The sequence below is a fragment of the Mesorhizobium sp. GW821-FHT04C10 genome (assembly GCF_059420305.1).
Window position 1 is genome coordinate 4,285,328 of sequence record NZ_JBWKTL010000001.1, and the last position, 57,451, is coordinate 4,342,778.

Below are 57,451 nucleotides of genomic sequence, written 5' to 3' on the forward strand. Positions count from 1 at the left end.
ACCGCAAAACCAAGATTAAGATGAAGGTTCCCGCCGACAGGATGTTATCCGGCGAGGGATCGGCAAATGACCATGGAAGACTCCACCCAGGAGCATCTCGAGAACGCCGAGCATGCCGAACATGCCGCGCATGAGGGCAATCCCTTTCTGACCACGGTCTCCGTGACCATTGCGGTGCTGGCGGTTCTTGCCGCGACGGTCGGCAGCTTCGAGTCGCTCGAAACCGCCGAGGCGATCAACGACAAGAGCGAGGCGGCCTACCTCCAGAACAAGGCCAGCGATCAGTGGAGCTTCTTCCAGGCAAAGAGCATCAAGAAGAACAGCTATGAGATCGCGGCGGCAATGGGCGGCCCCGCTGCCGGCCAATTCCAGGCCAACGCCAAGCGCAATGAAGCCGACGGCGCGGAGATAGAGGCCAAGGCGACCGAATTTGAAAAGCAGGTCGATGAAAAGCTGCGTGACAGCGACCTGCGGGAACATCGGCACCATGTTCTGACATTTGCCGTGACGCTGCTGCACATCTCGATCGCCGTCGCGACACTTTCCATCATCACCCGTGGCAAGCGCTGGCCGTGGATAGGCTCGCTGGCTCTTGGCGCCCTGGGCGCGATCGCCGCCGGCTTCGCCTATGTTTGATTGCGCTGGCGCTTCGGTCCGACATGGCCCAAGGGCATTCGTCGCGGGCGCAGGGCCGGGCGCGATCAGTCCTTCTTGTAGAGCAGCCAGCTCTTGCCGGCGCGGCCGGCCATGGTGGAATGCTTGGTGACGCGGTTGCGGCCGCTGACCTTGGAGCGGTAGAGCGCACGGTCGGCTTTCGTGTAGAGGTCCTCGGGGCCTTCGGCCTCCGACGCCATGCAGATGCCCATCGACACCGTCACGGTGCCGTAATTCATACCGGTCTGGCTGCTGGTGAACGGCGTCTGTTCGATCAGGGCGCGAATGCGCTCGGCGATCTCGCAGGTGGCGTCTTCGCTGGCGCCCTCGATGATCAGCGCGAACTCCTCGCCACCGGTGCGGGCGACGAACATGCCGCCGCGGATGCTGGTCTGGAAAATGTCGGCGATGATCTGGATGATCTTGTCGCCGACCGGGTGACCATAGCGATCATTGATATCCTTGAACCGATCGATGTCGGCAAGGATCAGGGCATTGAACAGAATGCCCTTGTTGCTGTTGTAGATCCGGGTGATTTCCTTGTCGAAGGCGCGCCGGTTCCAGATATGGGTCAACGGATCGGTGTCGGCGAGCCGCTTGTACTCTTCGAGCTTCGACTTGACGCTCTCGAGTTCGGTCGTCTTGTCGTTGAGCGTCGAGGCGACCTGTCGGCCATGATCAATGGTCGAGTTGGTGGCGACCGACATGGCGTTGGCGATCTTGTGCAGGAGATCCTGCGAAAGCAGGCTTCGGTTACTCAGGCCGCTCGATGTCTCATCGAGAATCCTGCCGTATTTTTCGATGTGGCCGCGCTCGCTCCGCAACAGCGATGCGACTTCCTCGAGCTCCCTGGCGATAACGTCCCGCGCATGCTCGACAATGTCGGGGCCATGGTTATGGGCAAAGAAAGAACGGCCGATCTTGTCCAACTCGTCCTGTGTCGGCCGGTTGCTCAGCGAGAGCACGGCAAGGCTGAGCTCGCGATTGGTGCCGCTCAGGGCCTCGTAGAAGATCTCGTAGTTGCGCGGCAGGCCAAGCACGCCAAGCTGGCGCATCGTGGCGACCACGGCAGATACGATATCGGTGCCTTGTTCGGTTGGGGCGGATGCCGGCTGCATGTCTAATTCACTCGTCCCCTCGGATCCCGACGCGGAATTGCGGGTTCCATTGATCGCCGCCCTGGGGAGCGCTACCCGATAGTCCGAAACATCTTGCGAAGAGACCTGTCCCCACCCACGACCTTCGCTTGGTGTAACCATAAATGCGGCAGCGCTAAAGTTTCCTTAATTTGCACGATTTCCACAAGTTTTCTCTACCTGTGGCTGTAGAAGCGTAAATTTTCGCACCTCCGTCGCGAGACAAGACCCAATTCGGCGTGTTGGATTCGAAATCCGTGCGGCGCGCTGCTGGAAATGAAACTGAATTTCGAAATTCGCCACGCCAATCGATGTCGTATTTGCTTGCGCGCAGTCCCCGCAAAGCTGGAATCCTGGCATCGATGCTGGACGAGGTTTCTTCAAGGGGTGCCAAAATGAGCGACAGTCACCGGGGATCATGCCTGTGCGGAGCGGTCCGCTTCCGGACGCACGGAGCGTTGCGTGGTGTCGTCTACTGCCATTGCTCGCAATGCAGGAAGCAGAGCGGGCATTTCTATGCCGCGACCAATGTTGCCGACGCCGACATCGTCATCGAGGGCGCCGAAAGCATCACCTGGTATGAAGCATCCGCTTTCGCCAGGCGCGGCTTCTGCAAGGCATGCGGGTCGGTGCTTTTCTGGAAGCCGAGGGATCAAGGCTACATTTCGGTCATGGCGGGATCGTTCGACAAGCCGACAGGCCTCAAGGGCGACTGTCACATCTTCGTTGGCGACAAGGGCGACTATTATTCGATCGACGACGGGCTGCCGCAATTTGAAAAGTCGACGCCTTCGATAGCGGTCGCCGAATGAATTTTGGACGAGACGCCTTATTCCCTTGATCGGGCCGTTGCTTTATCTCGTGCCGGTAACTCGGAAAGAGGTTTGGGCATGCAGCGGCTGATCGACGCTTTTTTCAATTCGGTACGGGCGTTTCGCAAGCTGGCTGCCAGCGAGAAGGCTTTCCAGCAGGAATTGCTGCTGTTGCTGCTCGCCTTGCCGGCGGGGTGGTTCGTTTCCGTCTCGTGGCGTGGCTACGCCTTGCTGATCGGGGCGGTGCTGCTCCTGATCATGGTCGAGGTGCTCAACACCGGGATCGAGGCCGCCTGCGATGCGTTCAGCCGCGAGTTCAACGTCGACATCCAGCTGGCCAAGGATTGCGGTTCGCTGGCCGTGCTGATTTCGGTGTTCATCGTCGCCGGCGTCTGGGGCATCGCGCTCATCGAGCGGGTCACAGGCTTTCCCATCTGACCTTCCGCCCGACCATGGAGGCTGGCGCCGTCACTGTTCCCGGCGACGCTCGCGCCTGGCGATGTGGCGGGCGACAAGCCAGGCCAGCACGGCCACGGTGAGGCCGATGCCGAGCCCGATCAGCAGTCGTTCGTGGCGCAGCAAGGCCTGGCCAACGAAATGCTCGGCGCCCAGCCCGAAAACGTAGCCAATGGTGCTGAACAGCACCGCCCAGATTATCGATGAGATGGCGTTGAGGATGACGAAGCGGGGTGCTGCTATGGTCGACAGGCCGGCCGCGATGCCGCCGACCAGGCGCATGCCGTAGACATAGCGGTTCGACAGCACGAAGACGTTGGGGTGGGTGTTGAGCAGGCGATAGGCGCGGCGGAAGCCGGGCCGCCTGCGCAGCCTGACGACATGACGGTTGTCTGCGAAACTTCTGCCCAGGATGAAGAAGAAGGTATCGCCGACGAAGGCGCCGAGCGCTGCCGCGACAAAGGCGTGCCAGAGCACGAAAACATGCTGGTGGGCGAAGAAGCCGCCGAGGATCGCGGCACTTTCCCCCTCGGCGACACAGCCGACGAAGACGGCGAGCAGCCCGTACTGTTCGATGAAATGATGGATCGCGTCGGTCATGGGGTCGACTTCTGCTGCGCCAGCCTCTCGTCGATCCGCTTGACCACTTCGGCCAGCCGCACGATCTCGTCGCGCATGCCGATGATCTGGCTGTGGCGCAGTTCATCCAGTTTTTCGTGGAGCGCCATGATCTCGATTTCGGCCTTCAGATTGACCTCGTAGTCGTGGGCGGCATCGATGCGGTCACGTTCGGTCTGGCGGTTCTGCGCCATCATGATCACCGGCGCCTGCAAGGCGGCGACCATCGACAGCACCAGGTTGAGGAAGATGAACGGGTAGGGGTCGAAGGCATCGCGCGTCAACAGCCAGACATTGCCCGCGGTCCACAGGACCAGAAAGGCAAGGAAGCCGAGGATGAAGGACCACGAGCCGCCGATGCGGGCAATGGTGTCAGCAAGCCGGTCGCCGAAGGTCTGGTGGAAAGCAATCGCCTTGTTGGTGTCCCTGGAGATCGTGGTGCGTTCGAGCGTCGATTGCAGCACCCGGCTTTCCAATAGGCTGAGGCCATCCGGGCGTCGCTTGAGCCAGCGGTTCGCCAGGTCGTCGATCGTCTTGTACATGGCAGTCTCCGTCGTCAGTGGAGATAGACGTAGAGGCTGCCGGCCCTCGCGGGAAGTGTTACATTCAAGCCAACAGCGAGGGATCCATGGCTGATTTCAAGAAAATTCGTCAGCGCGCGGCAAAACGCAAGGGCGGCGAGGCGGAGCTTTCGTCGTTGCTGGGGCCCGTGCCCGACAATGCCGCCGTCGCCGACATCCCGGACGATCGCATTCTGTCGACCATGGCGGAGCGAATCTTTGCCGCCGGTTTTGTCTGGCGCGTCATCGAACAGAAATGGCCGGGTTTCGAGGAGGCGTTTCTGCGTTTCGAGCCGAAGCGGCTGTTGTTCCAACCTGATGATTTCTGGCACGATCTGGCTTCCGACCAGCGCATCGTGCGCAATCCGCAGAAGATCAAATCGGTCCGCGACAATGCCGCCTTCGTCGAACGCGTGTCCAAGGAACATGGCGGCTTCGGCCATTTCCTTGCCGATTGGCCAGCAGATGATCAGGTTGGGCTGATGGCCTATCTCGGCAAGCATGGCAGCCGGCTCGGCGGCAACACCGGCCAGTATTTCCTGCGCTGGCTTGGCTGGGACGCCTTCGTCATTTCGGCCGACATGGCGGCGGCCCTTCGTGATGCTGGCCTCGATATCGCCGAAAGCCCGACTTCGAAGAGAGACCTCGACAAGATCCAGGCCCAGATCAATCAATGGGTGGCGGACACGAGGCTGCCGCGCCGGCACATTTCGCGCATCCTGGCGATGTCGATCGGAGAGAACAATTCGCCGCAGTCGTTGCGCGAATATATGGGCGACGACTGATCGCCGGTCTGGGCGCGAGTGACCCCAGGTCATTCGGATCGGCACGGTCTGGGGTGGTCCAAACGAACGCCATTGCTCGGGCAATTCCGCCGCGCTAAGTCAGCAGGCATGACCAAGAAGCCCGACATACTGCGCATCGCGATCGCCCAGCTCAACCCGACAGTCGGCGATGTCGCCGGCAACCTCGCCAAAGCCCGCGAGGCGAGGGCGGATGCCGCGCGCCAGGGCGCCGATCTCGTGCTCTATACCGAGCTTTTCCTTGCCGGTTATCCGCCGGAGGATCTGGTGCTGAAGCCGGCCTTCCTCAAGGCCTGCGAAAAGGCGGCGCAGGAGTTCGCCGCCGATACATCGGATGGCGGTCCGGGCGTCATCATCGGCACACCGCTGAAGCGCAAGAGCGGCACGCACAATTCGATCATCGTCGCTGATGGCGGCAAGATCCTGGCCGAACGCTACAAGCTCGACCTGCCGAACTATGGCGAGTTCGACGAAAAGCGCGTCTTCCAGGCCGGGCCGGAACTGCAGGGCCCCGTCAATTTCCGCGGCGTGCGGCTGGGCATCCCGATCTGCGAGGACATCTGGGGCGACGTTGCGGTCTGCGAGACGCTGGCCGAGAGCGGCGCTGAAATCCTGCTGGTGCCGAACGGCTCGCCTTATTATCGCGCCAAGATCGACGTGCGCCATCAGGTCGTCATCAAGCAGGTCATCGAATGCGGCCTGCCGTTGATCTATGCCAACCAGCTCGGCGGCCAGGACGAACTGATCTTCGACGGTGCCTCCTTCGCCATCGGTGCCGACAAGACATTGGCTTTCCAGATGAGCCAGTTCGAGGACGCCGTCGACGTCACCACGTGGAAACGCACGGAGGACGGCTGGGTCTGCTCGGAAGGGCCGATGTCGAAGATCCCGGAGCGGGAAGAGGCCGATTATCGCGCCTGCATGCTGGGCCTGCGCGACTACGTCAACAAGAATGGCTTCAAGAATGTGGTGCTGGGCCTGTCTGGCGGCATCGATTCGGCGATCTGCGCTGCGCTAGCCGTCGACGCGCTTGGCGAGGAGCGGCTGCGCGCGGTGATGATGCCCTACCGCTATACGTCGAAGGATTCGCTGAAGGATGCCGAGGACTGCGCCCGCGCGCTCGGCTGCCGCTATGACATCGTACCGATCTTCGAGCCCGTCGAAGGCTTCATGCACGCGCTGACGCAGCTTTTCGAAGGCACCAAGGAAGGCATCACCGAGGAAAACCTGCAGAGCCGCGCGCGCGGCACCATCCTGATGGCGATCTCCAACAAGTTCGGCTCGATGGTGGTCACGACAGGCAACAAGAGCGAGATGTCGGTCGGCTACGCCACCCTCTATGGCGACATGAATGGCGGCTTCAACCCGATCAAGGATCTCTACAAGATGCAGGTCTATGCGTTGTCGCGCTGGCGCAACAGCCATGTGCCGCCCGGCGCGCTCGGACCGTCGGGCGAGGTCATCCCGAAGAACATCATCGACAAGGCGCCGTCGGCGGAATTGCGGGAAAACCAGACCGACCAGGATTCGCTGCCGCCCTATCCGGTGCTGGACGACATCCTCGAATGCCTGGTCGAAAACGAGATGGGCGTCGACGACATCGTGGCGCGCGGCCATGACCGGGCGACGGTGACGCGCATCGAGCATCTGCTCTATATCGCCGAATACAAGCGCCGGCAGGCCGCACCTGGCGTGAAGATCACCAGGAAGAATTTCGGCCGCGACCGCCGTTATCCCATCACCAACCGTTTCAGGGATCGTGGATAAGGCGCGGTTCGTCCACTGGGCGAAAATGCGCGGTGCCGCGAGGCGAGGACACAGCCATGCAAGACTGTGAGATCAGTTTCGACCTCGCGCGGATCGACTTCCGTGCGACCTCGGACCTGTTGATGACGAGCTACTGGGGCGCCGGACGCAACGACGAGTTTCATCGCCGGGCCTTTGCCAATTCGTTCTGCGCCGCCGCTTACATCAATGGCCAACAGGTCGGCTTCGGCAGGGCGATCACCGATCGCACGGTGTTCGCCTATCTCGCCGACATCATCGTCTGGCCCCGGCATCGCGGGCAGGGCATCGGCTTGCGGCTGGTGCGGGGGCTCATCGATCATCCCGAACTCGGCACCGTCTCGCACTGGAGCCTGTCGACCAGCGACGCGCATGGCGTCTATGAGAAACTGGGTTTCAAACCCTCGACGGACGGCCGATACATGCGCCTTGATCGCACGCCCCAATGACGGGCACACGGCGAAAGCTTCCATCCGCCATTGTTGCAAAATAATCTCAGTGCTTGGACCAGATACGCTTTGGTCCGGAGCTGGTCTTGGCGATGCATCGGGCCGTCTTTATAAAGGCCGTTCCGCGATTCTTTGCGGGAGGTCCGAATGGCAGTATTTCACATGGTAATGCGAGGCCGCGAAGCCTAGGTCCCGTCCGGCGCTCCGCGAAGGTCTACTCTTCGCGCCGAAGCCGGATTGGGCACAGGCTTATGCCGATGCCGGTCGCCGTCCTGACAAGGGCGTGACGCCAAAATATGCCAGTCCGCTTCCGGGCAATCATTAGCCCTTTGCGCGGCTTCTTCAATTTTCGACTTTACTGGGATCGGGCTCGTTTGCGCCCGAATGACATCATGGCTCGTCTTAAGATCGATTTGCGCGCGAGCGCGTTTCGCAGCGTTCTTGGTTTCTCGCTCACCCACTGGCGGCGCCAGCCTTGGCGGCTTTCGCTCATCATGAGCGGTTTCCTGCTGTCGACGCTGGCCGACGTCCTGACGCCGCTTTATTCCGGCCGGCTGGTCGACGCCGTCGCCAGCAGCGCCGGTGCGGACGCCATTGCCTGGAATGCCGCGATGACGGCGTTCTCGATTCTGATGGCGCTGGCGCTGGCCGGCGTTGTGCTGCGCAACCTTGCGTTCATGGGCATCGTCGAACTGACGCTCAAGATGATGGCCGACATCGCCGCCGATGCCTTCCATCGCGTCCAGCGGTTTTCCACCGACTGGCACGCCAACAGCTTTGCCGGCTCGACCGTGCGCAAGGTGACGCGCGGCATGTGGGCGCTCGACCTGCTCAACGACACCATCCTCATCGCGCTGCTGCCGTCCGTTGTCATGCTTGTCGGCTCGACGCTGCTGCTCGGCTGGTTCTGGCCGCTGATGGGGGCGGTCGTTGCCGCCGGCTCGGTGCTGTTCATCATGGTGACCGCAATGCTGTCGCTTGGCTATGTCGCGCCGGCGGCAAGGCTCGCCAATACGTGGGATACACGCCTGGGCGGTTCGCTGGCCGACGCGGTGAGCTGCAACGCAGTGGTCAAGGGCTTTGGCGCAGAGGAGCGCGAAGAGCGCCGCCTGGCCAGGGTCGTCGCCAAATGGCGAGGACGCACGCGCCGCACCTGGGTGCGCGGCACGGTCAACGGCACCACGCAAGGGGTGCTGCTGCTGGCCATGCGGGCCGCGGTGATCGGCTTGGCGCTGATGCTGTGGTCATGGGGGCAGGCGAGCGCCGGCGACGTCGCCTTCGTGCTGACCTCGTTCTTCGTGCTGCAGGGCTATTTGCGCGATATCGGCACGCATATCCGCAATTTGCAGCGTTCGATCAACGACATGGAGGAACTGGTCGATTTCCAGTCCGAACCGCTCGGCATCGAGGACGGGCCCGGCGCCGGGCCGATCCGGATCACGCAAGGGGCCATCAGCTTCGACAACGTCACCTTTCACTATGGCAATCACCGGACGCCGCTCTATCGCGACTTTTCGGTCGATATCGCACCGGGTGAACGTGTCGGGCTCGTCGGTCACTCGGGGTCGGGCAAGACGACGTTCGTCAAGCTCATCCAGCGGCTCTATGACGTGAATGCGGGCAAGATCCTGATCGACGGCCAGGATATCTCGCAGGTGGCGCAAGCGTCGCTGCGCGGGCAGATCGCCATCGTCCAGCAGGAGCCGATCCTGTTCCACCGGTCGCTCGCCGAAAACATCGCCTATAGCAGGCCGAGCGCGACGCAGGCCGAAATCGAACATGCCGCCAGGCTGGCGAGCGCGCACGACTTCATCGTCAACCTGCCGAAGGGTTACGGCACGCTGGTCGGCGAGCGCGGCGTGAAATTGTCGGGCGGCGAGCGGCAGCGCGTGGCGATCGCGCGCGCCTTCCTTGCCGATGCGCGCATCCTGATCCTGGACGAGGCGACATCGAGCCTCGATTCGGAATCGGAGGTGCTAATCCAGCAGGCGATGGAGCGGCTGATGGTCGGCCGCACCACGCTGGTCATCGCGCACCGGCTTTCGACGGTGCGGGCCCTCGACAGGCTGCTGGTCTTCGATCGCGGCAACATCGTCGAGGAAGGCTCGCATGACGAACTGATCCGGCTGAAGGGCGGCATCTACCGACGCCTGTTCGAGCGCCAGGCGCTCGAGCTGACCAAGGGACTTGCCATCTGACCTGGGGTGGCCTTCGGCTTCGTTCGGAGGCCACCTCTATCAGGCGCCGTCAACCGGTCGGGAGAGTGGCACGGAGGCAGGCAACCGCGGGCGGAGCCGAACCTGTTGCGAACGCATCGGCGGTGGCTCCCCGTCACCCAGCCTATGCTGGCCGAGCCAATCCGTGACGTGAAGCGATATCCAGGTCCCCTGCGGATCCTGAGCGTGAGACATTTTATTTATGGTGCCGATCGAGATACGTTGTCTCAACCATTGATTGATATTGCTTTTCTCAAAGCAACTCAGGGGAGATCTTCGCGTCTCCTGGGATCCGATTGATCAGCGCAGGGTTTCGCCCTCCGGCAGACGACCTCCGTAGGCCTCACGATGCATCTTGGTTCTGTAAATGCCGGTGTGAAAAGCGTGGCTGCGCCGTCGGTGCGGGAGACGCAGCACGGCACGGTTCGGCCGCTCGCAGCCGAAGACCTCGAGCGTGTCGCCGCACTCTTCCTGACGAAGTTTCGGCGGCGACGTCACCTTCTCGATCGCGCGATCGCGGAGACGGCCGAGTATATGAAAAAGATCTATCTTGAGCCTGCCGGCCAGCCCGGTGAGAGCAGCGCGCTTGTCCAGATCACCCCGCAGGGCCGTCTGGGTGGCTTCCTCGGGGTCCTGAAGGCCCGCTACGAGCTCAACGGGGCGGCATTGAACGCGGCGATCATCGGACCGCTCATGGCCGACCCCGGCACCGATCACGGCTCGGCCGGACCGCAATTGCTGCGTGCCGTGCATCAAGGCGCATTCGATCTGCACCTGACCGATTCGGCCAACCGGGTGTCCCTGGCCTTCGCGCGCCCGATGAAGTATCAGCTGCTGCCGGTGCATTGTCTGGGATGGACCTGCATTTTCCGGCCGGCCGCGATGGCAGCCGCCGTGGCGCGCGGTAAATGGCCGGGCCTGCCTCGCTTCGCACTCGATCCTTGCGCCAGGGCATTCGACACTTTTACGAGAAAAAGGTTCGAGCCGCCCGCCCAGCATTCCTCGTCACACCGGGTCCATCGCGAGCCGATGGATGCCGCGCAGTTTGCGGAGCGGTTGCCGACGCTGGTGTCCGATTACGCGCTTCGGCCGCGCTGGCAGGATGGCGAGCTGCCACGGCTGCTCGCGCTGGCGGCCGAGAAGCGGGCCGACGGTCCCCTTCATTTCGGCGGGACCTATGACGAAACAGGCAAAATACTCGGCTGCTACGCTTTCTACGGCCAAGCCGGCGGCATCGCGAACCTGTTGCAAATCCAGGCCTCCGGATCTCATTGGGGTGCGACGCTGGATGGCTTGATCGCCGACGCGCGGAATATGGGCTGCGTGGGCATCGCCGGGCAGACACAAGGCAGGTTCATGCCTCAGCTCTTCGGCTACAAGAATGTCCTCCTCCGCTATGCCGGGGGGACGATGGTCCGCTCGCGGATCGCCGAGGTCACGGAAGCGGTCCGCTCCGGCGACATCTTCATCGGTGGCTTGATGGGCGACCGCTGGACCCGCCTCAGTTCCGATGATTTCGGCCGCTGATCAGCCTCGGCTCGACCGGCGTCGGCTCCGCCCGCCGGCTGCGCTCGAACGTGGCACGCGCCGCCCGGTCTTTTCATTGCGCGCGCCATGTTCTATGTCTGCGGCACAGCGCGGGGGCGCATCTTGTCAATCACAAAGGCATCCGGTACGCCCCATCCATGACAGTTACCGTTCGTTTCGCCCCGTCACCGACCGGCCGCATCCATATCGGCAATGCGCGCACCGCTCTCTTCAACTGGCTGTTTGCCCTGAACAACAAGGGCCGCTTCATCCAGCGCTTCGACGACACCGACATCGCCCGCTCGAAGCAGGAATTCGCCGACGCCATCCTCTACGACCTGCATTGGCTGGGCATTTTCCCGGACGCCACCGAATATCAGTCGCGGCGCTTCGAGATCTACGACGCGGCCGTCGAGCGGCTGAAGGCGGCTGGCGTTCTCTATGCCTGCTACGAAACGCCGGAGGAACTCGATCTCCGGCGAAAAGTGCGCCGCACGCGCGGCCTGCCGCCGGTCTATGGCCGCGAGGCCCTGGCGCTGACCAGAGAGCAGGTGGCCGAATACCAGGCCGACGGGCGCCGGCCGCACTGGCGTTTCCTGTTGCCCAATTTCTCAGACGATCCGCAGCAGCCCGAACGCACCGACATCCACTGGAACGATCTGGTGCGCGGCGAGGAAACGGTCGATCTCGCTTCACTCTCGGATCCAGTGCTGGTGCGCGAGGACGGCACCTACCTTTACACGTTGCCGTCCGTCGTCGACGACATCGAGATGGGCATCAGCCACGTCATCCGTGGTGATGACCATGTCACCAATACCGGCGTGCAGATTGTCCTGTTCAAGGCGCTGGGCGCCGAACCGCCGGTTTTCGGTCACCACAATCTTTTGACCACCGTCTCGGGCGAGGGACTGTCGAAGCGCACCGGGGCTCTCTCCATTGAAAGCCTGCGCGAGGACGGTATCGAGCCGATGGCCGTCGCTTCGCTGGCCGTGCTGGTCGGCACTTCGGAGAATGTCGCGGCCGTGCATGACCTGGCCGAACTCGCCGGCCATTTTGACCCGGCCGCGACCTCGAAATCATCGGCCAAGTTCGATCCGGACGAGCTGTTCGTGCTCAACCGCGTGCTGCTGCACCACATGCCCTTCGACGAGGCCCGAGACAGGCTGATGGTGCTCGGCATCTCGGGCGACCAGGCCGAACCTTTCTGGTTGGCGGTGCGCGGCAATCTCGACCGGCTCGCCGATGCGGTGGGCTGGTGGCGCATCCTGCGCGAGGGTCCGCAGGAACGGTCCGATTTTTCCGCCGACGACCGCGATTTTCTTCATCAGGCCTTCGATGTCCTGCCGGAAGAGCCCTGGAACGGGACAGTCTGGAAGGATTGGACCGGCAAGATCAGGGAAGCGACCGGGCGCAAGGGCAAGGGGCTGTTCATGCCGCTCAGACTTGCGCTTACCGGACTGCCTTCGGGGCCGGAGCTTGCAGATTTATTGCCGCTGATGGGTCGGGAAGGAACGTTGGCCCGACGACCCTGACCTTGCGCTGTTCCGGCGGCAAGGCGGATACGGGCGATGTCACCGGCTTGGCGGAAAGCCGCTTGATGGCTTCGCGGTCGAGCCCGCCTTCCATATTGGCCAGGGTTTCCGGGTCGGCGCCCGGATCGGGCTTGGAGGCCGGGACCGGAATGAACGGTGCCGCTTCGGTTTCGGGCTGCGACTGTTGCGGATTTGGCGGGTTGCCGCCAATGATCTGGAAGTTCTGCGCCGCATTGCAGCCGCAAGCCGGTGGGCGCGGCATGTTGGACTGCTTGTAGAGATAGGCGGTCGGCAGTTCGCTATAGGGCTTGCCGGTGACCGATGATGTCATCGCGGCGGAATCGTCGTCCATGCCGCGCGAATAGAAGACCTGCATCTCGGTGCCTGGGCAGCTCGATTCGCAGTTCTTCTGGTCGCGCTCGAAATCGCTGACCGAGGCCGCGTTCGACATCGGGAAGAAGTAGCCGTCGCAGGTACGCACGCACATCGTGCGGAACTCGCCGCCGGTGCTCGGGAAATCGGGAACCCCGGGCTGGTTCAAAACCCTGCTGATATTGCGCTCCCCATCGGGACTGTCGGGCTGGTCAAGCGTGTCGCCCTGCTGGCTGTCATTGCCGAAAAGCTGGTTGAACAGGTTCGCGTTGCTGTCCTCTCCACGATCAGCTTCCTGCAGCGGAGCGTGGCGCGGCGCAACCGTGTCGTCTCGGCAGCCATTGGCGTCGAGCGCGGCCAGGATGCGGCCACGGTCGCGACGAGATCCGCCGCCGGCGAGCTGGGCGCGCTTGGCCTGGAGGCTGTCGAGATTGGCATTCATGCGGTCGATGGTGGCGTTGAGCCCGGCGCATTGGTTGACGTTGCGGGAAAACAGCGAGAATCCGCACCCGGCGCTGTCCGCCTGGCCACGGGCCTTGGAGATCTGTTCGCGCTGCCGGTCGATCGCGGCGTCGTATTTCCGGATCATTGCCGAGCCACCGCCGCCGCCACGCGAAGCCGCGGTAAGATCGGCCTCCAACTGACGACAGACCCGCGAAGCGGCCTGTGGCTCGGAGATGGTGGCGCCGGACAGCAGCAGGCCAAGCAGCATGGCAGCATGCGCCCGCTTCAACCCTGCGCTTATCATCCGCCTCAAATCCCGCTTGCCTGTGGCCGCCAAGCTACCCCGTTCTCGGTTAATCGTCTGTTTCGGATGCCGTCCAGCGATTTGGCTGAAAGCCGTCAAGTTGCGGCAACGGATCACGGCAAACCGTTCGCGCTGATTGTCAGAACTTGTAGTTCATGCCGATCTTGACTGTGCTGAACTTGTTGTCGAACTCAGTGTTGCTGCCACCGTAGTCGATGGTCTGGTCTCGCAGATCGACATAAAGATATTCGACATTCGCGGACCAATGATCGGTGAATGCCTGTTCCAGCCCTGCGCCAAGAGTCCAGCCAGTCTTGGTGCCCTTTTCTGAAAAGCTATTTAAGGGTCCGCCAAGATATCGGTTTTCGACGCTTCCGTAAGCCAGGCCACCGGTTCCATAGACCAGGGTACTGTCGAACGCATATCCGGCCCTGGCGCGCAGCGTCCCAAACCAGTCCACCTTGGTGTCGTATGTATCGCCGCGGACGCCGACATTGATTTCGCCCGAGTGTCCCTTGATGTCCGAGCCCGCAATGTCAGCTTCGACGCCGAGAACCAGGGAATTGATCTGGTAGTTATAGCCGACTTGAACACCACCTAGGAATCCGTCGATGTCGTAGTCCTGGCTTGCTTGAAACGTTGGCGTGTTGGGCGAACTGAAAGCCGCGTCGGTTTTTCCAAAACCGTAGCCAATCTGCCCGCCGACATAGACGCCGGACCAATCATGGACGGTTGTGGGCTCGGCACTGATGGCGTCCGCGGCCAGCGCGTGTCCGCCGATCAGCGACAGCAATGCGGATGCGAGCAACAGGCCCTTCACGACGTCCTCGCCGTCAAATGAGATGGACAACCATATCAGGTAGGCTTTCCCGGCGAAATCCGCTTCCGGCCAACGCCGAATTTCCGCAATCGCAAGTTGCTGGTGCGCAACACCTCGGTTTGCAACGAGTTGTCGCCAGGACAGGAGGGGTGTGCCCGAAAGACCAGGCCGAGCCGCTGAAGCCGGCTTCGGCCTAGTCCAGATTGGCGATAGCCTGCGCCTTGTGCGCGGCCTCGACCACGGCGAGCGCTGTCATGTTGACGACACCGCGCGATGTGACCGAGGGCGTCAGAATGTGCGCCGGCATATCGGTGCCAAGCAGGATCGGCCCGACATGCAGCGCATCCATCATGGCGCGCAGCGCCGTCAGCGTGATGTTGGCCGAATCGAGGTTCGGGAACACCAGCAGATTGGCTTCGCCCTTAAGCCGCGAATGCGGATAGACGCGCTGGCGCAGATGTTCCGACAAGGCTGAATCGGCATGCATTTCGCCGTCGCACTGAAGGTCCGGCGCGATGCGCGCCAGGATCGCCGCCGCTTGCCGCATTTTCAGCGCGCTTGGCGAATCGCGCGAGCCGAAATCCGAATGCGACAGCAGTGCCGCCTTCGGCTCGATGCCGAAGCGCTGGATTTCCTCGGCCGCCAGTACGGTCATCTCGGCGATCTCCTCGGCCGTCGGGTCGACGGAGACGTGCGTGTCGGTGAGGAAGATGATGCCGCGCTGCGAGATCAGCATCGACAGGGTCGACAGGTCATAGTCCTTGATGCCCGCGCGAGGGCCAATGATGAGGGTTACGTTGCGCAGATGCCGCTCGAAGCGTCCTTCGAGGCCGCAGACCATGGCGTCGGCATCGCCGCGTTTCAGGGCGAGCGCCGCGATCACCGTATTGTCGGTGCGCACCATGGTGCGTGCGGCTTCCGTCGTCACGCCACGCCGGCCGGCAAGTTCGATCAGCAGGTCGACATAGTGGCGGTAGCGCGGATCGTCCTCGGGGTTGATCAGGCCGAAATCGACGCCCGGCTTGATGCGCAGCCCGTACCGCTTCAGCCTGACCTCGATGACGTGCGGACGGCCGATCAGGATCGGCTCGGCAATGCCTTCCTCGAGCACAACCTGGGCGGCGCGCAGCACGCGCTCATCCTCGCCATCGGCATAGATGACACGCTTGGCGCTCGATGCCTTGGCAGATGAGAACACCGGCTTCATCACCAGGCCGGAGCGGAAGACGAAACGGTTGAGCTTGTCGATATAGGCGGTGAAATCGGTGATCGGCCGTGTCGCCACACCGGTGTCGCAGGCCGCTTTGGCGACGGCCGGCGCGATGCGCAGGATGAGCCTGGGATCAAAGGGCGAGGGGATCAGGAAATCGGGCCCGAAGATCGGCGTCTCGCCCGAATAGGCGCGTGCGGCGACGTCCGAAGGCTCTTCGCGGGCAAGGGCGGCAATGGCCCGCACGGCGGCCATCTTCATCTCTTCATTGATGGCGCTGGCACCGCAGTCGAGCGCGCCACGAAAGATATAGGGGAAGCACAGGACGTTGTTGACTTGATTGGGAAAATCGGACCGGCCGGTACAGATCATGGCATCGGGTCGTGCAGCGCGCGCCACTTCCGGCATGATCTCGGGATTGGGGTTGGCCAGTGCCAGGATCAGCGGCTTCGGCGCCATGTGCTGCAGCAGTTCCGGTTTCAGCACGCCGGCCGCGGAGAGGCCGAGGAAGACGTCGGCGCCCGGGATGACATCGGCCAGCGTGCGCGCCTCGGTGTCCTTCACATAGGGGTCTTTCCAACGGTCCATCTCGTCGGTTCGGCCCTTGTAGGCGACGCCGAAACGGTCGGTGACCCAGATGTTTTCGATCCGTACGCCGAGCGAGACCAGAAGGTTGAGGCAGGCTAGGGCGGCCGCACCCGCGCCTGAGGTGACGACCTTGATGTCCGAAATGGTCTTGCCGGCGAATTCCAGACCGTTGAGCACGGCGGCGGCGACGATGATGGCGGTGCCGTGCTGGTCGTCGTGGAACACCGGTATGCTCATGCGGGCTTTCAGCCGCTCCTCGACCTCAAAACACTCCGGCGCCTTGATGTCCTCGAGGTTGATGCCGCCGAAAGTGGGTTCAAGAGCGGCGACGGTCTCCACCATGCGTTCGATCTCGGGGGCATCGATCTCGATGTCGAAGACATCGATGCCGGCGAATTTCTTGAACAGCACCGCCTTGCCTTCCATCACGGGTTTGGAGGCCAGCGGGCCGATATTGCCGAGACCGAGCACCGCCGAACCGTTGGAGACGACGCCGACCAGGTTAGCGCGCGCCGTATAGTCGGCGGCGGTTGCCGGATTGTCGCGGATCTCAAGGCAAGGGGCGGCGACGCCGGGCGAGTAGGCGAGCGCCAGGTCGCGCTGGTTGCCAAGCGGCTTGGTTGCCTGGATTTCGAGCTTTCCCGGTGTCGGGTGCTTGTGGAAGTAGAGGGCGGCTTCGTCGAGGTCCGAACGTGCCGTTTTCTTGTTCTCGCCTTCCATCCGGCCGCTCCCTCGAAACCTGCTTCGAGGCTCCTTTTAGCATGCGGCCAAGGTTTTTCGCGACGCTAATTGACGCGCCGTCGGCTTTAAACCGTGGCGCGTCAAAAATCACTGGATGTCAGATGCTTACGGCTGTTTCATGCCGGATTAATCTCGCCGCTCTGCCGACCTTTTGATCAGAAAGCGCTGACGTAGAGACCACCGTCGACCGGGATGTTCTGTCCGGTCAGATAGCCGGCATGGACCGAGCACAGGAAGGCGCAGATCTGGCCGAACTCCTCCGGCGTGCCGAGCCGCTTGGCTGGCACGTCGGCGCTGATGCGGGTCTTGCGCGCGGCGGCCGCGGCGGGATCCTCGACAGTGCCGGCCTCGTGCGGCCCGCGCAGCCGGTCGGTGTCTAGCTTGCCGGGCAAGAGACTGTTGATGGTGACGTTGCGATCGATCACCGTTCGCGCCACGCCGGCGAGGAAAGAGGTGAGACCAGCGCGCGCGCCCGACGAAAGATCGAGACCGGGAATGGGGACGTAGACCGACAGCGAGGTGATGTTGACGATGCGGCCGAAGCCGCGCTTCGCCATGCCGTCGAGGACGGCCTGCACCAGTTCGATCGGCGTCACCATGTTCTGGGTGACGCCTTCGAGGATTTTCGCGCGATCGAGTTCGCGGAAATCGCGCAGCGGCGGGCCGCCATTGTTGTTGACGAGAATGTCGGGCTCGGGGCAGGCGGCAAGCAGCGCCTTCTGCACCTCGGGCTTGGAGACGTCGCCGACGACCTCCGTCACCGTCACGCCATAGCGCTCGCGCAGCTCGGCAGCGGTTTTGGCCACCAGTTCGGCATTGCGCCCATTGACGACGATGTCGCAACCGGCCTCGGCCAGCGCCATGGCGCAGCCTTTCCCAAGCCCCTTGCTCGAAGCGCAGACGATTGCCTTCTTTCCGCGGATACCGAGATCCATGACGATTTCTCCTGTGATTAGGCCGGCAAGCTAGTCCTTAGACTGGACCAATCGCAACCGTCATACGGTTGTTGCATGAATCGAGGCATAGGCTGCTCGAAAGCAAGGGTGAATCGCGATGTCAGGCCAAGAGCCCCGCACTTTCCGCAGCATGTTCATTTCCGACGTCCATCTCGGCTCTAAGGCGGCCAAGGCCGAGTTCCTGATCGATTTCCTTAGATACCATGACGCCGACATCATCTATCTGGTCGGTGACATCGTCGATGGCTGGCGGCTGCGGCGGAGCTGGCACTGGCCGCAAAGCCACAATGACGTCGTACAGAAATTGCTGCGCAAAGCGCGCAAGGGCGCCAGCATCACCTATATCGCCGGCAACCATGACGAGTTCGCCCGCCAGTTCCAGGGCGTGCATTTCGGCGGCATCGTCGTCGCCGACCGCGCGATCCATGAAACAGCCGACGGCAAGCGCCTTCTCGTCATCCATGGCGATCAGTTCGACACCGTCGTTCACAATCAGCGCTGGCTCGCCTATCTCGGCGATCATGCCTATGACGCGGCGATGATCGTCAACCGCGTGGTGACGCGGTTGCGCCAATTGCTCGGCCTGCCTTACTGGTCGTTCTCGTCCTGGGCAAAGGTCAAGGTCAAGAAAGCGGTCAACTTCATCGGCTCGTTCCAGACCGTGCTGACCGAGGAAGCCCGCCGCTCGCATGTCGACGGCGTCATCTGCGGCCATATCCACCATGCCGCGATCGAGAATTTCGACGATGTGCGCTACATCAACACCGGCGACTGGGTGGAAAGCTGCACGGCCGTGGTCGAGCACTTCGACGGCCGGATGGAAATCCTGACCTGGGCGCAAATCCTGCCGGAAGCGCCGGACGAGCCCTTCATCCCGATGCTCATCGAAGATCGGGTGGGGCAGGCGGCCTGACCGAATTCTCGCTGGTTTTCGGTGTCAATTGATTAGTCCAGCCGGTTTCGCCTGGTTTTTCGCCATGTTAAGGGATCGATCTGCGTTGCTGGCCGGCCGGCCAAGTGCGGCGTAATTGGATCGATTCATGTCCCTGCCGCCGCTTTCGCCAGAACAGCTCGTCAAGCCGCGCCATTTCGAACTGCGCATGAGCCTGATCTTCGGCACGCTGTTCATATCGCTCGGCACGCATCTGCCTTATTTCCCGCTCTGGCTGCAGGCCAAGGGCTTTCACGCCGAGCAGATCGCCGTCATCCTGGCGGCGCCCATGTTCCTGCGCGTGGTGACGACGCCGCTGCTGACGACGCTCGCCGACCGGGCGCGGGACCGCGCCGATGTCTATGTCGCGCTGGTGGCAGCGTCCCTGCTGCTCTCGGCGGGTTATTTCCTGACGCCGACCTACGCCATGGTGCTGGCGGTGTCGCTTGCCCTGACCATTGTCTGGACGCCGCATTCGCCGATCGCCGATTCGCTGGCGCTTTCGGGCGTGCGCCGCTTCGGTTCGAACTACGCAAGCATGCGCAAATGGGGTTCGATCTGCTATCTCTGCGCCAATGTCGCGGGCGGCTTCATCCTGGCGGCCACCGGTCCTCAAGCTGTTCCGGTGATCATTTTCCTTGCCCTTGGCGCGGCACTCGTCGCCGGGCTGCTGGCGCCGCGCATGGGGCGGCCGCGCAAGGCCTCGCCGCTTTCTGCCGCGGACATCCAGCACGCGGCGCCGAGCCTGTTCAATGCCTATTTCCTCTACTTCACCTTTGGCGTCGGCATCATCACCGCCAGCCATGCCTTCCTTTACGGCTTCGTTTCCATCTACTGGAAATCGATCGGCATCAGCGATTCCGTCGTCGGTCTGCTGTGGGCCTGGGGCGTGGTGTCCGAAGTCTGCATGTTTTTGTTTTTCAATCGCATTTTCGCCTCCATATCCGTCGTCAGGGTGATGTTGATCGCCGGCATCGGGTCGATCGTGCGCTGGATCATCTTCCCACTGGTATGGCCGCTCGGCCTCGGCGTCGCCGGCTTCTTCGCCGTGCAGTCACTGCATTCGGTGTCTGTCGCGATGGTGCTGATCGGCCTGCAGAAGATGATCGCCGAGACCGTTTCCGAGGAGCGCACGGGCGCCGCGCAAGGCATTGCTTATTTCTTCAACGGCTTCTTCATGGCCGCCGTCACGCTTGCGTCCGGTCCGCTCTATGACCGTCTCGGCGTCGATGGTTTCCTGGTGATGATCCCGATCGCGATCATTGGCCTCGTGCTGATCGGGCTTGCCGCGCGCTCAGCCCCAAAGCGCGCGGTCCGGGGGTGAGACGAGCGAACCCTGATAGACGAGACCCGGCACCCGGTCGCGCGCAAGCAGCAGCGGACCATCGAGGTCAACGAAATCGGCGTCCTGGGCGAGCAGGACCGCCGGTGCCATGGCAAGCGATGTGCCGACCATGCAGCCGACCATGATGCCAAAACCCAGTTCGCGGGCGCGGTCACGCAGCACGAGCGCCGCCGTCAGCCCGCCGGACTTGTCGAGCTTGATGTTGACGGCGTCGTAGAGGCCGACAAGCGCTTCCAGGTTCTTCGCCTCATGCACGCTTTCGTCGGCGCAGATCGGCACCGGATGCGCAATATGGCGCAGGATCTCATCCTGCCCGGCGGGCAGGGGTTGTTCGATGAGCGCAATGCCTTGCTCCGCGGCAAAGGCGAGGTTCGCTACGATGTTGTCGTCGGTCCAGCCTTCGTTCGCATCAAGGATGATTCGGCTCCCGGGTGCCGCCTGTCTCACCGCCTGGATCCGGGCGATGTCGTTGTCGCCGCCGATCTTGACCTTCAGCAGCGGCCGGCCGGCGTTGGCACGGGCCTGTGCCGCCATTGCCTCGGGTTCGCCGAGCGATAGCGTGTAGGCAGTTTCCAATGGACGCGGCGGAGCTGGCCAGATTGCGCGTGCAACCGGACTGTCACCCATCTTGGCTTCAAGGTCCCAGAGGGCGCAGTCGACCGCGTTGCGGGCCGCTCCCGCCGGCATTGCGCCGAGCAGGGCGGTCCGGTCGATGCCACCGGCTATCCGCTCGCGCATCGCCTCTATCGCGGCATGCACCCCGTCCATGGTCTCGCCGTAGCGCTTGTAGGGAACGCATTCGCCGCGACCGCTATGACCATCCTGGCTGATCGTGCATGTGATGACCTCGGCCTCGGTCTTCGAGCCGCGCGAAATGGTGAAGGTGCCGGCGATCGGAAAGCGCTCCGCCTCGACCGAAATGACACGCGCCATATTTTTCTGCTCCGGCTGTGCGAGAAGGGTTGTCGGCAAATCGACAAGGTCGGACCCATCAGGCTAAACAGGACGCCATGTTGACCATCGGCAAGCGCGACGCAAGCGGCACGACCGCCTCGGAGGCTGACCACCAACCGCGCGTAGCGGTCGGCGAGGAGGGTGGCGTTCTCGGCTGCGCGTTCTCCGGAATCTGGACGACACGAACGGTGGCGTCAATCGACGCCGACATGCGCAAGATCGAGAAACGAAGCGGTTTCAAGACTTTGGCGCTGGATCTTTCGAAAATCGAGAAGATCGATACCGCCGGCGCCTGGCTGATCGACCGCCTCGTCAGTGTCTTCGAGAAGAAGAACGTCGAGGTCCGGCTGCAAGGCCAGAGCGAGATCGCTTCCATCCTGCTCGACGCGGTCGGCGAGGCTGTCCGGCGCGAGCCCGAATCCGGGCCGGCGCGGCCGCCCAACATCGTCATCCGGGCGCTTGAGGCGGTTGGGCGGCGCGTCTACGAGATGCGCGACGATTTCTTTGCTTCGATGAATATTCTTGGCGCCACCATCCGCGGCGCGCAGATGAAGCTTGGCCGCGGCCACGCCGTCAACCCGGCGGCGATCTTCAACCAGATCGACCGCATGGGTGTCGGCGCCATCCCGGTGGTGGTGCTGATGTCGGCGATCGTCGGCGCCATCGTTGCCCAGCAAGGCGCCTACCAGCTCAGCTATTTCGGCGCCGACATCTTCGTCGTCGACCTCGTCGGCGTGCTCATCCTGCGTGAACTCGGCGTGCTGATGACGGCAATCATGATCGCTGGCCGCTCCGGCAGCGCGATCACCGCCGAGATCGGCTCGATGAAGATGCGCGAGGAGGTCGACGCGCTGAAGGTCATCGGTCTCAACCCGATTGGCGTTCTGGTCTTTCCGCGTCTGGTTGCTCTGGTGATCGCATTGCCGTGTCTGACGATCATCGCCAATTTCGCGGCACTCGGCGGCGGCATTGTTGCGGCCTGGCTCTACTCCGATATCCCCCCGGCCGCATTCATCGACCGGCTGCGTGTCGCCATCGATCTCAGCACGATTTTCGCCGGCCTGATCAAGGCGCCGTTCATGGCCATGATCATCGGCACGATCGCCTCGGTCGAAGGCATGAAGGTCGGCGGCAGTGCCGAATCGCTCGGCCAGCACGTGACCGCCTCGGTGGTGAAGTCGATCTTCGTCGTCATCATCCTCGATGGCCTTTTCGCCATGTTCTACGCAGCGATCGAGTTCTGAAATGATGGCGAAGGGCAACGGCATCACGGTTGGGGAAGAGGACGAAAGCGAAATCGTCCTTTCGGTGCGCGACGTCACCGTTGCCATCGAGGACAAGCTGATCCTCGACAAGCTTTCGCTCGACATCAAGCGCGGCGAGATCCTGGGGTTCGTCGGTGCTTCGGGCGCCGGCAAGTCCGTCCTGTTGCGAACCATTCTCGGGTTGATGCCCAAGCAGTCGGGAACGATCAAGCTGTTTGGTGTCGACGTCGACAAGGCAAGCGATATCGAGCGCCTGCGCATCGACATGCGTCTTGGCGTGCTGTTCCAGCATGGCGCGCTGTTTTCGGCGTTGACCGTGCAGGAGAACGTGCAGGTGCCGATGCGCGAATATCTCGACCTGCCAAGGAAGCTGATGGACGAACTGGCGCTGCTGAAGATCGAGCTGGTCGGGCTGCCGCCGGATGCGGCGCAGAAATTTCCCTCCGAACTCTCCGGCGGCATGATCAAGCGCGCAGCTCTTGCGCGCGCCTTGGCGCTCGATCCGGACATCGTCTTTCTCGACGAGCCGACGTCCGGCCTCGATCCGATCAGTGCCGCCGAATTCGACGAACTCGTCGTCAAGCTGCGCGACACCATGGACCTGACCGTCTATATGGTCACGCACGACCTCGACACGCTGTTTACCGCTTGCGACCACGTGGCGGTGCTGGGCAAGAAGAAAGTATTGGTCGAAGGCACTATCGACGACATGCTGAAGAGCGAGGAACCGTGGGTGAAATCCTATTTCCGCGGAAAACGCGCCCGCCAACTTGATCTTGCCGCACGTGCATAGCCATAAGTGAAGCAATGGAAACCAGAGCCAACTACGTCATTGTCGGCATTTTTACGCTGGTTGCGATCCTGGCGGCGTTCGGCTTCGTCTACTGGACGGCGGCGATCGGTGACAGGGGCGAGACGACGCTGTTGCGTGTGCGCATTCCAGGTTCGGCCTCCGGCCTCGGCCGCGGCAGCTTCGTGCTGTTCAACGGCGTCAAGGTCGGTGACGTCAAGCGCGTCTATATCGACGTGGACAACCCGACTGTCGCCATCGCCGACACCGAGATCGACCGGATGACGCCGATCACCAAGTCGACGCAGGCCGATATCGGCCTTGCCGGCCTCACCGGGCAGGCCAACATCGAGCTCAAGGGCGCCGACCCCAAGGAAGTGAAACTCCTCGATCAGGCCGAAAAGGAAGGCAAGGTCGCCGAGATTGTCGCCAATCCGTCCGCTGTGACCAATCTGCTGCAGACGGCGCAGAACATCTTCACCCGTGCCGACAAGGTGCTGACCGAACTCGAGGGCTTCACCAAGGATGTTCGTGGGCCGCTGACGCAGACGGTCCAGAACGTGCAGACGTTCTCCGATGCGCTGGCCAAGAATTCCGACGGCATCGACAAGTTCCTGTCCAGCGTCAGCGCGCTGTCCGACGAACTGAAGGGCGTGTCCGGCAAGCTCGACGGCACGCTGAAGGCAGCGGAAGGCCTGCTCAATGCCGTCGACAGGGACAAGATCAAGAGCATCGTCGCCAATGTCGATACGGTGACCGCGAACCTCAAGCAGACATCGCAGCAGCTCGACGGTGTGATCAAGAATGTCGACACCGCGGTCGGATCCGTCAATGACTTCGCCAAGCAGACGCAGGGAACGCTGGCCAAGGTCGACGGCGTGCTGGACGGTGTCGACCCGGCGCAGGTGCGTGCGGCCCTGGCCAACATCCAGAAGGCCAGCGAAAACGCCAACAAGGCCGCCGCCGACATCGCCGTGGTGACCGACAAGTTCGCCAACCGCGCCGACGATATCGACCAGACGATCAAGGACGCCAAGCAACTGGCGCAGCGGCTCAACGATGCCTCGGTGCGCGTCGACGGCATCCTTGCCAGGGTCGACACCTTGCTTGGATCGGGGCAGGCCGACGGCGTGATGGCCGACGCCAGGGATACGCTGAAGTCGTTCAAGCAGGTTGCCGATACGCTGAATGCGCGGCTAGGTGTCATTACCGACAATCTGGCGCGTTTCTCGGGCCAGGGCCTGTCGAATGTCGAGGCGCTGGTGCAGGACAGCCGCCGCTCGATCTCGCGCATCGAGGAGGCGGTCACGGATCTCAGCCGCAATCCGCAGCGCATTCTTTCCGGTGGCGACGGCGAGGTTCGGCAATTCGATGGCAGGGCGCGGCGTTGACTTCGACGTCCGCTCGCCTCAGAAACAGTTATTGCGGATGCGGGTTATTTTGAGGTCGATACATAACGGGGACAGCAGGGGTCGCGCGTGAAGTCGATTGTGTCCAGATCGGGCCTGGCATTGCTTGCCTTAGCCCTCGCCAGCTGCGCGGCGTTGCCCGGTGGCGGACCCGCGCCGCTCGACACGTTTGAGTTGTCGGCGCCTTCGGTCGACGCGCATGGCCACAGCCGCAAGCAAATCCTGATCGCCCAGCCCTCGGCGCTCAAGGCGCTGGACAGCCAGAATATCGTCATCAAACCCTCCGACCGCTCGATCCAGTATCTGAAGGGCGCGCAATGGGCCGACCGCCTGCCGCTGATCGTGCAGGCGCGACTGGCCGAGACATTCCAGCGCTCGGGCAGCTTTGCCGGTGTCGGCAAGCCGGGCGAGGGGCTGGCGATCGACTACCAAGTCATCGTCGAGATCCGTTCGTTCGAGGTGCGCGTCGATGGTGGTGAGCACGCCGAAGTCGACCTGTTCGTGCGCATCCTCAACGACCGCAACGGCGAGGTGCGCGCGTCCAAGAGCTTCACCGCGACCGCACCGGTTTCGGGGAGCGGCAATTCCGCCTATGTCAGTGGGCTGGACGCTGCGTTTGGCGATGCAGCCAAGCAGATTGTCCGCTGGACCGATTCGGTGATCTGAGCGACCGGCGCGCCGGATACACCGGCGCTTCCGGGCTAAAGGCGGTCGAAGACCTCCGGCCCCAGCTTTCCGGTCTTTATCAGGTGCTGCAAGGTGTAGGTCACTGACAGCGCATCGTCGAGCGCGTCGTGGCCCTGTAGTGGCGGGTGTTCGACACCATAATAATCCGCAAGCTTGTTGCTCGGCGTCCTCGCCAGATCCTCGATCGGCATCCCGGCCGCGATCAGCAACTTCACGGCGTTGTCAAACCGGGTAGCCGGGATGGAAGGCTGAATGCCCGCGACATAGCAGGAGATGGCGATCATGTTCAGTTCGTCCTTGCCCCAGGACCAGAATCGCGCGCCTCCGGAAAAACGATCGATATCGGCAAGGGCTTCTCCCAGCGCGACCCCTTCGGTCTCGATGTTTTCCTCAGTGATACCGGTCAGTTTGGTGAAGAACGGGTCAAGTGCATATCTCCGGCCAAACCGGTCGATCGGTCTGATATAGGCCTTGTGTGTACCGAGCAGCGGAAAATCATCTTCGAGCCCAAGTCTGACAGCGCCGATCTGGGCGATGACCGGGTCGGGATCGTGGGCAGCACACCAGAATCTGCGTTGCGAACCCTCAAGGCAGAGAAACTCGCAGTCGAATATGATTGCCGTCTTCACGGTCGGCCCCCTTTTTATCGAGGATCAGGGCGGCAGGCCCGTAGTCTTCGCGCCGTCGGGAAATCGGACTTCGCGCCGCGAGCGTATCGAGCGCATGCGTCGGCTCGCAGCTGCGAGAACGTTTCAGCGACGGAGCTTTGAGGCAGTCACAAGCGGGGCGGGACCCCGCCTGTTCAATTCCAGCTCAGTGCAAGCGGCCGCTGGCGTGGGCCAGCATGGTGTAGACCTTGCCGGTGTCCGACGTCAGGTAGGTCTGCGCCATGATGTTGTCGCGGTCGTTGCGCGAGACATCCTTCAGCAGCTTCTCGAAGTCGTCGCAGTAACGGTCGACGGCGGCGCGGAACTCGGCCTCTCCCTGGTATTTGCGGCGGATCTCGTCGAATGTCTGCTGGCCCTTCAGCGTGTAGAGCCGGCGCGTGAACACGTCCCGCTCGCCGCGCCGATAGCGGTTCCACAGCTCGATCGAAGCGTCGTGGTCGATGGCCCGTGCAATGTCGACAGAGAGCGAATTCAGCGATTCCACCACATGCAGCGGCGAGCGCTGGGCAGGGGCCGCGCGCGGTGCTTCCGCAGGCGCCGAGGGTGGAGCCGTCGGCCTGAGATCCGCATCGTTCGACGCCGCGGTCAGGAGGTCACGCACCCAGCCGCCCTGTGGCGTGCGGGTGTTGGCGTCGGGACGCTGCTGACGCGGTGCCGCCTCAACCGGACGCTCGAGGTCGAGCGTGCCGCGCAGTGCGGCACCGCCCAGCGGCGCCTGAGGCGTGCGAAGCTCCGGCTGTGGCGCCGGCGCGCGACGCGGCGGCTCGGCAGCGCGGGTGGCCGGCGCTTGCGGCGCCGGACGCAAGGTGCGCGGCTCCGAGGTGTCGCCGCCACGACCGGACTTCGCAACGATGTCGGAAAGCTCCTTCAACGCGTTGATCTGCTCGGAAACGGCGCGACGGATGGCAGAGGTCGATTCCTTTGCCTCTTCCGGCATCTCGATGACGCCTTTCTTGAGCTCGGCGCGGGTGAGGTCGAGTTCGCTCTTGATCGAGCCCGCGGTACGCCGCATCTCCTCGGTCGCATCGGCGAAGCGCTTGGTGGCCGAATCCACGACATCGGTGATGGCGTTGCGGATCTTGTCGGCCGATTCCAGCGTCTTGCCTTCGGCGTTCTGCAACGTCTGGCCGACGAGATTTTCGAAGGAGCGCATGACCCTTTCGAGATCTTCCGATTTCTTGACCAGGCCGACGGCGAGATCCTCGAGCGACGACTGCCTTTCCAGCGTGTGCTCGAGGTTGCTCTGAGCAGAGCTCAACAGGTCCGAGGCACTGGCCAGCAGACGGCTGTGTTCATCGAACTTGGTGGCGATAGAGGCCACTTCGCGCAAGGTCGACGACGACAGTTCCGTCAGCCTTGTGGTGTTCGAGTCGACCAGGCGCGCCGAGCTGGCGAAGGTCTGCGCCGCCTTTTCGGTGGTCGCCGCGAAGCTCTGTGTGCTGCCGGTCAGGCGTTCGTCGACCTGGCCGAGGTTGAGCGCGGCCTGCTCGATCAGCTGACCGAGCTGCGAGCTGGAGTTGGTCATGCGGCCGATGAGATCGGCAACGCTGTCGGACAGCGACGAGCGGGCGCCTTCAACCGCCGACAAGGTCTCGGCGGTGCGGCTGGCGAGCGCGTTGACAAGGGCGGCGTTTTCGCTGCGCAGCTTCTCGGTCGCGCGTTCGGTGACCTCTTCCATGCTCTTCTGCAGTTCCGAGCCACCCTGGGCGAAGCGCTCGACCAACGGCCGGGCGGTTTCGTCGAGGATCCTCGACATTTCGGCGGAGCGGGCCGCGAGCATGGTGTTGAGTTCGCGGGTGTTGGCGCCGATCGTCTTGGCGGCGTCGTTGGTGCTCTGGCCGATATGCTGGCCAACCGCGGTGAAGGTCTCGGCGATCACATTGGCGCGCGAAACGAGTTGCGCCTCGGCGGTCGAAACCTGTTCGTTGAGCCTCTGCCCCATCGTCTCGGTGGTGTAGGCGAGCCGGTTCTCGACGCTCGAGAGTTGTTCCTCGACACGGGCGGCCGCGGCCGCCGCGCTCGATGCAAGACGCTCGTCGGCGCCGGCAAGCGCCTGCTCGATTTCGCGGGCGTGCACGGCCAGTTCCTGGCCGGTCTGGCGGGCACGGTCGGCGACCCTCTGCTCGGTGCTGGCGAAAGCACCGACGATGGTCTGCGCATGTTCGCCGATCGTCGACGAGCTGTCGGCGATACGCGAGACCAGGCGCTGGTCCGCCTCGTCGAAGATGCGGCCGATTTCCGACGCACGGCTGGACAGGGCGTCCGAGCCTTCCGCGATGCGCGAAACCAGTTGCTGGTCGGCGGCATCGAAGATGCGGCCGAGGTCCGAAGCGCGGGCGGCCAGCGCCTCGGCCGATTCGCCGATTCGCATGCCGAGCCTCTGGTCGGCGCTTTCGAAGTTGCGCAGGATGTCGCCGGCGCGGGCGGCCAGCGACTGTGCCGTCTCGACGGCGCGGGCAACCAGTTTCTGGTCGGCCGCGTCGAACGTGCCGGCGATCTCGCTTGCACGGGCCGCCAGATGATCCGCGGTGTCCTGAGCCCGGGCGGCCAACTGGTCGGTGGTTGCCTGGGCGCGGGCGGCGAGCTTCTGGTCCGCCAGGTCGAAGGTGCCGGCGATCTCGCCGGCGCGGGCGGCCAGCTGATCGGCTGTTTCATGGGCACGCGCCAGCAGCGTGCTGGAGGTGTCGTCGGCACGGGCAAGCAGCGCGTTCGACGTGTCTTCCGCACGGGCGTGGAGGCGACGATCGGCCTCCTCGAAGGTGCGGGCGATGTCTTCGGCCCGCGCCAAAAGGGCGGCCGACGTCTGCTCGGCGCGCTCGGCGATCTTGCGGTCGGCGTCACTGAAGGCCGCACCGGCCTGCTCATGCAGCGTGCTGGTGACTTCTAGGACCTTTTCGCGCAATGCGCCGGCGACGAAGACCGCGCTCTTCTCGAGCACGTTGCGGACGTTGTCGACGCCGGTCGAAAGCGCACGCTCCATGGTTCCGGCGCGTTCCTCGATGATGCCGGTCTGACGGCTGAACGCCTGCTCGATCTTGTCGACATCGGCGGCGATCGCGGCCGAAATGTCGGTGCTCCGGGCTGCTATCTGGTCGATATGGCCCGACAGCGAGCGGTCGACGTCCTTGCGGGTCTCGGCGAGCTTGCCGAGATCGTCTTCCAGCGCACGGCTCAACATGTCGCGGCCTTCGGCCAGCTTGCCGACATGGCCGGCGATGATGTTGTCGATCTCACCGCGGCTTTCGGTCAGCTTCTGCAGGTCGGCTTCCAGGACCCGCGAAAGCTGTCCGCGATCCTCCGCCAGCTTTTCCGACTGGCTGGATATGACACCCTTGATGGTGTTGAGGTCCGATTCCAGCGCGCGCTTGAGAATGTCGCGGCCTTCGGCCAGCTTTTCTACCTGGCCAGCTACCAGGCCATCGATGCTGGAGCGGCTTTCGGCCAGCTTGGCGAGATCGGCTTCAAGGGCACGTTTGAGAATGTCGCGGCCTTCGGCCAGCTTCTCGACCTGGCCGGCGACCAGGCCATCGATGCTGGAGCGGCTTTCGGCGAGCTTGGCAAGATCGTCCTCAAGCGCTCTCGACAGGGTCGAGCGCTCCTGGACAAGCCTGTCGGCGTGGCCCGCGACCAGACCGCTGACGCTGTCGAGATCGGTCTCCAGCGCCTTCGACAGGGTCGAGCGCTCCTGGACCAGGCGCTCGGCATGGCTGTTGACGAGGCTGTTGACGCTTTCGAGGTCGACTTCCAGCGCCTTCGACAGGGTCGAGCGATCCTGGACAAGCCGCTCGGAATGGCTGTTGACGAGGCCGTTGACGCTCTCGAGATCGGCTTCGAGCGCCTTGGCGAACTGGGCGCGGTCGTCGACCAGTTTCTGCGACTGGTCGGCAACGGTGTTCTTGATCGTGTTGAGGTCGGCTTCGAGCGCGCGTTTGAGAATGTCGCGGCCTTCGGCCAGTTTCTCCACCTGGCCGGCGACCAGACCGTCGATGCTGGAGCGGCTGTCGGCCAGCTTGGCGAGGTCGTCCTCGAGAGCCTTCGACAAGGTCGAACGATCCTGAACCAGCCTGTTCATGTGGTCGGCGATGACGCTGTTCACATTCTGCAGGTCGGCTTCTAGGACCCGCGAAAGCTGTCCGCGGTCCTCCGCCAGTTTTTCCGACTGGCTGGAAATGACGCCCTTGATGGTGTTGAGGTCCGATTCCAGCGCGCGCTTGAGAATGTCGCGGCCCTCGGCCAGCTTCTCGACCTGGCCGGCGACCAGGCCGTCGATGCTCGAGCGGCTTTCGGCCAGCTTGGCAAGGTCGGCTTCGAGCGTCTGCGACAGCAGGCTGCGGTCGTTGACAAGCCTTCCGGAATGATCGTCAAGCAGGCCCCTGATGCCCGAGAGGTCGCTTTCAAGCGAACGGCCGAGCTGAGTGCGGTCTTCCACCAGCTTTGCCGAATGGGTCTCGATCAGGTTCTTGATGCCGATGATGTCGTTTTCCAGCGCCTTGGCGAGCACCGCACGGCCTTCGGCGATCTTCTCGACCTGGCCGGCGACCAGCCCGTCAATGCTGGCGCGGCTGTCGGACAGCTTGCCGAGATCTGCTTCCAGGGCGCGCGACAGGATGTTGCGGCCTTCAGCAAGTTTTCCGACGTGTCCGGCGACCATTTCATCAATGATCGTACGAGCTTGAACGAGTTTCCCGGAGTCTTCATTGAGGGCCAGAGAAAGCCGGTTGCGGCCTTCTTCCAGCCTCTCGAGGTGGCTGCCGAGCGATGCATCGATGGCAGCGCGCGATTCGTTGACCTTGCGCAGGTCCTCTTCGAGGGCGCGTGCGATCAGGCTGCGGCCCTCGGCCAGCTTCTGCACCTGGTTGGTCACGGCGGCATCGATGCCGGCGCGGCCCTCGGCGAATTTCGCAAGATCCGCCTCCATCGCGGCCGCCATGCGTTCGCGGCTTTCGGAAAGCTTGCGGCTGTGGTTTTCGACGGCTTCCTCGATGCCGACGCGAGCGTCGGCGAGCCGCTGGATGTCGCTGTCGAAGGAGCGCGAGACGACGTGACGCGCCGCTTCCATGCGCCCGGCGAAGTCGCTGGCGCGGGCCTCCAGCATGCTCGATGTCGAGGTGACGATGTCGGCCATGTCGGCGCCGATCTGGGTCTTGCCCTGATCGATCATCGCGCTCAGCGTATCCCTGCTCTCGGCAAAAGTGTGGGCGATTTCGCGGGCGCGCTCGACCAGCGTCTCGTTGATCTGGCGGGCTCGCGCCTCAAGCGCGGCATTGAGCTTCTGCGTGCCGGTGTCCAGCGCTTCGGCGCGGGTCTGGAACTCGCTGATCAGCGCCTGGCCGCGTTCGGCGAGCGTGCGCTCGATGCCGTTGAGGCTGGCTTCGAATTCCGAATTGAGGGTGCGCGCGGCGCCGCCAAGCAGCGACACCATGCCGGTGGTGCGATCGTCGAGCAGATCGGTCAGCGACCGGGTAAGGCCGTCCGTCGTGTCCGTCAGTTTGGCAATGCGCGTGTCGAGCAGGCTGGCGAAGGCCTCGCCAGAGGTCGTAAGCCTGTCGGTGATGTTGTCGAGCCGGCCTTCCACCGAATCGAAAATCGACATCGAGCTTTCATTGATGCGGTCGATCAGCGTGTCGCCGGAATTGGTGATCGTCATCGACAGCTTGGTCGATGCGTTGAGGATCGAGTCGCGGATGATGTCGCTGGCGGCGCCGATTTCATCCCTGAGCGTCTCATGCGCACCTGAAATCGAGGCGCGGACCCGCTCGGCATGGGTGACGACGGCCTCGCGCTCGCTGCCGAGCCCGTCGACCAGCGAACGGATGCGGGTTTCGTTTTCCGAGTAGGAGCGCTCGATCTGGTTGACTTCGCTGTGGACCAGCGTTTCCAGTTCCACGGCGCGGGCAAGCGTGCGTTCGATGCCTTCGCCCATGGCCGCCACTTCGCGGCGAACAGCCTGGCCGATCATCATGACGCGATCCTGCGCCATGTTTTCCGGCTCGGTCAGGCGGAAGGCCACTTCCGTCATCGACTGCGCGGCAATGCGCATGTCCTGGGCGCGGCGAATCATGGCCGCGAAGGCCCAGAACAGGATGATCGGCACGATCGCCGCGACGGCGAGGCCAATCAGCTCGGGACGGGCAAAGAACTGGTCGAGCGTGCGGATCCGCCAGATGCTCGGTCCGAACAGCAGGTTGGCGAGCGCACCGGCGCCCGCGATCCAGGCGAGCGAGACAAACGCGATGATCCAGTAGACGGTGTTGGAAGCGCGCCTGTTGAGGCTGTGCAGCAGGGTCTTGTAATCTTTCTGACGATCGTCGTTGGCCGGCGCAAAGCCCGTGGGCTGCGTGCCATTGCCATTGCGTGTCTCCACGGGGCGCAGTTCAGCGGGCTTGGCCTTTGGCGCGGGCTTCGCGGCCTGATTGGTCACGGGGGCCTGATTGACCACGGGCGCCTGATTGGCGACGGGTGCCGGATTCTGGTTGCGTCCCTCGCGAGCCAGCTCGTCGGCGGCCTGGGATATCTGCGCTTCCAGATCTTCCATCGAAGCCGCGATATCGAGATCGCCGCTGCCGATGTCGCCGCTGAGGTCGAGATCGAGCGCTTTTTCCAGTTCCCTGGCCACGTCGCTGTCGAGAGTTCTCGTGTTCGTCGTTGGTTTCTTCGCCATGCCTTCGCTACCCTGTACTAGCTGCCGCGGGCTTATAATTCTGTTTTGTCTTACCCCCGCGCAGGAGGCTGAAAATGGACCCTCGTATCGTAATGACACAGGGGGGTAAAGAAAACATGCATTCCGCGGGATACGTAAAACTTTAAATATAAGGTTAACGGAAGCGTGATTTGGGCGCCGCTTTCGCAACATTTTTCCCGGCCATTCATTAACCCGTTGTCCATTGGATTCGCCTAGTTTTTCAGGCGGCCGAAGAAAACGGAGTTCGAGTTCATGCGTGGCGAAAGCGGCATTGCCTTCTCAATGCCCGGGGGCGACGTATCGGGAACCAGGCAGTCCCGACCGGTCGATTTGGCACACCTTGCCCGGCAGACGATGGGCGACCGCGCTCTTGAGCAGGAGGTGCTGGCACTGTTTGTACAGCAGGCACTGTCCGTGCGCGACAAAATAGTCGACGCCAATCTCAAGGACCGGCTTTTGCTGGCTCACGGTTTGAAGGGCTCGGCTCGCGGCGTCGGCGCCTTCGCCATCGCCAATTGCGCCACCGAGATCGAGCGGCGGCCGGAAGACAGCCAGACGCTCAAGCGGCTCGGCACGCTGATCGACGAAGTGCGCGATTTCATCGCCGCGATCAATCGCTGACCCCGGTTTGTGGAAAAACGTCACCGAGCGCCGCTTTCGCGCGGCAGTTGACTTGTTTGCCGGAGTGATTATCTCGGCTGAAACTCCCTTCAGGTGACAAATGACCAAACTGACCTTCATTGCCCATGACGGCACACATTTTGACGTGGATGCCGAAAACGGCTCGACGGTGATGGAAAACGCCATCCGCAACGCCGTGCCGGGGATCGAGGCCGAGTGCGGCGGCGCCTGCGCCTGCGCCACCTGCCATGTCTATGTCGACGAGGCATGGACGGAGGAGGTCGGCGAGCCCGAGGCGATGGAAGAGGACATGCTGGACTTCGCCTATGACGTCCAGCCGAATTCGCGGCTGTCCTGCCAGATCAAGGTGCGCGACGCGCTCGACGGTCTGGTGGTGCGGGTGCCCGAACGGCAGGGCTGAAGCCGATTTTTCCAGCTGCCGCTTGGCAGCAGGCCGCGGCTCATGCAGTCTCGCCCCATTCCCAAGGGGACACACAGCATGACCGAAACAATCAAGACGGATGTCCTCATTGTCGGAGCGGGGCCCGTCGGGCTGTTTGCCGTGTTCGAACTCGGCCTGATCGACATGAAGTGCCACCTGATCGACATTCTCGACAAGCCAGGCGGCCAATGCGCGGAGCTCTATCCGGAAAAGCCGATCTACGACATTCCCGGTTGGCCTTCGATCTCGGCGCAAGGACTTGTGGACAAGCTGCTCGAACAGATCCACCCGTTCAAGCCTGACTTCACCTACAACCGCATGGTCTCCAGCCTGGAGAAGCTGGAGGATGGCAGCTTTCGCGTGACCACGGACGAGAACGAGGTGTTCGAGGCCAAGGTGGTGGTCATCGCCGCTGGCGGGGGCTCGTTCCAGCCGAAGCGCCCGCCGATTCCGGGCATCGAGCCCTATGAGGGCAAGAGCGTCTTTTATTCGGTGCGCCGGATGGAGGATTTTCGCGGCCATGACCTCGTCATCGTCGGCGGCGGCGATTCGGCGCTGGACTGGACGCTGAACCTGCAGCCTGTGGCCAAAAGCGTGACGCTGGTCCATCGGCGCCCTGAGTTCCGCGCCGCGCCCGACAGCGTCAACAAGATGTACGCCATGCAGGAGATGAAGCAGCTGGAATTCAGGGTCGGCCAGGTGACCGGCCTCGCCGGCGCCGACGGCCAGCTGTCATCGGCCACCATCAAGGGCGGTCCGGACGGTGATATCGAAGTGCCATGCACACGCATGCTGCCCTTCTTCGGCTTGACCATGAAGCTTGGCCCGATCGCGGAATGGGGGCTCAATCTCCACGAGAACCTGATTCCGGTCGACACCGAGAAGTTCCAGACATCGGTGCCCGGCATTTTCGCGGTCGGCGACATCAACTGGTATCCGGGCAAGCTGAAGCTGATCCTGTCGGGCTTCCATGAAGTGGCGCTGATGGCGCAGGCCGCCAAGCGCATCATCAGCCCCGGCGAACGCATCGTGTTCCAGTACACGACCTCGTCCACGAGCCTGCAGAAGAAGCTCGGCGTGGTGGACGCTTCCTAGGGCGTTTCACCGTTTCGCGGAAACGGGAAGACGCCCTATCTCCTTGATTTAATGTAATTCCCAGGGGAAGGCGCTTCGCACTTTCCTGGAATGGCTCCAGTCTAGTCCGCCAGTACCGGAGCTTCGGGCCGGCCGCGCAGCGGCTTTTCCGGCATCAGGCTGAGCGTCAGAAGCGCCAGTACCAGCATGACCACGGCGGCGGCGAAGATCACCCAGAACGCCGAAGTCCCAGCCACGGCTCCGCCCGTCTGGGCGCCTTCGCCAGCCAGCGGCAGGCCGTTGCCCAGCGCGACGGCACCGAGGATCGCCACGCCGAGCGCGCTGCCCAGCGAGCGCAGGAACGTCATCACGCCGGTGGCGACGCCGAGATGCTTGGGGTCGACCGCGTTCTGGACCGACACCGTGGCGACCGGAAAGGTGGTGCCGCTGCCAATGCCGATGCATGTCGTCAGGATCTCGACGACCAGCAGCGAGGCGTGCCCGGCCACAAGCGTGAGGATGCCGAGACACACGGCGGCGAAGGCCAACCCGATCATGGCGATCCGCTTGTAGTGGACGAAGCGTGGAATTGTGCGCCCGCTGAATGTCGCGCCGGCAACCGTGCCCAGCATCAGCCCCAGCAGGGCGGTGCCGGATTCGCTCGCCGACAAGCCGATGACCGATTGCAGGTAGACCGGCAGATAGACCGACAGCCCGATATTGGAGGCCTGCAGGAGGAACAGGGAAAGCGTGCCCCCTAGAACGATCGGATTGGAGAGCACTTCGAGCGAGATCAGCGGCTCGGAAGCACGCAACAGCCGCAGCGCGAACGCACACCAGATGATGGCCGAACTCGCCACCAGCCCGAGGATTTCGCGAGACAGCCATGGATACTCGCTGCCGCCCCAATTCAAGGCAAGAAGCACTAAGGCGGTGGCCGCGATCAAAAGCAGCGCGCCAAGTCCGTCTATGCGATGCCGCTTTGCCGCGACCGGCAGCTTCCTCAGCGGCTTGTTGATGATGGCCATCGCGGCGATGCCGAGCGGGATGTTGATCCAGAAGATCAGCGACCAGTGCAGGTGTTCGGCGAAGGTGCCGCCCAACAGTGGCCCGGCGATGCTGGCGACCGCCCAGGTGCCCGAAATCCAGGCCGCGTACCGTGCCCGCTCTCGCGGCGGCACAAGGTCTCCGATCACGGTTTGCGCCAGGGCGAACAGGCCACCGCCGCCGGCGCCCTGGATGGCGCGCCCGACCACCAGCATGAACATGTTGGGAGCCATCGCGCTGACAAGCGATCCCAGGAGAAAGATCAGGATCGCGGCATAGACCGTTGGCCGACGGCCATAGACATCCGAGATCTTGCCGTAGAGTGGCGCCATGGCGGTCGCGGTCAGCAGGTAGCCGGTGACGATCCAGGGCAGGTATTGCGCATGGCCTAGCGCATGCCCGATGGTCGGCATGGCGGGCGCGACGATGGTCTGGTCGAGCGCCGCCAGCAGCATCGACAAAAGCACGCCGCCGATGATGGCGTTCTTTTCAGCTTCGGTCAGCGGTGTTGCGGCAGCCGCGATGGTCTGCTTGTCGACAGCCTGGTCCATAGTCTTTTGTCCATGTGCTTGCGCGCTGTCCGGGTCACCGATTGGGCTTGTCTGGTGGGTGCGCCGCGCGGTCGGCCGTGATGCCCGTGCTTGGAGGGTTGTGCCCTGCCAACCCGTGATATGTCGTTCCGTATAGGCCGATTTCGACTGCCGTTCGAAAATTTTTCGAAGCTGGCACTACGCTTCGGCCCGGTTGGCTTGCGTCGGCGCCACTCAGTGCGCCCACGAAATTCAGGCCGGCGGCAGCTGGCCATTCTGCATGCGCTCGATGCGATAGCGCATGAGCCGCAGGATACGGCTTTCGAAATTGACGCTTTCGACGCGGTCGAACTGCACTTGGGCGCGGTCGTGCCTGGCGAGGACGGCGGCGGTGATCTCGGCAGCCTTTGCCTTGGCCGCATCGCAATCCTTCTGCGGATAGGTCGCCTTCAGCGCGTCTTCGAGCTCGCGGGCATGATTCTTGGCGATCTCGACATGGCGTTCTTCGTGGCGCTTGATGTCGGCGGCCAGCGTGTCCCAGAACAGCTTGACATCGGCATCCGCCTTGCGCGGGCGGCGCCATTCCGGAAGGATTACCTTGACCTTGAGGGTCACAACCGCGTCGGCGATCCGGCAGGAGCCAGCCTGCCGGGCGTAGCTGATACGGGTGGTGAAGGCCATCTGGGTGGCGCCGGGGTGGCGCGAGCCCGTGCTTTTGACCTGCGGCCCATGTTTGGAGAGCTGCTTCTCGATATCCTCGAGCGTGCTGCCGCCAATGGAAAAATAGCTGTATGTCTTCACCAGATTGGCCGCGCCCGCTGGAATGGCGGTCGTCACAGCAAGCAGCAGCGCGCAGAGCAGGGTTCGTTTCATCATATTGCCTCTTCGACCACCTTGCTTTACGGCCGTTGCCAACGCAACGGAATTGATCCTTTGCGGATCACACATCATTGATGAGCCCATGGTTGATGAGCAATGACGGCGGGGCGATGGCAGCTGGCCCATGGACGCCATCTCGACCTTGGCCGCAAGGCCGTGGTCGTCGGGATCCTCAACGTCACCCCCGACAGCTTTTCCGACGGTGGCCTGTTTGATGCCCCCGAGGCGGCACTGGCCCAGGCGCGTCGCATGGTCAGCGAAGGGGCTCGGATCATCGATGTTGGTGGGGAATCGACCCGGCCGGGCGGCGCCGCAATATCGGCCAGCGAGGAGCAGGCGCGTATCCTGCCGGTGATCGAGGCGCTGGCGCGTTCCGGCGAGGTGCTGATTTCGGTCGATACCTATCGTGCCGAGACGGCGCGGCTTGCGGTGGCTGCCGGCGCGCATATCGTCAACGATGTCTGGGGTTTGCAGCGCGAGCCCGACATTGCGCGGGTCGCCGCCGAAACCGGCGCCGGGCTCATCATCATGCATACCGGCCGGGATCGAGAAAAATTGCCCGACGTGATCGCCGACCAATTCGCCTTCCTGGAGAAATCGCTGGAGATCGCCCGTCGGAACGGCGTCGCGGACGAGCGCATCGTGCTTGACCCCGGTTTCGGCTTCGCCAAGGAGACGGCTGAGGACAATCTCGACCTGATGGCGCGTTTTGCCGAGCTTCATGCGCTTGGCTTTCCGCTGATGGCAGGCACCTCGCGCAAACGCTTTATCGGTACCGTCACCGGCCGCGATGCGGCCGACCGTGCCGCCGGGACGGCGGCGACCAGCGTCATTCTCAGGCTCAAGGGTGCGCATCTGTTTCGCGTCCATGATGTCGCAATCAACGTGGACGCGCTGGCCGTGGCGGATGCTATGCTGGCGCGTGAAACCGCCGCATCGGCCCGAAAATCGGAATCGATTTTCGGAAAGCGCGGTGCATAGATTCAAAAGTGTTAGAGCGTACTTTGTGCGTCCAAGTGGAACGCACGTCGCTCTAGATCGGGACGCTGAGCCATGTATGTCATCCGCTTGAAGAACTGCGCCTTCTTTGCACGGCATGGCGTGCTCGACGAGGAGGAGGCGCTTGGCCAGCGTTTTTACGTCGACGCGGTGCTGTCGGTCGAACCCGGCCGCGCGCTTGTCGACGATGCCATCGGGGAAACCGTCAACTATGGCATTGCCTTCACGGTGATCGAGAAGATCATCACCGGCGAGCGGCGCTTCCTGATCGAGGCCCTGGCAATGGAAGTGGCAAAGGCGCTGACGGAGCGATTTCCCCAGATCAAGAGAGCCGAAATCACCGTGCGCAAGCCGAACGCGCCGGTGCCTGGCGTGCTCGATTATGTCGAGGTGACCGTTGTCTGGCCGGAGTAACACCGTCTACCTCAGCCTCGGCGGCAATCTGGGCGACCCGGCTGCCTCGATGGCAGCTGCATTGCGTATTCTTGATGCCGATGCGGACACGCGCGTCGCCGCTGTTTCTTCGCTCTACCGCACGCCGCCCTGGGGCAAGCTCGATCAGCCGGATTTCCTCAACGCCGCCGCTGAACTGTCGACCCGGCTCTCGCCGCGGGCGCTGCTCGATCTCTGCCTCGATGCCGAGCGAAAGCTGAAGCGGGTGCGTGAGGAGCGCTGGGGGCCGCGCCTGATCGATATCGACATTCTGGTGTTCGGCGACCGCATCATCCATGAGACCGGCCTGGAAGTGCCACATCCGCGCATGCTGGAGCGCGCCTTCGTGCTGGCGCCGCTGGCCGAGATCGCGCCGGATCTTGCCGTCGGCGGGCGAAGCGTGTCGGAGCGCTTGGGCGCCGTTGACGCCGCCGGCATCGAGCGATTGCCATCCGGTCGTGAGTGGTGGAAATCTGAATCCGTCTCTAAATCAAAGAGATAGAGCATGATGTCATCCGAAAACCGTTTCACACTTTTCGGCATCATGCTCTAGCCTGAAGCAATTTCAGGAAAGTGCGAGACGACGTTCCCTTGGGAACTGCGTCGAAACAACGAGATAGACAGGCGTCAGCCTGAGAAACCGCCTGCGTCCAGGAATGCCTTTTCCTCCGCCGTGGTTTCGCGGCCAAGCAACCTGTTGCGGTGCGGAAAGCGGCCGAAGCGCTGGATGATGTCGCGATGCTCCAGCGCGTATTTCAGGTTGAACTCGGCCCTGGCGGTGTGCAGTTCGACCGAAATGTCCTGGTCGGCAAGGTTTTCTGCATGTTCGAACGGCAAATACAGGAACACGCGGACTTCGGGTTCCAGCGCCAGATCATGCCCGGCGGCGACCACCTTCCGAGCAAAATGCTTGGCCAGCGAGTCAGTGGCGAACATGTGGCCGGTACCGCGAAAACAATTGCGCGGAAACTGGTCGAGCAGGATCATCAGCGCCAGCGAGCCTTCGGCGTGTTCTGACCAGTCATCGCATTCGCGACGCGCGGCGGCGTAGTGCAGATCAAGAAAGCGGTCGCGGAAACCGGCATCGAAGGCATCGTTCTTCTCGAACCATGCATCCTCGCCGGCGTCACGCCAGAATTTGGTGATCGACAGGGCCCTGTTGTCCAATTCCATGCATGCTTCCCTGTTCAATCGGCGGTTTCGGATTTGTGCAGAACGCCGGCCGTCTCTTCATTGAGTGCCTGGCCGGGGCGGCGCGGCGTGGAGAGCGGTGTCGGAATCGGCGTGCCGATATTGCCCCGCAAGAAGCGTTGTCCGGCGCGGATGCCTTCGGCGAGCTGGGTTTCGAAGCGGTCGGTGTCGCGGCGCCTGACGTCTTCGATCGTCTCAGCCACGTCTTCGGGATCAACCCCAAGCGATTCCAGGGCCGAGCCACCGAAAACCAGGGCCGATTCGAAGGTCTCACGCAGCTGATAGTCGACGCCGGCGCGAATGAGCTGCAGCGCGGTGCCGCGGTCGAAAGCCCGGGCCAGCACTGTAAGCAGCGGAAATTCGGCCTTGATCAGCTGAGCGATGCGAACAGCCGCATCGGCCTTGTCGACGCAGATCAGCACCGCGCGTGCCCGGCCGGCGCCGGCCGCATGCAGGATATCCAGCCGCGTGCCGTCGCCATAATAGACCTTGAAGCCGAAATCGGCCGCCGCCTGGATCATCTCGACATCATTGTCGATGATCGAGACGTCTATGCCACGCAACAGCAGCGGCTGGCTGGCGATCTGGCCGAAGCGGCCGAAGCCGATGATCAGCACGCTGCCGGTCAGGCCGTCGGCGATATCGACCCCGTCGAACGATTGCTCGTCGCGCGGGGTGACATAGCGCAAGGCGATGATCGCCAGCGGCGTCAGCACCATGGAGATGATGACGATCGCCGTCAGGGTCGCGTTGGCCTGGCCGTCGATGATGCCGACGGCAGCGGCGGCTGAGTAGAGGACGAAGGCGAATTCACCACCTTGCGCCATGAAGACGGCGCGTTCGAGCGCTTCGCGATGGCCGGTTTTGAGGATGCGGGCGACGATGTAGATGCCAAGCGCCTTCATCACCATGTAGGCCACGACATAGACGGCGATCAGCTTCCAGTTCGCGGCCACCACATGCAGGTCGAGCGACATGCCGACGGCAAGGAAGAACAGGCCGAGCAGGATGCCGCGGAACGGTTCGATGTCGGCTTCGAGCTGATGGCGGAAGGTCGATTCGGACAGAAGAACGCCGGCCAGGAACGCTCCCATCGCCATCGACAGGCCGCTGAGCTGCATGGCGAGTGCCGATCCGAGCACGACCAGAAGGGCCGCCGCCGTCATCACCTCGCGGGCACGGGCATCCGCCAGGATGCGGAAGAAGGGATTGAGCAGGTAGCGTCCGGCCAGCACCAGTCCGACGATCGCGGCAAGGCCGATGCCGACCTCGGTCAGTCTTTCCGACAGGCTGGTGTCGGCGCCGCCCGGCGCCAGGAACGCGATCAGGGCCAGCAGCGGCACGATGGCCAGATCTTCCAGCAGCAGGATGGAGACGATGCGCTGGCCTTTCGGCGAGGCGATTTCCCCGCGCTCCTCCAGAAGCTGCATGACGATCGCCGTAGAGGTCAGTACGAAACCGGCTCCGGCTACGAAGGATTGCGAGATCGAAAAACCTCCGGCCATTCCCACGCCGGTCAGAAGGACAGCGCAGATCCCGACCTGGAGCGCGCCGAGGCCGAAGATTTCGCGCCGCAGGCCCCATAGCCGCGACGGCTGCATTTCCAGTCCGATGATGAACAGGAACATGACGACGCCGAGTTCGGCGACGTGGAGGATGGCGCCCGATTCGGAAAAGACGCCGATGCCGAACGGACCGATCACCACACCGGCGGCCAGATAGCCAAGGATCGAGCCGAGACCCATGCGCTTGAAGATCGGGACGGCGACGACCCCCGCGGCAAGCAGCGCCACCACCTGAATGAGATCGCTGCCTGATGTTTCTACCGCCATTCCCACCGTTCCGTTTGTTCGAGGACCGCGGCCGATGCGGTCAAAACCGTGGCGCCGCGCGGATCGAGGGATGCGCTGGGCCGCCGTAGCACTTTGATTTTGCGCATGATCCGATCAGAAAATCGATTCCGATTTTCAGGTCCGGCGCCTGGCCGGAAGGATAGGGGTTTCGGTGCGGATCGAACAGCCTGAATCCAGCCCGGACAATATTGCAGGCGCGTTACACAAGTTGAGGCTGAGGCCGCGTTGCATCTTGCCATAATCGAGCGTTAGAGCACGCTCGGCTTCGGCCATTAGAGGGTGAGCGACGATCAAGTCGCGCCCTTTTGAGGAGATGACTGACATGAAGAAGTTTTTGCTTGTTGCCGTCGGCCTGGCGGTGCTTGCCGGCTCGGCCTGCTCGAAGGCACCGGAATGCACGGCCGAGATCGCGACCAAGAAGGCGCAGGACATGGCTGCCGCACTGCAGGAAGCGATCACCAAGGACCCGTCCAAGGCAGCTGACCTGACCGCCAAGGTCCAGGCGGTGACAACCAAGTACCAGGGCACCACGACACTTGCCGACGCCTGTAAGGCCTATGACGAGGTGACGGCAGCGATCAAGGGCTGACGCCCCGTTCGACTGTTTCAAAGGAGGCGGTGGCGATGGGCTGCCGCCTCTTTGTTTTTTGAGGTGTATTGCGGCGCGATGCGCGCTCAGTTCGGCGCGATGGAGCCGACTTCGACGGCATCGACGCGCTTCAGGTTCATGCCGATGACCGGCACCAACTGGTCCTGGACACGCACGGCAACCGTCACGGTCATCGAATTGTCGTCGGGAATGCGGGCCTGCATGACGCCGCGCAACTGGTTGCGGTTGATGGTGAAGACCACTTTGCGGGCGTCGACAACATTGCCGCCGATAATATCGAGGCCTGCACCGGCCGAGCCGCCCATGAAGGAGCCCTTGTAGTCGCGGCCCTTACGCTCGATCTTGGCCGACATCGGCTGGGTAAACACGCCGACCCGGCAGCCGCCGTCCAGCGTCATGCCCGTCTTGCCGTCGGGCGTGGAGCCGGTGAAACTGCAGTTGAATTTCGTGCCCTTGTACTTGCCGGCGATGATTTCGCCCGGACCGACCCATTTGCCTTCGGCCGACTGGAAGAACTGCTTGTCCGGCTCCGCGGCGGAAGCCTCCGAGGTGACACCGACGACTGCTGTGATCGCGACGGCCAGGGGCAAGACGCTGGACAGAATTACGCTTTTCATCGACGACACCCGGCAACAAAGAGGCTGTTTGGAACCGGTTTGACCATGAAGAAGATTGGTTAATGCTTCGTCACCGCAGGGCGTCGAAACCGCAATCTGCTCATCGTCCGGAAGAACAGGACGCTATTTGCCGGAGCCCGTCGTTCCGGTGTCCTTCTTCGCGGCGAACGATGTCAATGCAGAGAGAAAATCGCCCAGTCCAGGACGTTTGGCCGCGCTGAAGGGCAGGGGGCGCGCCGTCTCCATCGCCGCTATGCCGATGCGCGCCGTCATCATGCCGTTGACGACACCCTCGCCAAGCTTTGCCGAAAGGCGCGCCGCCAGGCCGTGGCCGACGATCTGCTGTACGAAACTGTCGCCGACGGCGATCGAGCCGGTGACCGCCAGATGTGCCAGAACGCTGCGCGCCAGGCGGAAGAACCCCAGCGTTCCCGGCCGCCCGCCATAGAGTTCCGAAAGACGGCGAATGAGGCGGCCTGCCTCGAACACGACATAGGCGACATCGACGAGCGCACGCGGGCTGACCGCCGTTACCAGCGAGACGCGTTTGGCGGCCTCGAGGATCATCACCTTGGCCCGGGCATCGAGGGGCCCGAGAATTTCCGCTTCGGCCAGGCGCACCAAATTGCCGCCATCGATGATTTCGCCGCGCAGTTCGGCCAGCGCGCGCCGGCCGGCCGCTGTTTCCGGCTTGGCCGCGACGAAAGCTGACAGCTCGTCGACCACCGATCGTGCCGCCTTTGGATCGTCGCGCGCGATGGCATCGAGCGCGCGCTTTTGCAGTTTTTCGACCTCGGCAAGCCGGGCGATCGCCAGGAACTCGCGGATCAGGATCACCAGGAGTGCCAGCACGGCAACAACAGCCATGCCGGCAGCCAGCCAGCCCAGCCATTCGGCACGGGCGAAGAGGTCACGTATCAGCTGGTCGGTCCACAGGCCGACCGCCAGTGAAACCAGCACGCCCATGGCGCCGAAGAAGATGCTGCCCAACAGCGAGCGCTTTCTGGGGGCGATCGCCGGTGGCGGCTCGGCCGCAACAATGTCTGGCTCGTCGAAAACGTCGATCTCCGCCGGTATGACCAGCGCGACATCTGTCTTGAGCGCACGGGGTTTGCGCGAAGGCTCGGCCTGGCGCGCTTCTGGCGCATGCTGTGTTGGCGTGGCTTCCGGCTCTATGCGGAAGGCCGCCGGCTTGCGGGGCGCGGTCATGCCAGATGGTCTCCGATCAGGAACTGCAAGGCACGGTCGAGCCTGATATGCGGCAAGGACAGCGTGACGCCCTCGGCCGTGCGTTCGAGCTTTGGCGGACGGAACCGGACAAAGCGGATTGCCGGGTCCGTGGAATCCTGCCTGTGGTCGGGCCCGGAGATATCGAACAACGCATCAATCTTCTCCGGTAAATCACCGGGAAATATGGCGGTTTCGGTCTTTCCGTCAAACATCTCGCCGTTGATCTTCTCGCCGGCGATCGGCGTGCCGATAATGACCGGCAACGTCTCGCGGCCTTGCTTGACCGTGCCTTCTCGGGTCGCACGCACCGCCGCCATGGCCACCACGTCGACGTCGGCCCCGGTGAAGTTTGCCCGTGCCACGGCGCGGTCGGCCAACCGCCGTACGATTGCCTGCAATCGGTCATGGTTTTCATGGTGCAGGTGGTCGGCCTTCGTCGCGGCGATCAGGATGCGGTCGATGCGCCGGGAAAAGAGGTCGGTGAGGAAGCTGCCCCGGCCGGGACGAAAGCAGCTGAGAATTTCGGTCACGGCGCGCTCGAGATCGGCCATGGCGCCAGGGCCGGCATTCAGCGCCTGCATGGCATCGATCAGCACGATCTGGCGGTCCAGCCGCGTGATGTGTTCGCGGAAGAAAGGTTTGACGACATGCGTCTTGTAAGCCTCGTAGCGCCTGTCCATCATGGCATGCAGCGACCCCGGGCGTGGACGCCTGTCGCCGAGGCCTGCCAGCGGCGCGAAAGTCAGCGCGGGGGAGCCTTCGAGATCGCCGGGCATCAGGAAACGGCCCGGCGGCAGGGTCGAAAGCGCCCGCTCGTCGAGTTTGCAGGCCTTGAGATAGGCGGCGAAGCTTTCGGCCAGGCGGCGTGCCGTCATCTCGTCGGCGTCGGCATTCGGGTCGATCCGCGCCGAGATCTCCCGCCAGGCCTGCGACAGATCCTCCCGCACCGGCAAGGCGGCCATCTCGATGGCCTCGCGTGAAAAATCGGTGAAGGATTTGCCGAGCAGCGGCAGGTCGAGCAGCCATTCGCCGGGGTAGTCGACGATGTCGACCGACAATTTGCCGGAAGAGAACATGCGGCTCCAGCCGGAAGCCGATTCGTATTCGATGGTCAGCCGCAGTTCAGAAATGGCGCGTGTCGAATCGGGCCAGACGCGGTCGTTGACCAATGCGGCGATGTGGTCCTCGTATTGGAAGCGCGGGACGGCATCATCCGGCTGCTCTTCAAGGAAGGCGCGCGCGATGCGCCCGGATTTCTGTGCCTCGAACAATGGCAGGCGTCCGCCGTGGATCAGATTATGGACCAGCGCGGAGATGAATACCGTCTTGCCGGCGCGGGAAAGGCCTGTAACGCCCAGTCTCAACGATGGAGAAAAAAGCCCTGTCGCGCGTCCCGACAGCGTATCGAGGGCAATTCTTGCCTCGTCGGTGATAGTGGTTAGCGATGATGCCAAAATGTGCTCTCTCGGGCTTCCGTCCCTGCGATATAGGCTTTGGAACCAGGCTTTGAAATGGCGCCGGGAAGCGACACTAGAGATCGGCCGGTGTCAGAAACGCTTCGAGATAACCTGCTTCCTGGGCTACCTTGGTCAGATCGTCCAGGAAGCGCACGACCGCCAGGCCCGAAGTCGGGAAACCATGATTGAGCATTGCCCGCGCCGTCTCCTCGCCGTCGCCCGAGACCGCCATGGCAAGATCCTCCATCATCGGGTTGTGACCGATGACCAGCAGGGAACCCGGCCCGCCATGTTCCCGGATAAGGCGGAGATAGCCGGCCGCGTCTTCGCTGTAGAGCGTGTCGAAAAACAGCACCTTGCCGGTATCTGTCTGGCCGGCCAGTCCTTCGAGCGTTTCCCTGGCGCGCCTGGCGTTGGAGCACAATGTCAGGTCGGGGACATAGCCCCGTGACCGCATGGCCGTGCCTATGATCTCGGCATCGGCGCGGCCCGATGCGTCGAGCGGGCGATCGAAATCGCGCATGCCGGGCAGCGCCCAGCCGGCCTTGGCGTGTCGCAACAGATAGAGCCTGCTCACCCAACCTCCAATGATGCCGAAAGCCGAAGCCGCACCGCGATTAGCCACGAGAAGGGCGGTTCGCACAATGGTCCCGCGTTCTCCCGCCAATGAATTGCATGGGATGGATGGCAAAGGGTGGCGCGCTTTGGCCATGGAATCGGCTGCGGCTCGCTTCAGCGGCGGCCGCCGGCGTACTTTAACAATTGCGTGAGACGGTGGGCGATTGCGCTTGTGCAGGCGTCGACCGGCGAATATATAGGCGCCAAATTTGGGGCAGTTTGGGTGAGTCGAATGAACGACATCGTTACCGCCGATTACGTACCCTCCGAAGACGAGCCGTTCATGAACGAACGGCAGAAATCCTACTTCCGCCTAAAGCTCGTCACCTGGAAAAATGACATATTGCGCGAAGCGCGCGAAACTCTCGAAATCCTTCAGCAAGAAAACGCCAACCACCCTGACCTCGCCGACCGGGCCTCTTCGGAAACCGACCGCGCCATCGAGCTCAGGGCCCGTGATCGCCAGCGCAAGCTGATCTCAAAGATCGATTCGGCGCTACAGCGCATCGATGAAGGCACTTACGGCTATTGCGAGGAAACCGGCGAGCCTATCGCGCTGAAGCGTCTCGATGCGCGTCCTATCGCCACCTTGTCGATCGAGGCGCAGGAACGGCATGAGCGCCGCGAAAAAGTCTATCGCGACGACTGACACATCGCTTCGGGGCCGCGATTCCGGGCAGCTACAACGAAGTTGACATCAAAATGGCCGGGTTTCCCGGCCATTTTTCGTTGGTGCTTCGCTAGGCAGAACCGGGCGACAGCGTACTCAATCTCGGCCAGGTCGCCGGCCCCCGCTCAGGCGCTTGTCATCTCTTCTGGCTTGAAAGTTCGCCCAGAAGCTTGGTCATTTCATCGTCAAGCGATTGCGGCGCCTTGGCTGCCGGTTTGCCCACCGGGCCGCCGGAGCGGGGCTGGTCCAGCGAAACCTCGAGTTCCTTCATCAACGTGTCGTCGATGGTGTCCTGCCTTGGCGGCGGTGGCGGCGCGTGCCTGATGGCATTGGCGTTGGCGGAGCCGTAGGCAGGCAGTGGCGTGACGTTGGCCGACTGATAGGTTTGCGCCGCCGGCTTCGGTGCGGGCGCCGGGGCCGGCGGTGGCGCCGCCGGGCGCTGGCGGGCAGGCGGCGGTGCAGCGGTCATCGGCTGCGGAGGCGGAGGTGGTGCGGGACGTGCCGGCGCGGGAGCCGGCTGAGGCGGTCGCGATTTTGCTGCCGGGGCCGTGGCCGCCGGGACGGGCTGCAGGCCGCTATCTCCGGTCAGCGCCGGACGGCGGGGCGCAGCCAGACGGATGTCGCGTTCGACGACGACATCGGTCGGGCCGCCGATCAGAAGCAGATGCTCGATGTCGTCGCGGCGCACCAGCACCAGTCGTCGATGGCTGTCGACGGCCGTGGCGTCCATGACGGCAAGCCGCGTCTTGCGGTTCCGTCCACCGGCGACAAACGTACCGAAGGTCAGGTTGCGCACGAGCCTGATGATGACGAGCACGATGACCAGCAGGATCAGCGCCGCGAAAGTCCACAGGAGTGCCGCCGCATAACCAGGGCCTGCCACGCTATCCAGCCACTGCATTGGTTTCCCCTGATCGGTTTGGAAAGTGACGCGACACTAGACCGTTGCGGCTGGCCACCGCAAGTTGCCTTTCACGCATCGTGAACAGCTTGAAACACTCTACGGCCCGCAGGCATCATTTTTATCTGACATTTGCCGCCCGGGCCTTTTCCGGACTAGGAGAATGTGATTCAACCGGCTAAAGCGCGTCGCGCTGAAACGGATTCATGCGACGCGCTCAGGTCCTTGTGTTTCATGCATGTCGTTTTCCCAAAACCGAAGTCATTTTTGGGCGACATGCATTAGGGGCGGGTGTCGGAACAGCGGACTTCACGAGCAGGGGGCATATGGCCAAGGAAGCGCGCGGCGATTTCTATCCGGTACCGATCGTCGACCAGAACACGCGACCGGGCGCGGTCACCCGGCTCATCATCTTCATCGTCGTTCTGACGGGGGCCGCGATCGTCTTCGGCCTGTTCCGCGAGCGCCTCGGCGATCCGTTCCTGCTCGGCATGCTGGGCGTGCTGGCGATGATCGGCGTCGGCTTTCTGTTCGCGACCGCGATCGGCTTCGTGCAGGTCACGCCGCGCTCGACCGGCGATGAGCTGTCCAAGGCTTTTGTCGATTCCATGTCGCAAGGCCTGCTGGTGACGGACACCAAGGGCCGCGTCGTCTACGCCAACCGGGCCTATGCTGATATGACCGGAGCCTCCTCGGCGGCCGACCTGAAGACGGTCGAAGGGCTGCTCTCGGATGTTCCCGAGGCCTCGGTGACCATTTACCGGCTGGCCTCCGGCCTGCGTGACGGCCAGCCGGGCGACGGCGAGTTTCGGCTGGCCCAATCGATCCGGCCCGGCGCCGAACCGGGTGCCCGCTGGTACAGGGCGCGCGCCCGAACCTTCAGCGTTCCGGGCCAGCGGTTGCCGATGCTGGCCTGGCAACTCGCCGACATTTCGCAGGAACGGGCCGAGCAGGAGCGTTTCTTCCTCGACCTGCAGAAGGCCATCGACCATCTCGACCATGCCCCGGCCGGTTTCTTTTCCGCCGACCAGGACGGCCGCGTCACCTACATCAACGCCACGCTCGCGGAATGGCTTGGCATTGATCTCGCCAGTTTCACGCCCGGTGCCGTGACCTTGCCGGATATCGTTGCCGGTGACGGCATGGCGCTGGTGCGCTCGGTCAAGGCCGATCCCGGCACGACGCGCAACGCGGTCATCGATCTCGACCTGACAACGATGACGGGAGAGGCGCTGCCGGTGCGTTTCATGCATCGCGTTTCGGCCAGCCGCGAAGGTGTCGGCGGCCCGACGCGCACGATCGTGCTCAACCGCACGCAGGGCGAGGATGCGTCGGCCGATCTGCGCGCTTCGGAAGTGCGCTTCACCCGATTCTTCAATTCGACGCCGATGGCGATAGCGGGTGTCGATGCCAGCGGGCGCATCCTGCGTACCAATGCACCCTTCCTGTCGCTGTTTTCCTCGGTCGTCGACCGGGACGCCGTGGATCGCCGCGTGCGGCTCGATACGGTGATCCATGAGCGCGACCGGCCGGCCTTTGCCGCCGCATTCGAGAAAGCCCGCCAGCGGCAGGCCGACATCGAGCCGATCGACACCGTGCTTCCCGGCAACGAAGAGCGCCACATCCGGTTTTACGTCAACGCCGTCGCCGACGGCACCGGCGGCGAGGGCGCCGAGGAATCGGCCATCGTCTACGCCGTCGAGACGACCGAGCAGAAGGCACTCGAAGGGCAGATGGCGCAGAGCCAGAAGATGCAGGCGGTTGGCCAACTCGCCGGCGGCATCGCCCACGATTTCAACAATGTGCTGACCGCCATCATCATGGCGTCGGACCTGCTTCTGACCAATCACCGGCCGTCGGACCCGTCCTTCCCCGACATCATGAACATTAAGCAGAACGCCAACCGGGCCGCTTCGCTGGTCAGGCAGTTGCTGGCCTTCTCGCGCAAGCAGACGCTGCGGCCCGAGGTGCTGAACCTGACCGACGTGCTTGCCGATCTCAGGATGCTGCTTGCCCGCCTGGTCGGCAATGACATCAAGCTGAAGGTCGACCACGGCCGCGACCTGTGGCCGGTCAAGGTCGATATCGGCCAGTTCGAGCAGGTGGTGGTCAATCTGGCGGTCAATGCGCGTGACGCGATGCCGGCCGGCGGCGATCTCACCGTGCGTACCCGCAACGTGACCGCCGAGGAGTGCAAGACCTTCCCCTACCGCGAACTTGCCGCGGCCGACTACGTCGTGGTCGAAGTCGAGGATACAGGCAGCGGCATCGCGCCTGATGTGCTGAAGAAGATCTTCGAGCCGTTCTTCACAACCAAGGAGGTCGGCAAGGGCACGGGCCTTGGCCTGTCCATGGTCTACGGCATCATCAAGCAGACCGGCGGCTTCATTTTCTGCGATTCCGAAGTCGGCAAGGGGTCGACCTTCCGCATCTTCCTGCCGCGTCATATCGCGGAAGCGAAAAAGGCAGCCGAGCCCGGTGAAGCGCCAAGCGCCGCGCCGGTCAAGCCGGTCGACAGCACCAAGGACCTGTCCGGGTCGGCCACGGTCCTGCTGGTCGAGGACGAGGACGCCGTGCGCATGGGCGGCGTGCGGGCACTGACCTCGCGCGGCTATACCGTGCACGAGGCATCGTCCGGCGTCGAGGCGCTGGAAGTGTTCGAAGCACTGGGCGGCAAGGTCGACATCGTCGTCTCCGACGTGGTGATGCCCGAAATGGACGGGCCGACCCTGCTGGGCGAATTGCGCAAGCGCCAGCCCGACATCAAGTTCGTCTTCGTGTCGGGATATGCCGAGGACGCATTCGCCAGGAACCTGCCGGCCGAGGCGCATTTCGGCTTCCTGCCGAAGCCGTTCTCGCTCAAGCAACTGGCAACAATCGTCAAGGATATGCTCGAGTCCTAGAGCGCCTCACGTTGGAAACGGATCCATGCGCCGCGCTTCGGGCCTTTGCTTTTGGGCATGGCGTTCGCCCAAGCGGGGGTCGCTTTTGGACGACATGCATTAGGCGCTTCCGCTTCTCTGCCCTTGTGCAACGCCCTCACAACGCCATGATTGCGGGTGAAGGAGCAAGCGGGCTTGGGGGAGCAACTGTTGACGCCACATATCGAAGCGCGCAGAGGCGATTACGCCGATACGGTGCTGTTACCGGGTGATCCGCAGCGCGCCGAATGGATGGCGCGGACATTTCTGGAAGCGCCACGCTGCGTCAATAGCCGGCGGGGTGCCCTCGGCTTTACCGGCCTGTTTCGCGGCCAGCCCATCAGCATTCAGGCGACAGGTATCGGTGTTTCATCATTCCTGATCTATGCTCATGAATTACTTGACTATTATGGCGCAAGAACGCTGATCCGCACCGGCACCTGCGGTAGCCTGAGCGCCAAGGCAAAGCTGCGCAGCCTTGTCATTTCGCAATCGGTTCGGCCCGAAAGCGCTCAAAGCGGTCAAGTCTTCGGCCTTTACGGGACCGCCGCCGGTCCGGATCCGACGCTGCTGGCCCGTGCCTTGGCCAAGGCGGCCGAACTCGGCATCGAACATCACGCCGGCCTGACACTTTGCAGCGACATCTTCCACCACCCGGACGGGCGCACCCGATTTGCGGAGGCCCAGGCGGCAGGAGCGCTGGCGGTGGACATGGAAACCAGCGCGCTTTACCGAATCGCCAGGCATTTCGGGGTCAGTGCACTGTCGATCTGCACGGTGGTCGACAATATCGAGACCGGTGAACTGACCGATTATTCCGAACGTCAGCGGCTTTTCACGGACATGACCCGGCTGGCGCTCGAAATCGCTGGGGAAGGGCGCTAGAGCAGTTCACCATTTCACGGAAACGGCGAACTGCTCTAACTATTTGTTTTTGCGCAATTCCCAAGGGCAAGCGCTACGCGCTTGTCCCGAGAAAACCGTTTCATACTTTTCCTGGAATGCTCTAGGCCGCTTCTCGACTAGGCGCCATCCGCTCGTCCAGGTCGGGCCGATGGCCGCGCAGATAGAGCGCGCAGGTGGTGCGCAGCATGGACGCGAAATTGGGGATTTCGCCGTTGATCTCGATGGCTTCGTCGTACAGCTTCGAGATGAATTTGGGCGTCGTCAGGTTCTGGCTTTCGGCGATTTCGTCAAGCAGGGCCCAGAACGTCGCCTCGAGCTGGATGCTGGTCGAATGTCCATCTATGCGGATCGACCGGTTGATCTGACGATAGCCTTCCGGATCCTGTGCGGCAAAGACTCTGCACATCGTTACCTCCCGTTTTTGTTGGTCTTGGGTGCCGACTCAGTGGTCGACGCCTTTTTTGACACTGCCTGCGGTTTCATCTTCGTCCGGACGGCCGACAACGGCAATCGGACTTTCGTCCTTAGATCGACATTACCGTTTTTCCTATCCTACACGTGGTAATCGGCTGCCACCACCTTTCTTCGACGGCGCGCATAATCACCTCTAAAGCATGAAAGCTGCGGAGTCTGATTTGGCGAAGGCGATCCACACCATGATCCGGGTTCTCGACGAGGCCCGGTCCATCGATTTCTACACCAAGGCGTTCAGCCTTGAGGTCGCCCAGCGACTGGATTTTGAGACGTTCACGCTGATCTATCTCAGCAATGCCGATACCCCTTTCGAAGTGGAATTGACCGTCAACAAGGGGCGGCAGGAGCCTTATGCGCTTGGCGACGGCTATGGTCACCTCGCAGTGTCGGTCGCCGATCTCGACGGCGAACACGATCGGCTCGGCGCGCTCGGCCTCAATCCGAAGAAGATCGTCGAGTTCAACCGTGACGGGTCGCTCATCGCCCGCTTCTTCTTCATCGAGGATCCCGACGGTTACAAGATCGAGGTCCTGCAGCGTGGAGGGCGCTTCCAATAGGGGACAACCAGCCGCGCTCACCGCGCGGCGCCAGCAACGGCACCCCCAAGGGGTGCGAACAGCAAGCAGGGAGGAAACTATGGTCACGATTTATGAGAGGAAGCCTGGCCTGTCACGGCGCGAGCTTCTCAAACGCGGCGGTGTCGGTGCGCTGCTTGTCATTTCAGGCAGCGCCATCATCAGCCCTGAGCACGCCTGGGGCTTGGAAACCTCGGCGCTGAAGCCCGAGACGATGGCGACGCTGATCCAGGTCGCGCGCGACATCTATCCGCACGACCAAGTGCCGGACAAATATTACGCCATCGCCGTCAAGGGCCATGACGAGACAGCCGCCAAGGATCCCGCCCACAAGGAACTGATCGAGAAGGGCATTGCCGAACTCGACAAGAAGGCCGGCAAGGGCGGTTATCGCGGGCTCGGCTGGGAAGAGCAGCGTGTGGCGCTGCTCACCGAGATAGAGAAGACGCCTTTCTTCCAGACGGTGCGCGGCGGCCTCGTCGTCAGTCTCTACAACCAGAAAGAGGTATGGCCAATCTTCGGCTATGAGGGCGAGTCCTACTCCAAGGGCGGCTACATCGCGCGCGGTTTCAACGACATCGAGTGGCTCTGAGCCACTCTGTCCGCAATCGCTTTTTGACCGATCTCATGGGAGGAAACCATGGCAGCACAATTTGATCTCAAGAACGACGGCGTGGTCGTCATCATCGGCTCGGGCGCCGGCGGCGGCACGCTTGGCAACGAACTGGCCCAGAAGGGCATAGACGTCGTCATCCTCGAGGCGGGCGCCCGTCACGAATATGAGGACTTCATCAACGACGAATGGGATTCGTTCGCCCAACTCGCCTGGAAGGACAAGCGCACCACATCGGGCGACTGGCGCGTGGCGAAGGATTTCCCCAACCTGCCGGCCTGGATCGTCAAATCGGTCGGCGGCTCGACGACGCACTGGGCCGGAGCCTCGCTTCGCTTCCAGGAGCACGAGTTCAAGACGGCGACCACCTACGGCAAGGTGAAGGGTGCGAACCTCCTCGACTGGCCGGTGACGCTGGCCGAAATGGAGCCGTATTACGCCAAGGCGGAAGCCAAGATGGGCGTGACCGGCACCAATGACTGGCCGCGCCTGCCGGGCAACAACAACTTCAAGGTTCTCAAGGCCGGTGCCGACAAGCTCGGCTACAAGGAATGCCATACCGGCAACATGGCGATCAACTCCGTCGAGCGCGACGACCGCAACTCCTGCCAGCAGACCGGATTCTGCTTCCAGGGCTGCAAATGGGGCGCCAAATGGTCGACGCTCTACACCGAAATCCCCAAGGGCGAGGCGACAGGCCATCTTGAAGTCCGACCGAACGCCATGGTGATCAAGATCAACCATGATGCGTCGGGAAAGGTGACCGGCGTCGTCTATGCGGACAAGGACGGCAAGCTGCAGGAGCAGAAGGCCCGCATCGTCGCGGTGGCCGGCAATTCGATCGAAAGCCCGCGCCTGCTGCTCAATTCCGAATCGAGCAAATTCCCGCATGGCCTGGCCAATTCCTCGGGGCAGGTGGGCAAGAACTACATGCGCCACACTACGGGCTCGGTCTACGCGATCTTCGACAAGCCGGTGCACATGTATCGCGGCACCACCATGGCCGGCATCATCCGCGACGAGGCGCGGCATGATCCGTCACGTGGCTTCGTCGGCGGCTATGAGTTCGAGACGCTGTCGCTCGGCCTGCCGTTCATGGCGGCGTTCCTCAACCCAGGCGGCTGGGGGCGCTCCTTCACCACGGCGCTCGACCATTATGACCACATGGCCGGCCTGTGGATTGTCGGCGAAGACATGCCGCGCGAGGAAAACCGCATCACGCTGCATGCCGACGAAAAAGACGAACATGGCATGCCGATCGCCGACGTGCATTTCGATGACCATCCCAACGACACGGCGATGCGCGACCACGCCTACAAGCAGGCCTCGGCGCTCTACGCGGCGGTCGGCGCGACGCGCACCTTCCCGACGCCGCCCTATCCCTCGACCCACAATCTCGGCACCAACCGGATGAGCGAGAAGGCGGCCGACGGTGTCGTCAACAAGCATGGCCAGACGCACGACATCAAGAACCTGTTCGTGTCGGACGGCAGCCAGTTCACGACGGGTGCCGCGGAAAACCCGACCTTGACCATCGTGTCGCTGGCGATCCGCCAGGCCGACTACATCGCCGCCCAGATGTCGGCCAAGACGATCTAACCTCCCGACTGCCTGCTGGCGCGGAACCTGACCGGGTTCCGCGCCTTTTTTGTGTGCTGGAACCTATGCCCCGACCGGCTGGCCGTCCTTGCGGCGGATGGCGACCACCGACGGCCTCGGCGGCTGGCCGTCCCTGAAATCCGGCCACAGCGACTGCGCCTTGTCGAGCGTTTGGGCATCCTCGGAGGGGTGCTGCACCGAAAGGAACAGCGTCGTGCCGTCCGGGGTGAAGCAAGGACCGGTCGCTTCCGCGCCATGCGGGCAGGTGAACAAAAGCTTCGGCAGGCCGCGTGCCGCGCCTTCCGTGTCGACGCCATAGACACCGTCCGGCAGGTCGAAATCATTGGCACCGTCGGTCGCCACCCAGAGACGGCCGGCAGGGTCGAAGGTGATGTTGTCGGGGCAGACGAACCAGCCATTGTCCGACGTGTCGGGATGGAAGGTTGCGCCGACCTTGGCGTCCTTTGGGTTGCCGCAGAGCACGAACAGGTCCCAGGCGTATTTGTCTGATGTGTGGTCGGCCTCGGCGCCACGGCCACCGGGCGGGATCAGCTCGACGATATGACCCCAGAGGTTTTCGGGCCGCGTGTTGGCCGGATTGACCTTGGATTCGTCCCGTTTCTTGTTCTTGGTCATGACGGCGTAGACGCGGCCGGTGACCGGGTTGGTCTCGATGTCCTCCGGCCGGTCCATCGGGGTCGCGCCGAGCGCGTCCGCCGCTAGCCTTGTCTTCAACAGCACCTCGGCCTGATCGGCGAAGCCGTTCTCGGCGGTGAGCTTGCCCTGGCCATGAACCAGCGGCAGCCATGTCAGCGAGCCATCAGCGTCGTAACGGGCGACCGAGAGCACGCCATCGTCCAGAAGGCCGTTGCCGGAAGCCGGATTCGTCTTGTCGTAAGCCTTGTTCGAGACGTAGCGGTACATGTATTCGAAATAGTCGTCGTCGCCCATGTAGACGACGATGCGGCCGTCCTTGTTGAGCACGACCGTGGAGGCCTCATGCGACATGCGGCCAAGGGCCGTGCGCTTCACCGGCTTCGATTGGGGATCATAAGGGTCGATCTCGACCACCCAGTCGAAGCGGTTAGGCTCGTTCGGTTCCTTGTCGATGTTGAAGCGGTCATGGAAACGGCCACGGCCATAGATATCGGAGCCATCAAAGCCATAGCGGTCGAGAATGTCCGCGGTCGGTGCCTTTTTCGGGTCGCCCCCGAACAGATCGGAAACGCCTTCCTCGCAGGTCAGCACGGTGCCCCATGGGGTAAAGCCGCCGCTGCAATTGTAGCTGGTGCCGAGCACCTTCGTGCCGGTCGCGTCGGCGGACGTCCTGAGCAGCGCGTGGCCGGCTGCCGGCCCGGAAACGGTCATCTCGGTGTTGGCCGTGATGCGGCGATTGAGCGGGCTGTCCTCGACGGTTTGCCACTTGCCGTCCTTGAACATGACCTCGACGATCGAGTGGCCCATCGCCGCCAGGCCGAGATCGACCTGCTCCTTGCTCATTGTCTTGCCGGCGTCGTCCTCGGTCATGCCGGGAAACATGACATTGGGCGAGATGTATTCGTTGTTGACGCAAAGCAGGCCGTGATCGGAGTTCACCGAGCCCTTGGGCAACGGCAGGAAGGCAATGTAATCGCAATTGTAGCCGAAACGCTTTTCCTGCTCGGTGGCCGCGACCGTGTTGCCGTCGAAATCCGGCAGGCCGGCGACAAGCGGATCGCCCCAGCGTGCGACGATTGTCGTTTCATAGCCTTCGGCGGCGGCATGGGTCTTGTCATAGACCCGCTTCAGTTCGGGAAAGCCCAGTGTGGAAAGCGCGGCGGCATGTGTCTCGCCGGCGAACAACGAGCCGACAAAGCCGCCGCCGGCGATCAACGCGCCGGAAGCGAGGCTGCCTTTGAGGAGCGTGCGGCGCGAGACGCGCTCGGCGATGATTTCGCGAATGACAGGGGAGGACGAAAACGGGAAGTTGGCCATGTGTCTGCCTCTCGATGTGGATGGGTGACGGCGCACCGCTGCCTATCCAGCTTCGGCAACATCCAGATGACATGAGAGGGCGGGCTTGCAGCAGAAGGGCAGGCAGCCCGCACGGAAGCGGCACCCGCCAAGGCAGGGCCTACGGATTGCCTCCCTTGGTGCAGGTCGACGCGGTGAAGGCGCCATCGGGCTGCTTCATGATGATGTCGAAGGAGGGCGGGCTCTGGCCGTCCAGCGTTGCCTGGGTCAGCGACAGCGAGTTGCCGCCCGCCGTATAGCCGCCGAGCGGTCCCAGCCAGGAGATCACGCCGTTTGCATCCATCTGGTAGTTGTAGCCCTGCTGGGCGGCCCCGAAGGTGACCGGACCAGTGTAGACATTGCCCTTGATGGTGATGTCGCCGAGGTTGATGAACATGCCGAGCAGGTAGACCTCGCAGTGATAGGTGCCATCGGGCATCTTGCCGTCGCTGAAGTCGGCTCGTGCGATCCCGGTCGCTGCCGCCA

General features: G+C 63.0%; 50 protein-coding genes (1 of these 50 only partly in view). 28 read left to right on the plus strand and 22 right to left on the minus strand.

The features are described 5' to 3' along the window. Positions 1 to 66: 66 nt before the first annotated feature. Entirely contained in the window at positions 67 to 636 is a 570-nt protein-coding gene (locus AC07UC_RS20750; RefSeq protein ID WP_494907264.1) for a DUF4337 family protein, read from the plus strand. A 65-nt stretch (positions 637 to 701) separates the two neighbouring features. Here the strand turns inward: AC07UC_RS20750 and AC07UC_RS20755 are convergent, their stop codons facing one another. Continuing rightward, complete coding sequence (locus AC07UC_RS20755; protein ID WP_202322171.1) at positions 702 to 1,772, minus strand: GGDEF domain-containing protein; 1,071 nt, start codon at positions 1,770 to 1,772, stop codon at positions 702 to 704. 413 nt (positions 1,773 to 2,185) lie between these two features. Here AC07UC_RS20755 and AC07UC_RS20760 point away from each other — a divergent pair, with 413 nt between their 5' ends. Further along, complete coding sequence (locus tag AC07UC_RS20760) at positions 2,186 to 2,602, plus strand: GFA family protein (RefSeq protein WP_140773319.1); 417 nt, start codon at positions 2,186 to 2,188, stop codon at positions 2,600 to 2,602. Between the two features lie 78 nt (positions 2,603 to 2,680). After that, the gene (locus tag AC07UC_RS20765) at positions 2,681 to 3,040 is read left to right on the plus strand and encodes a diacylglycerol kinase (protein WP_494907265.1); all 360 of its coding nucleotides are present in this window, start codon (positions 2,681 to 2,683) and stop codon (positions 3,038 to 3,040) included. 30 nt (positions 3,041 to 3,070) lie between these two features. On the opposite strand, the gene AC07UC_RS20770 is transcribed toward AC07UC_RS20765, so the two are convergent. Continuing rightward, entirely contained in the window at positions 3,071 to 3,658 is a 588-nt protein-coding gene (locus AC07UC_RS20770) for a DedA family protein (protein ID WP_494907266.1), read from the minus strand. Further along, positions 3,655 to 4,218: a DUF1003 domain-containing protein gene (locus AC07UC_RS20775; protein WP_494907267.1), complete on the minus strand. Its 564-nt coding sequence runs from the start codon at positions 4,216 to 4,218 to the stop codon at positions 3,655 to 3,657. The genes AC07UC_RS20770 and AC07UC_RS20775 overlap by 4 nt, the downstream gene beginning before the upstream one ends. Positions 4,219 to 4,304: 86 nt before the next feature. On the opposite strand from AC07UC_RS20775, the gene AC07UC_RS20780 reads away from it, so the two are divergent. The 6 genes from AC07UC_RS20780 to gltX all read left to right on the plus strand — a co-directional run bounded on the left by AC07UC_RS20780 (position 4,305) and on the right by gltX (position 12,548). Further along, positions 4,305 to 5,021, plus strand: coding sequence for a DNA-3-methyladenine glycosylase I (locus AC07UC_RS20780; RefSeq protein WP_494907268.1), 717 nt, complete (start codon positions 4,305 to 4,307; stop codon positions 5,019 to 5,021). Between the two features lie 108 nt (positions 5,022 to 5,129). Next, positions 5,130 to 6,806 (plus strand): NAD+ synthase, encoded by a 1,677-nt coding sequence (locus tag AC07UC_RS20785; protein WP_202322178.1) that lies wholly within the window; start codon positions 5,130 to 5,132, stop codon positions 6,804 to 6,806. A 56-nt stretch (positions 6,807 to 6,862) separates the two neighbouring features. Further along, the gene (locus tag AC07UC_RS20790; RefSeq protein WP_494907269.1) at positions 6,863 to 7,273 is read left to right on the plus strand and encodes a GNAT family N-acetyltransferase; all 411 of its coding nucleotides are present in this window, start codon (positions 6,863 to 6,865) and stop codon (positions 7,271 to 7,273) included. A 392-nt stretch (positions 7,274 to 7,665) separates the two neighbouring features. Beyond that, positions 7,666 to 9,471 carry an ABC transporter ATP-binding protein gene (locus AC07UC_RS20795; protein WP_494907270.1) on the plus strand — a complete coding sequence of 602 codons (1,806 nt, stop codon included), beginning with the start codon at positions 7,666 to 7,668 and terminating at the stop codon, positions 9,469 to 9,471. A gap of 366 nt (positions 9,472 to 9,837) precedes the next feature. Further along, positions 9,838 to 11,016: a hypothetical protein gene (locus tag AC07UC_RS20800; protein WP_494907271.1), complete on the plus strand. Its 1,179-nt coding sequence runs from the start codon at positions 9,838 to 9,840 to the stop codon at positions 11,014 to 11,016. A 158-nt stretch (positions 11,017 to 11,174) separates the two neighbouring features. Then, positions 11,175 to 12,548 carry a glutamate--tRNA ligase gene (gene gltX, locus AC07UC_RS20805; protein WP_494907272.1) on the plus strand — a complete coding sequence of 458 codons (1,374 nt, stop codon included), beginning with the start codon at positions 11,175 to 11,177 and terminating at the stop codon, positions 12,546 to 12,548. Here gltX and AC07UC_RS20810 read toward each other — a convergent pair. The 4 genes from AC07UC_RS20810 to AC07UC_RS20825 form a co-directional block, all read right to left on the minus strand. Further along, positions 12,466 to 13,668, minus strand: coding sequence for a DUF2865 domain-containing protein (locus tag AC07UC_RS20810; protein ID WP_494907273.1), 1,203 nt, complete (start codon positions 13,666 to 13,668; stop codon positions 12,466 to 12,468). The genes gltX and AC07UC_RS20810 overlap by 83 nt on opposite strands. A gap of 139 nt (positions 13,669 to 13,807) precedes the next feature. Then, complete coding sequence (locus AC07UC_RS20815; protein ID WP_494907274.1) at positions 13,808 to 14,488, minus strand: outer membrane protein; 681 nt, start codon at positions 14,486 to 14,488, stop codon at positions 13,808 to 13,810. 193 nt (positions 14,489 to 14,681) lie between these two features. Then, positions 14,682 to 17,006, minus strand: a complete 2,325-nt coding sequence (locus AC07UC_RS20820; protein ID WP_494907275.1) for an NADP-dependent malic enzyme — start codon at positions 17,004 to 17,006, stop codon at positions 14,682 to 14,684. A 176-nt stretch (positions 17,007 to 17,182) separates the two neighbouring features. Beyond that, entirely contained in the window at positions 17,183 to 17,962 is a 780-nt protein-coding gene (locus tag AC07UC_RS20825; RefSeq protein WP_027044672.1) for an SDR family oxidoreductase, read from the minus strand. A 151-nt stretch (positions 17,963 to 18,113) separates the two neighbouring features. Here AC07UC_RS20825 and AC07UC_RS20830 point away from each other — a divergent pair, with 151 nt between their 5' ends. Continuing rightward, positions 18,114 to 18,896, plus strand: coding sequence for a UDP-2,3-diacylglucosamine diphosphatase (locus AC07UC_RS20830; protein WP_056577406.1), 783 nt, complete (start codon positions 18,114 to 18,116; stop codon positions 18,894 to 18,896). A gap of 127 nt (positions 18,897 to 19,023) precedes the next feature. Next, positions 19,024 to 20,238: an MFS transporter gene (locus AC07UC_RS20835; protein ID WP_494907277.1), complete on the plus strand. Its 1,215-nt coding sequence runs from the start codon at positions 19,024 to 19,026 to the stop codon at positions 20,236 to 20,238. Here the strand turns inward: AC07UC_RS20835 and dgcA are convergent. Beyond that, entirely contained in the window at positions 20,209 to 21,192 is a 984-nt protein-coding gene (gene dgcA / locus AC07UC_RS20840; RefSeq protein ID WP_494907278.1) for an N-acetyl-D-Glu racemase DgcA, read from the minus strand. The two genes, AC07UC_RS20835 and dgcA, sit on opposite strands and share 30 nt — an antisense overlap. A gap of 77 nt (positions 21,193 to 21,269) precedes the next feature. On the opposite strand from dgcA, the gene AC07UC_RS20845 reads away from it, so the two are divergent. From AC07UC_RS20845 to AC07UC_RS20860, 4 genes are all read left to right on the plus strand, one after another. Next, positions 21,270 to 22,457 (plus strand): ABC transporter permease, encoded by a 1,188-nt coding sequence (locus tag AC07UC_RS20845; RefSeq protein ID WP_494907279.1) that lies wholly within the window; start codon positions 21,270 to 21,272, stop codon positions 22,455 to 22,457. Positions 22,458 to 22,461: 4 nt separating this feature from the next. Beyond that, positions 22,462 to 23,271: an ABC transporter ATP-binding protein gene (locus AC07UC_RS20850; protein WP_202327383.1), complete on the plus strand. Its 810-nt coding sequence runs from the start codon at positions 22,462 to 22,464 to the stop codon at positions 23,269 to 23,271. A 14-nt stretch (positions 23,272 to 23,285) separates the two neighbouring features. After that, a complete protein-coding gene (locus AC07UC_RS20855) occupies positions 23,286 to 24,659 on the plus strand; it encodes an MlaD family protein (RefSeq protein ID WP_140773351.1) in 1,374 nt (457 codons plus the stop codon). 87 nt (positions 24,660 to 24,746) lie between these two features. Continuing rightward, positions 24,747 to 25,343: an ABC-type transport auxiliary lipoprotein family protein gene (locus AC07UC_RS20860; protein ID WP_494907280.1), complete on the plus strand. Its 597-nt coding sequence runs from the start codon at positions 24,747 to 24,749 to the stop codon at positions 25,341 to 25,343. A gap of 35 nt (positions 25,344 to 25,378) precedes the next feature. Here AC07UC_RS20860 and AC07UC_RS20865 read toward each other — a convergent pair whose 3' ends face one another. Next, positions 25,379 to 25,993 carry a 3'-5' exonuclease gene (locus AC07UC_RS20865; protein WP_494907281.1) on the minus strand — a complete coding sequence of 205 codons (615 nt, stop codon included), beginning with the start codon at positions 25,991 to 25,993 and terminating at the stop codon, positions 25,379 to 25,381. Between the two features lie 184 nt (positions 25,994 to 26,177). Then, the gene (locus AC07UC_RS20870; protein WP_494907282.1) at positions 26,178 to 32,693 is read right to left on the minus strand and encodes a kinesin; all 6,516 of its coding nucleotides are present in this window, start codon (positions 32,691 to 32,693) and stop codon (positions 26,178 to 26,180) included. Positions 32,694 to 32,966: 273 nt separating this feature from the next. Here AC07UC_RS20870 and AC07UC_RS20875 point away from each other — a divergent pair, with 273 nt between their 5' ends. From AC07UC_RS20875 to AC07UC_RS20885, 3 genes are all read left to right on the plus strand, one after another. Beyond that, positions 32,967 to 33,335, plus strand: coding sequence for an Hpt domain-containing protein (locus AC07UC_RS20875; RefSeq protein ID WP_494907283.1), 369 nt, complete (start codon positions 32,967 to 32,969; stop codon positions 33,333 to 33,335). Between the two features lie 100 nt (positions 33,336 to 33,435). Continuing rightward, positions 33,436 to 33,756 (plus strand): 2Fe-2S iron-sulfur cluster-binding protein, encoded by a 321-nt coding sequence (locus AC07UC_RS20880; protein WP_494907284.1) that lies wholly within the window; start codon positions 33,436 to 33,438, stop codon positions 33,754 to 33,756. 78 nt (positions 33,757 to 33,834) lie between these two features. Further along, a complete protein-coding gene (locus AC07UC_RS20885; protein ID WP_140773359.1) occupies positions 33,835 to 34,872 on the plus strand; it encodes an NAD(P)/FAD-dependent oxidoreductase in 1,038 nt (345 codons plus the stop codon). Positions 34,873 to 34,973: 101 nt separating this feature from the next. On the opposite strand, the gene AC07UC_RS20890 is transcribed toward AC07UC_RS20885, so the two are convergent. After that, positions 34,974 to 36,449 carry an MDR family MFS transporter gene (locus AC07UC_RS20890; RefSeq protein ID WP_494907285.1) on the minus strand — a complete coding sequence of 492 codons (1,476 nt, stop codon included), beginning with the start codon at positions 36,447 to 36,449 and terminating at the stop codon, positions 34,974 to 34,976. A gap of 231 nt (positions 36,450 to 36,680) precedes the next feature. Then, a complete protein-coding gene (locus tag AC07UC_RS20895; protein WP_181179920.1) occupies positions 36,681 to 37,304 on the minus strand; it encodes a DUF922 domain-containing Zn-dependent protease in 624 nt (207 codons plus the stop codon). Positions 37,305 to 37,403: 99 nt separating this feature from the next. Here AC07UC_RS20895 and folP point away from each other — a divergent pair, with 99 nt between their 5' ends. The 3 genes from folP (at position 37,404) to folK (ending at position 39,240) form a co-directional block, all read left to right on the plus strand. Further along, positions 37,404 to 38,288, plus strand: a complete 885-nt coding sequence (gene folP / locus AC07UC_RS20900) for a dihydropteroate synthase (protein WP_202322213.1) — start codon at positions 37,404 to 37,406, stop codon at positions 38,286 to 38,288. A gap of 72 nt (positions 38,289 to 38,360) precedes the next feature. Then, positions 38,361 to 38,720 (plus strand): dihydroneopterin aldolase, encoded by a 360-nt coding sequence (gene folB / locus AC07UC_RS20905; protein ID WP_056576709.1) that lies wholly within the window; start codon positions 38,361 to 38,363, stop codon positions 38,718 to 38,720. Beyond that, entirely contained in the window at positions 38,704 to 39,240 is a 537-nt protein-coding gene (gene folK, locus AC07UC_RS20910) for a 2-amino-4-hydroxy-6-hydroxymethyldihydropteridine diphosphokinase (RefSeq protein WP_494907286.1), read from the plus strand. The genes folB and folK overlap by 17 nt, the downstream gene beginning before the upstream one ends. Positions 39,241 to 39,365: 125 nt before the next feature. Here the strand turns inward: folK and AC07UC_RS20915 are convergent, their stop codons facing one another. Continuing rightward, positions 39,366 to 39,911, minus strand: coding sequence for a DUF924 family protein (locus tag AC07UC_RS20915; RefSeq protein ID WP_494907287.1), 546 nt, complete (start codon positions 39,909 to 39,911; stop codon positions 39,366 to 39,368). A 14-nt stretch (positions 39,912 to 39,925) separates the two neighbouring features. Further along, positions 39,926 to 41,761 carry a monovalent cation:proton antiporter-2 (CPA2) family protein gene (locus tag AC07UC_RS20920; protein ID WP_494907288.1) on the minus strand — a complete coding sequence of 612 codons (1,836 nt, stop codon included), beginning with the start codon at positions 41,759 to 41,761 and terminating at the stop codon, positions 39,926 to 39,928. A gap of 343 nt (positions 41,762 to 42,104) precedes the next feature. On the opposite strand from AC07UC_RS20920, the gene AC07UC_RS20925 reads away from it, so the two are divergent. Continuing rightward, positions 42,105 to 42,371, plus strand: coding sequence for a hypothetical protein (locus AC07UC_RS20925; RefSeq protein ID WP_019858327.1), 267 nt, complete (start codon positions 42,105 to 42,107; stop codon positions 42,369 to 42,371). An 86-nt stretch (positions 42,372 to 42,457) separates the two neighbouring features. On the opposite strand, the gene AC07UC_RS20930 is transcribed toward AC07UC_RS20925, so the two are convergent. The 4 genes from AC07UC_RS20930 to AC07UC_RS20945 form a co-directional block, all read right to left on the minus strand. After that, complete coding sequence (locus tag AC07UC_RS20930; protein WP_494907289.1) at positions 42,458 to 43,009, minus strand: hypothetical protein; 552 nt, start codon at positions 43,007 to 43,009, stop codon at positions 42,458 to 42,460. Positions 43,010 to 43,132: 123 nt separating this feature from the next. Next, a complete protein-coding gene (locus tag AC07UC_RS20935) occupies positions 43,133 to 44,218 on the minus strand; it encodes a YcjF family protein (RefSeq protein ID WP_494907290.1) in 1,086 nt (361 codons plus the stop codon). Then, entirely contained in the window at positions 44,215 to 45,693 is a 1,479-nt protein-coding gene (locus AC07UC_RS20940) for a YcjX family GTP-binding protein (RefSeq protein ID WP_494907291.1), read from the minus strand. Before AC07UC_RS20940 ends, AC07UC_RS20935 begins: the two co-directional genes overlap by 4 nt. Before the next feature lie 76 nt (positions 45,694 to 45,769). Then, positions 45,770 to 46,273 (minus strand): SixA phosphatase family protein, encoded by a 504-nt coding sequence (locus tag AC07UC_RS20945; protein WP_494907292.1) that lies wholly within the window; start codon positions 46,271 to 46,273, stop codon positions 45,770 to 45,772. A 273-nt stretch (positions 46,274 to 46,546) separates the two neighbouring features. Here AC07UC_RS20945 and dksA point away from each other — a divergent pair, with 273 nt between their 5' ends. Beyond that, positions 46,547 to 46,963 (plus strand): RNA polymerase-binding protein DksA, encoded by a 417-nt coding sequence (gene dksA, locus AC07UC_RS20950; RefSeq protein ID WP_006202025.1) that lies wholly within the window; start codon positions 46,547 to 46,549, stop codon positions 46,961 to 46,963. 157 nt (positions 46,964 to 47,120) lie between these two features. Here dksA and AC07UC_RS20955 read toward each other — a convergent pair whose 3' ends face one another. Then, a complete protein-coding gene (locus AC07UC_RS20955) occupies positions 47,121 to 47,885 on the minus strand; it encodes a hypothetical protein (protein ID WP_494907293.1) in 765 nt (254 codons plus the stop codon). A 326-nt stretch (positions 47,886 to 48,211) separates the two neighbouring features. Between AC07UC_RS20955 and cckA the strand changes: the two genes are divergently transcribed. Together cckA and AC07UC_RS20965 are read left to right on the plus strand one after the other, a co-directional pair. Continuing rightward, complete coding sequence (gene cckA, locus AC07UC_RS20960) at positions 48,212 to 50,788, plus strand: cell cycle histidine kinase CckA (RefSeq protein ID WP_140773380.1); 2,577 nt, start codon at positions 48,212 to 48,214, stop codon at positions 50,786 to 50,788. A gap of 189 nt (positions 50,789 to 50,977) precedes the next feature. Further along, on the plus strand, positions 50,978 to 51,691 hold the full coding sequence (locus AC07UC_RS20965; protein ID WP_140773945.1) for a purine-nucleoside phosphorylase: 714 nt from the start codon (positions 50,978 to 50,980) through the stop codon (positions 51,689 to 51,691). 121 nt (positions 51,692 to 51,812) lie between these two features. On the opposite strand, the gene AC07UC_RS20970 is transcribed toward AC07UC_RS20965, so the two are convergent. After that, positions 51,813 to 52,118 carry a ribbon-helix-helix domain-containing protein gene (locus AC07UC_RS20970; protein ID WP_140773382.1) on the minus strand — a complete coding sequence of 102 codons (306 nt, stop codon included), beginning with the start codon at positions 52,116 to 52,118 and terminating at the stop codon, positions 51,813 to 51,815. Between the two features lie 229 nt (positions 52,119 to 52,347). On the opposite strand from AC07UC_RS20970, the gene AC07UC_RS20975 reads away from it, so the two are divergent. The 3 genes from AC07UC_RS20975 to AC07UC_RS20985 all read left to right on the plus strand — a co-directional run bounded on the left by AC07UC_RS20975 (position 52,348) and on the right by AC07UC_RS20985 (position 54,973). Beyond that, positions 52,348 to 52,743: a VOC family protein gene (locus AC07UC_RS20975; RefSeq protein WP_494907294.1), complete on the plus strand. Its 396-nt coding sequence runs from the start codon at positions 52,348 to 52,350 to the stop codon at positions 52,741 to 52,743. 79 nt (positions 52,744 to 52,822) lie between these two features. Further along, on the plus strand, positions 52,823 to 53,353 hold the full coding sequence (locus tag AC07UC_RS20980) for a gluconate 2-dehydrogenase subunit 3 family protein (protein WP_172350369.1): 531 nt from the start codon (positions 52,823 to 52,825) through the stop codon (positions 53,351 to 53,353). Between the two features lie 48 nt (positions 53,354 to 53,401). Next, entirely contained in the window at positions 53,402 to 54,973 is a 1,572-nt protein-coding gene (locus AC07UC_RS20985; RefSeq protein ID WP_056576753.1) for a GMC family oxidoreductase, read from the plus strand. 63 nt (positions 54,974 to 55,036) lie between these two features. Here the strand turns inward: AC07UC_RS20985 and AC07UC_RS20990 are convergent, their stop codons facing one another. Together AC07UC_RS20990 and AC07UC_RS20995 are read right to left on the minus strand one after the other, a co-directional pair. Further along, the gene (locus AC07UC_RS20990; RefSeq protein WP_494907295.1) at positions 55,037 to 56,947 is read right to left on the minus strand and encodes a PhoX family protein; all 1,911 of its coding nucleotides are present in this window, start codon (positions 56,945 to 56,947) and stop codon (positions 55,037 to 55,039) included. Between the two features lie 139 nt (positions 56,948 to 57,086). Then, positions 57,087 to 57,451 carry the 3' portion of a hypothetical protein gene (locus AC07UC_RS20995; RefSeq protein WP_494907296.1) on the minus strand. Its footprint extends 43 nt past the window's final position, so the window shows 365 of its 408 coding nt (coding positions 44-408); its start codon lies beyond the right edge, outside the window; its stop codon occupies positions 57,087 to 57,089.

Coding starts and splice junctions, on each gene's coding strand:
- AC07UC_RS20750 (WP_494907264.1), top strand. CDS start 67: ATGACCATGGAAGACTCCACCCAGGAGCATCTCGAGAACGCCGAGCAT.
- AC07UC_RS20755 (WP_202322171.1), bottom strand. CDS start 1,772: ATGCAGCCGGCATCCGCCCCAACCGAACAAGGCACCGATATCGTATCT.
- AC07UC_RS20760 (WP_140773319.1), top strand. CDS start 2,186: ATGAGCGACAGTCACCGGGGATCATGCCTGTGCGGAGCGGTCCGCTTC.
- AC07UC_RS20765 (WP_494907265.1), top strand. CDS start 2,681: ATGCAGCGGCTGATCGACGCTTTTTTCAATTCGGTACGGGCGTTTCGC.
- AC07UC_RS20770 (WP_494907266.1), bottom strand. CDS start 3,658: ATGACCGACGCGATCCATCATTTCATCGAACAGTACGGGCTGCTCGCC.
- AC07UC_RS20775 (WP_494907267.1), bottom strand. CDS start 4,218: ATGTACAAGACGATCGACGACCTGGCGAACCGCTGGCTCAAGCGACGC.
- AC07UC_RS20780 (WP_494907268.1), top strand. CDS start 4,305: ATGGCTGATTTCAAGAAAATTCGTCAGCGCGCGGCAAAACGCAAGGGC.
- AC07UC_RS20785 (WP_202322178.1), top strand. CDS start 5,130: ATGACCAAGAAGCCCGACATACTGCGCATCGCGATCGCCCAGCTCAAC.
- AC07UC_RS20790 (WP_494907269.1), top strand. CDS start 6,863: ATGCAAGACTGTGAGATCAGTTTCGACCTCGCGCGGATCGACTTCCGT.
- AC07UC_RS20795 (WP_494907270.1), top strand. CDS start 7,666: ATGGCTCGTCTTAAGATCGATTTGCGCGCGAGCGCGTTTCGCAGCGTT.
- AC07UC_RS20800 (WP_494907271.1), top strand. CDS start 9,838: ATGCATCTTGGTTCTGTAAATGCCGGTGTGAAAAGCGTGGCTGCGCCG.
- gltX (WP_494907272.1), top strand. CDS start 11,175: ATGACAGTTACCGTTCGTTTCGCCCCGTCACCGACCGGCCGCATCCAT.
- AC07UC_RS20810 (WP_494907273.1), bottom strand. CDS start 13,668: ATGATAAGCGCAGGGTTGAAGCGGGCGCATGCTGCCATGCTGCTTGGC.
- AC07UC_RS20820 (WP_494907275.1), bottom strand. CDS start 17,006: ATGGAAGGCGAGAACAAGAAAACGGCACGTTCGGACCTCGACGAAGCC.
- AC07UC_RS20825 (WP_027044672.1), bottom strand. CDS start 17,962: ATGGATCTCGGTATCCGCGGAAAGAAGGCAATCGTCTGCGCTTCGAGC.
- AC07UC_RS20830 (WP_056577406.1), top strand. CDS start 18,114: ATGTTCATTTCCGACGTCCATCTCGGCTCTAAGGCGGCCAAGGCCGAG.
- AC07UC_RS20835 (WP_494907277.1), top strand. CDS start 19,024: ATGTCCCTGCCGCCGCTTTCGCCAGAACAGCTCGTCAAGCCGCGCCAT.
- dgcA (WP_494907278.1), bottom strand. CDS start 21,192: ATGGCGCGTGTCATTTCGGTCGAGGCGGAGCGCTTTCCGATCGCCGGC.
- AC07UC_RS20845 (WP_494907279.1), top strand. CDS start 21,270: ATGTTGACCATCGGCAAGCGCGACGCAAGCGGCACGACCGCCTCGGAG.
- AC07UC_RS20850 (WP_202327383.1), top strand. CDS start 22,462: ATGGCGAAGGGCAACGGCATCACGGTTGGGGAAGAGGACGAAAGCGAA.
- AC07UC_RS20855 (WP_140773351.1), top strand. CDS start 23,286: ATGGAAACCAGAGCCAACTACGTCATTGTCGGCATTTTTACGCTGGTT.
- AC07UC_RS20870 (WP_494907282.1), bottom strand. CDS start 32,693: ATGGCGAAGAAACCAACGACGAACACGAGAACTCTCGACAGCGACGTG.
- AC07UC_RS20875 (WP_494907283.1), top strand. CDS start 32,967: ATGCGTGGCGAAAGCGGCATTGCCTTCTCAATGCCCGGGGGCGACGTA.
- AC07UC_RS20880 (WP_494907284.1), top strand. CDS start 33,436: ATGACCAAACTGACCTTCATTGCCCATGACGGCACACATTTTGACGTG.
- AC07UC_RS20885 (WP_140773359.1), top strand. CDS start 33,835: ATGACCGAAACAATCAAGACGGATGTCCTCATTGTCGGAGCGGGGCCC.
- AC07UC_RS20890 (WP_494907285.1), bottom strand. CDS start 36,449: ATGGACCAGGCTGTCGACAAGCAGACCATCGCGGCTGCCGCAACACCG.
- AC07UC_RS20895 (WP_181179920.1), bottom strand. CDS start 37,304: ATGATGAAACGAACCCTGCTCTGCGCGCTGCTGCTTGCTGTGACGACC.
- folP (WP_202322213.1), top strand. CDS start 37,404: ATGACGGCGGGGCGATGGCAGCTGGCCCATGGACGCCATCTCGACCTT.
- folB (WP_056576709.1), top strand. CDS start 38,361: ATGTATGTCATCCGCTTGAAGAACTGCGCCTTCTTTGCACGGCATGGC.
- AC07UC_RS20915 (WP_494907287.1), bottom strand. CDS start 39,911: ATGGAATTGGACAACAGGGCCCTGTCGATCACCAAATTCTGGCGTGAC.
- AC07UC_RS20920 (WP_494907288.1), bottom strand. CDS start 41,761: ATGGCGGTAGAAACATCAGGCAGCGATCTCATTCAGGTGGTGGCGCTG.
- AC07UC_RS20925 (WP_019858327.1), top strand. CDS start 42,105: ATGAAGAAGTTTTTGCTTGTTGCCGTCGGCCTGGCGGTGCTTGCCGGC.
- AC07UC_RS20930 (WP_494907289.1), bottom strand. CDS start 43,009: ATGAAAAGCGTAATTCTGTCCAGCGTCTTGCCCCTGGCCGTCGCGATC.
- AC07UC_RS20935 (WP_494907290.1), bottom strand. CDS start 44,218: ATGACCGCGCCCCGCAAGCCGGCGGCCTTCCGCATAGAGCCGGAAGCC.
- dksA (WP_006202025.1), top strand. CDS start 46,547: ATGAACGACATCGTTACCGCCGATTACGTACCCTCCGAAGACGAGCCG.
- AC07UC_RS20955 (WP_494907293.1), bottom strand. CDS start 47,885: ATGCAGTGGCTGGATAGCGTGGCAGGCCCTGGTTATGCGGCGGCACTC.
- cckA (WP_140773380.1), top strand. CDS start 48,212: ATGGCCAAGGAAGCGCGCGGCGATTTCTATCCGGTACCGATCGTCGAC.
- AC07UC_RS20970 (WP_140773382.1), bottom strand. CDS start 52,118: ATGTGCAGAGTCTTTGCCGCACAGGATCCGGAAGGCTATCGTCAGATC.
- AC07UC_RS20980 (WP_172350369.1), top strand. CDS start 52,823: ATGGTCACGATTTATGAGAGGAAGCCTGGCCTGTCACGGCGCGAGCTT.
- AC07UC_RS20985 (WP_056576753.1), top strand. CDS start 53,402: ATGGCAGCACAATTTGATCTCAAGAACGACGGCGTGGTCGTCATCATC.
- AC07UC_RS20990 (WP_494907295.1), bottom strand. CDS start 56,947: ATGGCCAACTTCCCGTTTTCGTCCTCCCCTGTCATTCGCGAAATCATC.